Consider the following 57,671-nt stretch of genomic DNA (forward strand, 5'->3'; position numbering starts at 1 on the left):
CCGGTGCGGTACATCCGCCCTCCTTGCCCGCCACCGGGCTGGGGGTACCTCCCGGCCGCCAGGCTGGGGGCGAGGGGCCCAACGCCCGGCTCGAAGGGGCAGGCCACGAAGCGCTCCGCCGTCAGGCCCGGACGACCCAGGTAGCCGCGGGCCAGACCGGCGCCGGCCAGGTACAACTCCCCCGGCACACCCGCCGGAACGGGGTTGAGGTACTCGTCCAGCACGTACGCCCGCACGCCGGCGATCGGACCGCCGAGCCCCGGGCGCTCCACCGGATCGAACGGCTGGGTCAGCGCGTAGACGGTGGCCTCGGTCGGACCGTAGAAGTTGTGGCCCGCGGTGTCGGGGTGCTCCCGCAGCCGCTGCCACAGTGCCTGGCCGACGGCCTCGCCGCCGAGCAGCAGGAGGCGCGGCGCGGGTGCGTCCAGCAGCCCCTCCTCGATCAGCTGCTCGGTGTAGGACGGGGTGATGTGCAGGGCGTCGATGCCGGCGGCGGCCGTGTGGCGGACCAGCGCCGCCGGGTCGCGGCGCAGCTCGTCGCCGATCAGGTGCAGCTCGTGCCCGGCGAACATCCAGAGCACGGGCTCCAGGGAGGCGTCGAAGCAGAGCGAGGCGGTGAGCGCGATCCGCTGCCGGCCGTGGGCCTCCTCGGCGCCCCGGATCAGGGTGGCGCGGTGGGCGGCCAGCAGGGCGGCGACGGCGCCGTGCGGCACCACGACGCCCTTGGGGCGGCCGGTGGAGCCCGAGGTGTAGATGACGTAGGCGGCGTCGCCCGGGTCGGGGGCGCACCACCCCGGCTCGGGCGCGCCGGCCTCGGAGCCCGCGGACGGCGAGGCGACGTCCAGGGTGCGCAGGCCGGTCAGCGCCTCCGGCAGCGGCCAGCGGTCGTCGGTGAGGGCGAGCGCCGGGCGGGCGTCGGCGAGCATGTGGGCGGTGCGCTCGGCCGGGTACTCGGCGTCCAGCGGCAGGTAGGCGCCGCCGGCCTTGTGCACGGCGAGCATGGCGACCACCGTCTCCGCCGAGCGCGGCAGGGCGAGGGCGACCACCGACTCCGGGCCGGCGCCCGCGGCCCGCAGGCGGTGGGCCAGCCGGTCGGCGCGGGTGTTCAGCTCGGCGAAGGTCAGCCGGGTGTCGCCGCAGACCAGTGCGACGGCCTCCGGGGTGCGGGCGGCCTGGGCCGCGAAGGCGGCGGGCAGCAGCGGGACTCCGTCCGGCAGGGCGCCGCCGGCGGTCGGGAGCGCGGCGCGCTCCTGGGCCGACAGCAGCTCGATCCGGCCGATCGGCAGCTCGGGCCGGGCGGCCACCGCCGCCAGCAGCCGAGCGAACCGTACGGCGACGGCCTCGACGGTCTCCCGGTCGAAGAGGTCGGTGGCGTAGTCGAGGGCGCAGTCGATCCCGGCGGGCTCGCCGTCGGGGCCGAAGGACTCCTCGGCGATCAGGCTGAGGTCGAACTTGGCGGAGCCGGTGCCCGCCGCGAGGGGCTCGATGTGCAGGCCCGCCGTGGCCGGCTCGGCCTGCTCGTTGCTCTGGAGCACCAGCATGACCTGGAACAGCGGGTGGCGGGCGAGCGAACGGGCCGGCCTGAGCTCCTCCACCAGGCGCTCGAAGGGCACGTCCTGGTGGGCGTAGGCACCGAGGGCGGTCTCCCGGGCCCGCCCGAGCAGCTCGGCGAAGCTCGGGTTGCCGGACGTGTCGGTGCGCAGCACCAGGGTGTTGACGAAGAAGCCGACCAGGTCGTCCAGCGCCTCATCGGAGCGCCCTGCCACCACCGAGCCGATCGGGATGTCGGTGCCCGCGCCGAGGCGGGTGAGCAGCGCGGCGAGGGCCGCCTGCACCGTCATGAACAGGGTGACCCGGTGGGCCCGGGAGAGTGCGACCAACTCGCGGTGGCACTCGGCGCCGAGGGTGAGCGCCACCCGGTCGCCGCGGTGGGAGGCGACGGGCGGGCGGGGGCGGTCCAGCGGCAGCGTCGCCTCGTCCGGGAGGTCCGCCAGGGTCTCGCGCCAGTGGGCGAGTTGGCGGGCCGCCAGGCTCTCGGGGTCGCTCTCCTCGCCGAGCAGCTCGCGCTGCCAGAGCGCGTAGTCGGCGTACTGGACGGGCAGCGGCGCCCAGCCGGGAGCGGTGCCCTCGGCGCGTGCTGCGTAGGCGCCGGTGAGGTCGCGGACCAGCGGGCCGAGGGACCAGCCGTCGCTGGCGATGTGGTGCAGTGCCAGGACCAGCACGTGCTCCTCGGCCGAGACCCTCAACAGGGCGGCGCGGAGGGGGAGTTCGGTGCGCAGGTCGAAGGCGTGGCGGCACAGCCCGGCCACCGTGGCGGCCACCTCGTCGGCGGGGCAGTTCCGGGTGTCGAGCGGGACCACGGCCTGCTCGGCCGGCAGGACGCGCTGGTACGGGGTGCCGTCCTCCTCGGCGATCAGCGTGCGCAGGCTCTCGTGCCGGGCCACCACGTCACCGAGGGCGAGCTCCAGCACGGCGGCGTTCAGCTCCCCCGTCAGGCGCAGCGCCAGCGGCGCGTTGTAGAGGGCGCTGGGGCCTTCCATCCGGTCGATCAGCCACAGGCGCTGCTGGGCGAAGGACAGCGGCACCCGCGCCGGGCGCTCACCTCCCGCGCTCAGCGCCGCCCGCTGCGAACCGGCACCCAGCCGTACGGCCAGCCCCGCCACACTCGGCGCCTCGAAGACGTCCCGGATGCCCAGCTCCGCACCCAGCGCCGCCCGCACCCGGCTGAGCAGCCTGGTGGCCAGCAACGAGTGACCGCCCAGGTCGAAGAAGTCGTCGTCGATCCCGACCGCCTCCAGACCGAGCACCTCCGCGAACAGCCCGCACAGGATCTCCTCCTGCGGGGTACGCGCCGCACGACCGGCCGACAGCGCACCGAAGTCCGGTGCCGGGAGGGCGGACCGGTCCAGCTTGCCGTTGGCGTTCAACGGCAGCGCGTCCAGCGGGACGATCGCAGCCGGCAGCATGTAGCCGGGCAGCGTCCGGGCGGCGGTGGCGCGCAGCTCGGCCGGGTCGAGCGGGCCGTCGGCGACCACGTACGCGATCAGGCGCAGCCCGTCCTCGTCGGGCAGGACGGCGGCCTGGAGCACCTGCGGGTGGGCGGTCAGGGCGCGCTCGATCTCGCCGAGTTCGATGCGGAAGCCGCGGATCTTCACCTGGTGGTCGGTGCGGCCCAGGTACTCCAGCTCCCCGTCGCGGGTGCGGCGCACCAGATCCCCGGTGCGGTACATCCTGGCGCCCGGCTCGAAGGGGCAGGCCACGAAGCGCTCCGCCGTCAGGCCCGGACGGCCCAGGTAGCCGCGGGCCAGACCGGCGCCGGCCAGGTACAGCTCCCCCGGCACACCCGCCGGAACGGGGTTGAGGTACTCGTCGAGGACGTGGCAGCGGGTGCCGGCGACGGTGCGGCCGAGGACGGGCCGCCCGGTGGCCCCCAGCGGGTGGGTCAGGGCGTCGACGGTGCACTCCGTCGGACCGTAGAGGTTGTGGGCGGCGGTGCCCGGCGCCTCGCGCAGCCGCGTCCAGAGCGCCTGGCCGACGGCCTCGCCGCCGAGCAGCACCAGGGCCGGAGCGGGCTCCTCCAGCAGGCCCTCCTCGACCAGCTGCTCGGCGTAGGAGGGTGTCACCTCCAGGACGCCGATCCCCTGCTCGCGCACGTGGCCGACCAGGGCCCGGGCGTCGCGGCGCACGTCGCCGCCGATCAGGTGCAGCTCGTGGCCGGCGACCAGCCACAGCAGGCCGTCCCAGGAGGCGTCGAAGCAGAGCGAGGCGGTGAGCGCGACCCGCTGCCGGGCGACCCCGGCCATCACACCCGTGCGGTGGGCGGCCAGCAGCGCGGCGACGGCGCCGTGCGGGACCACGACGCCCTTGGGGCGGCCGGTGGAGCCCGAGGTGAAGATGACGTAGGCGGCGTCGCCCTCGCCGGCCCGCGGCGCCGGGTTCGTCGCCGGGCCGGCCGGCTGCGCGGCGAGGTCGAGCACGGGGTGCCCGTCGAGCACCTCGGGCAGCGGCCAGCGTTCGTCGGTGAGCACCAGCGCCGGGCGGGCTTCGGCCAGCATGTGGGCGGTGCGCTCGGCCGGGTACTCGGCGTCCAGCGGCAGGTGGGCGCCGCCGGCCTTGAGCACCGCGAGGATGGCCACCACCGTCTCGGCCGAGCGCGGCAGGGCCAGTGCCACCACGCGCTCGGGGCCGATGCCCCGGGCGATCAGCTCGTGGGCGAGCCGGTTGGCCCGGGCGTTCAGCTCGGCGAAGGTCAGGGTGAGGTCGCCGCAGACCAGGGCCACCGCTTCCGGCGTGTCCGCGGCCTGCGCCTCGAAGGCGGCCGGCACCAGGGGCAGCCGCTCGGGCAGCGGCGTGTGGTCGCCCGCGGCCGCGGCCCGCTGCTCGGCGGGCAGGACGTCCAGCTCGGCGACGGACCGCCGGGGGTCGTCGGCGACCTGGCGGAGAATCGACTCCAGGGCGGCGGCCAGCTGTTCGGCGCTCTCGCGGTCGAACAGGTCGGTGGCGTACTCCAGGACGCCGGCCAGCCCCGCGGTGGCGCCCTCGGCGCCCTGCCGCTCGACCAGGCGCAGGGTGAGGTCGAAGGTGGCCGTCCCGAAGTCGACCGGTTCCTCCGTCACCGTCACGCCGGGCAGGTCCGGGCCGTCCTCGGCGGCGCCCGCGAAGGCCAGCATCACCTGGAACAGCGGGTGGCAGGCGGTCGAGCGGGTCGGGTTCAGCTCCTCCACCAGGCGCTCGAAGGGCACGTCCTGGTGGGCGTGGGCGGCCAGGTCGGTCTCCCGGACCCTGGCCAGCAGGTCGGCGAAGCTCGGGCGGCCGGACAGGTCGGTGCGCAGCACCAGGGTGTTGGCGAAGAAGCCGACCAGCTCCTGCACGGCCTCGTCGAGGCGGCCGGCCAGCGGGGTGCCGATCGGCAGGTCGGTGCCCGCGCCGAAGCGGTGCAGCAGGGTGGCGTACGCGGCCTGCAGGACCATGAAGAGGGTCACGCCGTGTTCGGCGGCGAGTGCGGTGAGCCGGGCGTGCAGGTCGGCGTCGAACTCCAGCGGGACGACCGCTCCGCGGTGGGTGGCGACCGGCGGGCGGGGGCGGTCCAGCGGCAGCGGGAGTTCCTCGGGCGCGCCGGCCAGCGCCTCACGCCAGTGGGCGAGTTGGCGGGAGAGCGGACTCTGCGGGTCGTCCTCGTCGCCGAGCAGTTCGTGCTGCCAGAGCGCGTGGTCGGCGTACTGGACGGGCAGCGGCTCCCACTGCGGGGCGTCGCCGGCCAGGCGGGCCCGGTAGGCGTCGGTGAGGTCGCGGTAGAGCGGGCCCAGCGAGGCGCCGTCCCCGGCGATGTGGTGGACGACCAGGACCAGCACGTGCTCCTCGGGCCCCTCGGGCCGCAGGTAGGCGTGGACCGGGAGGTCGGTGGCGAGGTCGAAGGTGTGGCCGGCGAGTTCCCCGGTCGGGCGGTCGGTGACGGTGAGCAGGCCGGTGCCGGGGGCGTCGAGGACGCGCTGGTACGGGGTGCCGTCCTGCTCGCCGAAGACGGTGCGCAGGGCCTCGTGCCGGTGGACGACGTCGCCGAGGGCGGCCGCCAGGGCGGCGGGGTCGAGCGGACCGCTCAGCCGCAGGGCGAGGGTGACGTTGTAGGTGGCCGAGGGGCCCTCCGCCTGCGCGAGGAACCAGAGGCGGCGCTGGGCGAAGGAGAGCGGCACCCGCTCGGGCCGGGGGCCGGGGCGCAGCGCCGGGCGGGCCGGGGCGGGGGTGTCGGTCGCGCGGTCGGCGAGCCGGTCGGCGAGCCCGGCGACGGTGGGTGCCTGGAAGAGGTCGCCGATGGCGAGTTCGACGCCGAGTTCGGTGCGGGCCCGGCCGACCAGGCGGGTGGCGAGCAGGGAGTGGCCGCCGAGGGCGAAGAAGTCGTCGTCGATGGTGATGTCGTCGATGCCGAGGAGTTCGCCGAAGAGCTCGCAGAGCACCCGTTCGCGCTCGTCGCGGGGGGCGCGCCCGGTGTCGTCGGCGGCGAGGTCGGGGGCGGGCAGGGCGCGGCGGTCGACCTTGCCGTTGGCGTTGAGCGGCAGCGCGTCCAGCAGGACGACCACGGCGGGGACCATGTAGCCGGGCAGTACGGTGCCGGCGAAGGTGCGCAGCCCGGCCGGGGTGAGCGTGGAGTCGGCGGTGCAGTAGGCGACCAGCCGGGTGTCGCCGGGGCGGTCCTCACGGGCGATCACGACGACCTGGCGGACGGCGGGGTGGCGGGAGAGCGCCGCCTCGATCTCGCCGAGTTCGATCCGGAAGCCGCGCAGCTTGACCTGGCCGTCGATCCGGCCGAGGAACTCCACGGCGCCGTCGCCGCGCAGCCGCACGAGGTCCCCGGTGCGGTACATCCTCTCCCCCGGCGCGTACGGGCAGGCGACGAAGCGCTCGGCGGTCAGGCCGGGCCGGCCCAGGTAGCCGCGGGCCAGGCCGGCGCCGGCCAGGTACAGCTCGCCGGGGACACCGGGCGGGACGGGGCGCAGCCGGGCGTCGAGGACGTAGGTGCGCATGTTGTCCAGCGGGCCGCCGATCGGCACCCGGGGGCCGTCGAGGTCGGCGGGGGCGAGCGGATGGTGGGTGGCGAAGGTGGTGGTCTCGGTGGGCCCGTAGACGTGGGCGAGCAGCAGGTCGGGGCAGGCCTCCAGGACCCGGCGCATCAGGACGCCGGAGGCGGCCTCGCCGCCGGTGCAGACGACGCGCAGGGCGGCGAAGGTCTCCGGGGCCTGCTCGGCGACGAGGTCGAACAGGGCCTTGGTGAGGAAGACGGCGGTGACGTCGTGGCGGGTGGTGACGGCGTGCAGGGCGGTGGCGTCGAGGGCGCCGGGCGGGGCGACGACGACGGTGCCGCCGGCCAGCAGCGGCGTCCAGATCTCGTAGGTGGCGGCGTCGAAGGCGTGCGGGGAGTGCAGCAGGACGCGCTGGTGGCGGCCGTCCTGCCAGCGCCGGTCGGCGGCGAGGTCGAGCACGTCGCGGTGGCGCACGGCGACGCCCTTGGGGCGGCCGGTGGAGCCGGAGGTGTACATCGCGTAGGCGAGCTGGTCCGGGTGGACGGGCACGCCGGGGCGGTGGGCGGGGGCGCCGGCCTCGTCGCCGGGGCGCACCACGGCGGCGCCGTGCGGGAAGCCGGGGTCGGCGCGGTCGGTGAGCAGCACGGGGGCGCCGGTGTCGGCGAGCACGCCGGTCATCCGCTCGGCCGGCAGACCGGGGTGCATGGGGACGTAGCAGCCGCCGGCCTTGAGGACGGCGAGGGTGGCGACGACGACGTCGGCGGAGCGCTCCATCAGCATCGCGACGGGGGTCTCGGGGCCGACGCCGAGCGCGGTCAGGTGGTGGGCGAGGCGGTTGGCGCGGGTGTCGAGTTCGGCGTAGGTGAGGGTGCCGCCGTCGTGGGCGAGGGCGGTGGCGTGCGGGGTGCGGTCGGCCTGCCGCTCGAAGGACTCGGCGAGGGTGCCGGAGCGGCGGGGCGCGTCGGTGGCGTTCCACTCGGTGAGGATGCGGGTGCGCTCCTCGGGGGCGAGCACGTCCAGGGTGTCGATGGGTGCGTGCGGGTCGGCGGCGGCACCGGCCAGCAGCCGGCCGAACCGGTCGGCCAGGGTGGCGACGGTGGTGCGGTCGTAGAGGTCGGCGGCGTACTCGATCGAGCCGGTGAGCCCGGCGGGGGTGCCGTCCGGGCCGTGCTGTTCGGCGATGCCGATGTTGAGGTCGAACTTGGCGACCCGCAGGCCGATCGGTTCGGGGGCGGACTCCAGCCCGGGCAGGGCGAGTTCGGCGTCCTGGCCGTGGTTCTGGAGCACCAGGAGGGTCTGGAACAGCGGGTGGCGGCCGAGCGCCCGGGGCGGGTTGAGCTCCTCGACGAGGCGCTCGAAGGGGAGGTCCTGGTGGGCGAAGGCGTCGAGCTGGGTCTCCCGGACCCGGCCGAGCAGCTCGGCGAAGCTCGGGTCACCGGTAGGGGCATCCCCAGCGGAGCGAGGGGAAGTGTCGATGCGCAGCACCAGCGAATTCACGAAGAAGCCGACGAGGTCGTCCAGAGCCTCGTCGGCGCGTCCGGCGACGCCGGTGCCGAGCGGGATGTCGGTGCCGGCGCCGAGCCGGGTGAACAGGGCGGCCAGGCCGGCCTGGAGGACGGTGAACAGGGTGGTGCGGTGGCTGCGGGCGAGGTCGAGCAGGGCGGTGTGCAGGCCGGCGTCCCAGGCGAGGTCGACGGAGTCGGCGGCGCCGGTGGGGACGGGCGGTCGGGGGCGGTCCGTCGGCAGCTCCAGTTCCTCCGGGAGACCGGCCGACGCGGCGCGCCAGTAGGCGAGTTGGCGGGCGAGCAGGCTCTCGGGGTCGTGCTCGTCGCCGAGCAGGTCGCGCTGCCAGAGCGCGTAGTCGGCGTACTGGATCGGCAACGGTTCCCAGTCGGGGGCGCGGGCGGCGAGCCGGGCCCGGTAGGCGTCGGCGAGGTCGCGCAGCAGGGGGCCGAGCGACCAGCCGTCGCCGGCGATGTGGTGGAGCACGACGAGCAGCACGTGCTCGGTCGGGGAGAGGGTGAACACCGTGACCCGGATGGGCAGTTCGCGGCTCAGGTCGAAGGTCTCGGCGGCCGCGGCGTCCCGGCGGGCCGGGTAGTCCTCCGGTGCGCAGTCCACGGCCAGGAAGCGCGGCTGCGCCTCCTCGGCCGGCAGGATCCGCTGCACCGGGACTCCCCCGGCCACCGGGAACACCGTGCGCAGGGCCTCGTGCCGGGCGACCACGTCCGCCGTCGCGGCGCGCAGGGCGGCGGTGTCGAGCCCGCCGCGCAGCCGCAGGGCGAACGGCAGGTTGTACAGCGCGGTCGGCCCCTCGATCTGGTCGATCAGCCAGAGCCGCTGTTGGGCGTACGAAACCGGGATCACGGTGCTTCCTCTACTCGGGTCTGCTCACGTCACGGCACGGGCTGTTCGGGGGCGGGGCTCAGGCGGCGGCCAGAGTGGGCCGGACGCTGGGCCGGCAGTCCAGGACGTCGAGCGGCCGCCCCATCGAGACGGCGATCCTGCGGTCGCCGCGGTACGGGTCCCGCCCGTGGGCGCAGAGCACGTTGTCGACCAGCATCACGTCGCCGACCTGCCAGCGTTCGCGCACGGTCGCGGCGTGGTACGCCTCGTTGAGGGCGTCGACGTCGGCCCGCTCCAGCGGTTCGCCGTCGCCGAAGCCGGTGTTGAACGGGAGGCCGTCCGGGCCGAACTCGTCGGCCATCGCCTCGCGGATGTCCGGGTCGAGCGACCATTCGTTCCAGAAGGCGAGGTGGTTGAACCAGACCTCCTCGCCGGTCGCCGGGTGGTGGATGGTGCCGGGGCGCAGCTGGCCGGTGCGCAGGTTGCCGTCCGGCAGCCACTCCCAGGTGATGCCGTTCTCCCGGCAGTAGGCCTCGACCTCGGAGCGGTCCTCGGTCGCGAAGGCGGTGCGCCAGCCGAGGGAGACGTAGTCCGAGTAGTTGCGGGTGAGGGTCCAGCCGGAGGTCCGCATCCGCTCGATCAGGTGCGCGGGCAGTTGGGCGAGCACCTGTCGGCAGTCGGCGGTGGGGGTGGCCCCGCCCTCCTCGGGGGCGGTCAGGCAGGCGAAGAGCAGCCGGCCGGGGAAGGTGAGGGTGTAGCTGTTCTCGTTGTGCATCCGGATCGGCTGGGCCGGCGGCAGGTCGGTGGAGGAGAAGACGCCGTTGCCGTAGTCGCTGCGCGGGGTGGCCTTCTCCCGGTAGGGGGTGCGCTCGGGGATGAGGACGTCCCGTACGGCCGCGACGTCCTCGGTGCTCGTGACCGGCAGGCCGCGCAGGAAGATCGTGCCGTGCCGGTGCAGGGCTTGGGTGAGCGCGCTCTCGTTCTCGCGCAGCCACTCGCAGGCCTCGCCGAGGCCGGCGGTGCGCGGCGCGTGGGCGAGGGCCGGGCGGCCGGGGTTCAGTTCCCAGGTCGGCATGGTGGCGGTCACCGGTCGGCGAGGGCGGCGACCAGGCCGGCGGGCCTGATGTCGGTCCAGTTGGCCTCGATGTAGTCGAGGCAGCCCTGGCGGGTGTCCTCTCCGTGGACGGTGGTCCAGCCGGCCGGCACGTCGATCCAGACCGGCCACAGCGAGTGCTGGTTCTCGTCGTTGGCCAGCACCAGGTAGCCGGCGTTGTCGTCCTCGAACGGGTTGCTCATGGTGTCCTCCTTGGGTTGCTTCGAAGGTAGGGGCGGGCCGTGCGGCCGAAGGGCAGGAGTCGCGGCAGGAACGCGGCAGTTGGGCCGTGGGGCCTGCCGGGTGGTTCAGCGCGGGGTGAGGCGGACCGGGAAGCGGTCCAGGCCGAAGTTGATGATCGAGCGGTTGTGGGTGACCGGCCCGGCCGGCTCGATGGTGGCGACGCGCTCCAGCATCGCCGTGAACAGGCCGCCGAGTTCGGCCTTGGCCAGCGGAGCGCCGACGCAGTAGTGGGCGCCGAGGCCGAGCGCGAGGTGCTTGTTGGGGGCGCGGTCGAGCAGGATCTCCTCGGGCCGCTCGAAGGCCTCCGGGTCCCGGTTGGCGGACCAGACCCAGACCGCGACCCGGTCGCCGCGCCGGATGGTGCGGCCGTCGAGTTCGGTGTCCCGGCTCGCGGTGCGCAGGGTGTGCAGTCCGACCGAGGTCCAGCGCAGGAGTTCGTCCAGGGCCGAGTCCATGCCGACCTCGCCGCGCTGCAACCGCCGCCACAGGTCCGGGTGCTGGACCAGGGTGTGCAGGCCCATGGCGGCCGTGTGGCGGACGGTCTGGACGCCGCCGACCACGATGTTGTCCAGGTTGAGGACGACGTCCTCGATCGGCAACAGCTTCCCGCGGACCCGGTAGGTCGCCATCATGCTGATCAGGTCGTCGCGCGGGTCGCTGCGCCGCAGCATCACCTGGTGCAGCAGGTACGGGATGAGCTGCTGGTGGCCGGCCCGGCGCTCCTCGGGGGTGCAGCCGAGGAAGGCGACGTCGCAGACCCGCACGACCATGTCGCGGTCCGCCTCCGGGACGTCCAGCAGGTCGCACATCACGGACAGCGGCAGCGCGGAGACGGCGTCGACGAGGTCCACCTCGCCCTGCTCGACGGCCTGCTCGACGATCGAGGCGGCGAGTTCGGCGATGCCCCGGGAGGCTCCGCGCACGGCGCCGGGCGAGAAGAACGGGTTGGCGGGGGCGCGGAGTTCGCGGTGCCGGGGCGGGTCGGTGAGGGCCATCATCCGGCCGGAGCCGACCGGGACGTTGCCCTCGCCGGCGCCGAGCAGCGAGCCCTGTTCGGAGCTGTAGACGGCGGCGTTGCGCAGCACCTCGGCGGAGTGCCGGTAGGAGAGCACCGACCAGACCGGCCCGTCGTCGACGGTGTCGGTGAGGTGGACGGCGGACTCCCGGCGCAGCTCCGCGACCAGCGCGGGGGTGTCGGGGCGGGCCCAGAGGTCGGGGTCGGTGAGGTCGACCGCGGTGGTGGTTGTCATCAGTGCTCCGTCGTGGGCTGGTGGGCGGCGCCGGGCCGCGCGATGAGGGAGGTCAGCAGGTCGACCGGGCCGGGCCCGTCGACGGTGGCGAGCAGGTGGCCGCCGGGGACGACGTGGTGGCCGTGGGCGCCGCGGGTGTGGGCGGCCCAGCCTTCGAGGCCGCCGGCGGCGAGGAGGGGGTCCTCGACGCCGACGACGGTGTGCAGGGCGGAGCCGATCGGCGGGTGCGGGCGGGGCCGGTAGGTGTCGACCACGTCCAGGTCGGTGCGGATGCCGCGCAGCGCGTGCTCCTTCAGATCGACGTCGCCCGCCACGAGTTCGCCCATTCCGGCGAGGCGCAGCAGGTCGTCGGCGGTGTGCTGCGGGCGGTCCGCCCCGGCCCAGGCGGCGGGCGGCGAGGCGGAGGCGGCGACGACCAGTTCGGGCCGCCGCCCGGCGGGCAGCGCCCGGGCGACCTCGTAGCCGAGCAGGGCGCCGAAGCTCTGCCCGTAGAAGCCGAACCTCCCGGTCAGGTGCGGGGTGAGGGCCTCCAGGACGGCGTCGACCAGCAGGTCGAAGCTCGCGGGCATCGGGTGGCCGAGCCGCCCGCCGCGGGCGGGCGGGCGCAGCGCCCAGACCTCGGCGGCCGGGGCGAGGGCGCGGGCGAGCGGGGTGTAGGCGGTGGCGTCGCCGCCGGCGTGGGGGAAGCAGAACAGCCGGTACGGGCGGTGCTGCGGTTGGGGCACGGGGACGAACAGCCAGTCGCCCTCGACGCGGGGCCGTACCCGCAGTGCGGTGGTCATGCGCCGATCACCCTGGCGCGGGCGGTCAGGGCGGGCCTGGGGGCGGCGGCGCCGGCCGCGACGGCCCGTTCGACGGTGGCGGCGAAGGCGGCCAGGTCGGCCGAGTCGAGCAGGTGGCGCAGCTGGAGTTCGATGCCGAGGCGGCGGCGCAGCAGGTGGACGACCCGCAGCGCGGCGATCGAATGGCCGCCGAGCGAGAAGAAGTCGTCGCCGGGCCGGACGTCGGTCACGCCGAGCACGGTGCCCCAGACCTCGGCGACCTGCTCCGCCACTCCCCCGGCGCTCGCCGGTGCTCCCTCCCCGACAGCGGCCGGGGCGGGCAGCGCCGCCAGGTCGACCTTGCCGTTCGGAGTGAGCGGAAGGGCGTCCAGCACGGTGATCACCGAGGGCACCAGGTGCGCGGGCACGGTGGCCCGCAGCCGCTCGGTCAGCTCGGCGGCGGTGACGGAGCCGGTGACGTAGCCGGCGAGCCTGCGGTCGCCGGGGGCGGGCTCGTGGACGGTGACGGCGGCGGCCCGGACGCCCGCCAGCCCGGCCAGGGCGTGCTCGACCTCGCCGAGCTCGATCCGGTAGCCGCGCAGCTTGACCTGCCGGTCCACCCGGCCGACGTACTCCAGCCGGCCGCCCTCGCCGCGCCGGGCCTGGTCGCCGGTGCGGTACATCCTCCCTCCTTGCCCGCCACCGGGCAGGAGGGGCCCATCGCCCGGCGCTCCGGACGGGTCGGCGACGAAGCGCTCGGCGGTCAGTCCGGGCCGCCCGACGTAGCCGTGGGCGAGCCCGGGCCCGGCCAGGTACAGCTCGCCGACCACGCCGTCGGGGACCGGGGCGAGCTTCTCGTCCAGCAGGTGCAGACGCACGCCGGGCATCGGCTCGCCCAGGTGCGGGCCGGGGCCGCTGATCGGCGCGGTGACGGCCTCGACGGTGCACTCGGTGGGCCCGTACAGGTTGAGGGCGTCGATGCCGCCGTCGGCCAGTTCCCGCCAGGTGCGCTCGGGGACGGCCTCGCCGCCCATGAACAGCCGCGGCACCCGGGCGCCGGCGAACGGCTCGCGCAGCAGCTCCCAGTGCGAGGGGGTCAGGTCGAAGTCGGTGACGGCGTGCTCGGCGAGCAGGGCGGCCAGCCGGGCCGGGTCGGCGCGGTGCTCCTCGCCGATGACCAGGACGGTGTCGCCGCGGCAGATCCGGCTCCACTGCGGGACGGAGGCGTCGAAGGAGATGCTGGCGTTCCAGCCGACCACGCCGGGCTCGGCGCGCAGGGCGCCGGTGGCCTCCAGGCCCGCGATCAGTCCGGCGACGGCGCCGCGCGGCACCTCGACGCCCTTGGGCCGGCCGGTGGAGCCGGAGGTGTAGATGACGTAGGCCGGGTCGAGCGGGTGGGCCCCGGCGGGCAGCTCGGGCCCGTCGGCGGCGGCGTCCGGGCGCAGCACCGGCACGCCCTCGGCGGCCGGCAGGCCGTCGGCGCTGATCAGGGCGGCGAGCCGGGCGTCGGAGGCCATGAAGGCGAGCCGCTCGGCGGGGTAGGCCGGGTCGAGCGGGACGTAGGCGGCACCGGCCCGCCAGACGGCGAGCAGGGCGACCGGCAGGTCGGCGGTGCGGCCGAGGTGGACGCCGACCCGGTCGCCGCGGCCGACGCCGAGGGCGCGCAGGGCGCGGGCCAGGGCGGCGGTGCGGCGGTCGAGTCCGGCGAAGTCCAGGCGGTCTGCGCCGGCCAGGACGGCGGTGCGCTCGGGGTGGGCGGCGACGGCGTCGCGCAGGCGGTCCAGCAGATCGGTCATGACGGGTCCTCAGAGGTCTCGGGCGGCGGCGGCCATGGTGTGCAGGGCGGCGTCGTAGGTGTCGATGAACTGCTCGGCGGTGCTGTCGGCGACCAGCGAGCGCTGGTGGTCCACGGCGAGCAGCACCCGCTGCGTGACCGGGTCCTGGATCACCGAGGCGCCGAAGGCGAAGCTGTTGGGCTCGTGGCGCAGGGTCGGCTCGGTGCCGATCCGGCCGTCCACGATGCGGGCCGAGCTGAGCCGGCCGAGGGCGTGGAAGCGCAGGTAGCCGAACTGGCTGTCCAGCGCGGTGTCGGTCATCAGCCGGGCGAGGCGGGCGAAGGGCACCCGGCGGTGCGGCATCATGTCCAGCTCCTCCCGGTGGACCTCGCGGACCAGGGCGAGCAGGTCGTCGCCGGGCTCGCAGCTCAGCGGGACGGTGTTGAGGAACAGCCCGTACACCTCGGTGCCGCCGAGCCGTTCCAGCCGGCCGTTGACGGCCAGCCCGGTGGTGACCCGGGGCTTCCCGGTGACGGCGGCGAGGGCGTGCAGGTGGGCGGCGAGCGCCACCGACTTGACCGGCACGCCCAGCGCGTCGGCGACCGTCCGCAGCTGTTCCGGCGCCTCGGGCAGCACGCGTTCGACGGTGCGCGGCGCCTCGTGCACGGACTCGCTGCCGGGGAACAGCTGGCCGCTGACGCCGGACAGCCGCTCGCGCCAGTAGGCGAGCGAGCGCTCGTCGCCTGCGGCCTGCCGTTCGACGGCCACGAAGTCGCGGAAGGCGGTGCGCGGCGGCGGGGTGGGCGCGCCGAGCGGGTCGGCGGCCAGGGCGCTGTGACGCTCCAGGATCTCGGTGAGCAGCGAGGTGAAGCTCCAGCCGTCGAGGATCGCGTGGTGCTCGGAGACGGTGAGCTGGAAGGCGTCCTCGGCGAGGCGCTGCACGGTGATCCGGAACAGCGGCGGGGCGGTGAGGTCGAAGGGCGTCCACCGGTGGGTGTCGAACACCTCGCGGATAGCCGCGTCCTGGTCGGCTTCGCCGCGCAGGTCGGCGAACTCGACGGGGGCGGGCAGCCGGCCGTGGACGAGCTGCAGCGGTTCGCCGTGGCCGGACAGGTCCAGGCCGGTGCGCAGCACGGCGTGGCGGTCCATGGCCTCGGCGACGGAGCGGCGGAAGGCCTGTTCGTCGAGGTCGCCGGAGATCCGGTAGGAGTTGACGTTGTGGTAGCTGTCGGTGCCGCCGGCGATCTCCATGTGGAAGACCATGGAGAGCTGCATGGACACCATCGGGTAGGCGTCGACGAGGCCGGGCGGCAGGTCTGCGCGGTCCTCCGGGCTGACCAGGGCGAAGGGCTCGTGGGCGTCCGGGTCCTCGGTGACGGGCTTCGCCAGCGGCAGCAGGGCGGCCACGGTGGGGGCGTTGAAGACGTCCCGCAGGCTCAGCCCCCAGCCGCGCTCGTGCAGCGCGCCGGCCAGCTGGACGGCCCGGATGGAGTCGCCGCCGAGGTGGAAGAAGTCGTCGTGGACGCCGATGCCGTCCACCCCGAGGACCTCCGTCCAGACGGCGGCGAAGGCCTCCTCCTCCGGGGTGCGCGGCTCGACGTGCCGGCCTGCGGTGGCGGCGCTGCGCTGGCCGGGGGCGGGCAGGGCGGCGCGGTCCACCTTGCCGTTGACGGTGAGCGGCAGCGATTCCAGCACGGTGTAGCTCGCCGGGACCATGTAGGGGGGCAGCGAGCGGCCGAGGAAGGCGCGGACGTCGGCGGGCTCGCGCCCGGTGACGTACGCGGCGAGGCGGTCCTCGTGCACGGTGACGACGCAGGCGTCGACGTCCGGGTGGGCGGCGAGGGCGTTCTCGATCTCGCCGAGTTCGATCCGGAAGCCGCGCAGCTTGACCTGGAAGTCGGCGCGCCCGATGTACTCCAGCCCGCCGCCGGGCAGTCGCCGGGCGACGTCGCCGGTGCGGTAGAGCCGGGCCCCGGGCGGGCCGTACGGGTCGGCGACGAAGCGGTCGGCGGTGAGGCCGGGGCGGCCCCAGTAGCCGTGGGCGAGGCTGCCGCCGCCGATGTACAGCTCGCCGGCCGCGCCGGGCGGCACCGGCCGCAGCCAGTCGTCCAGGACCTGGGCGCTGAGGTGCGACATCGGCGTGCCGATCAGGCTGCGCTCGAAGCCGGTGCTGCCGGCCAGGTCGTGGGTGGTGACGTGGACGGTGGTCTCGGTGATGCCGTACAGGTTGCACAGCCGGGCCGGCGGCGGCGGGTCGAGCTCGAACCAGCGCTGGACGACGGCCGGGTCCAGCGCCTCCCCGCCGAGCATGATCCACTTCAGCGCGGGCAGGGCGCGCGGGCTGCGGCGCAGCACCGGCTCCAGCTGGCGCAGCGCCGAGGGGGTGAGGCAGAGGCAGGAGACGTTCTCCTCCTCCAGCAGCTGGGCGAACTCCTCCGGCGAGCGGCTGGTCACGTACGGGACGACGACCAGTCGGGCGCCGTGCAGCAGGGCGCCCCACATCTCCCAGACCGTCCAGTCGAAGGCGTAGCTGTGGAAGAGCGTCCAGGTCTCCTGCGGGCCGAAGCCGAAGTGCCGCTCGCCGTCCGCCATCAGCCGGCTGACGTGCTCGTGGGCGACGGCTACGCCCTTGGGGCGGCCGGTGGAGCCGGAGGTGAAGATGACGTAGGCGACGTCGCCGGGGCGGCCGGCGGCCGGCGGGCGGGTGTCCGGCCGGGCGGCCAGGTCGGCGGCCTCGGCGGTCGGGTCGTAGGCCTGCCAGGGGCCGTCGGGCACCCGGTCCGGGCGGTCCGTGACGACCAGGGTGACGCCCGTGTCGCCGAAGACCAGCGCGGCGCGGTCGGCGGGCGCGGCCAGGTCGACGGGCACGTAGGCGGCGCCGGTCTTGAGCACGCCGAGGACGGTGACCAGGACGTCGGCGGTACGCTCCAGCAGCATGCCGACGCGGTCCCCGGGGCCGGCGCCGCGGGCGCGCAGGGCGTGCGCGAGGCGGTTGGCCCGGCGGTCCAGTTCGGCGTAGCTCAGGGTGCGGTCGGGGTCGCTGACGGCGGGCCGGTCGGGGTGGGCGTCGGCGGCCCGCTCGAACAGGTGGTGCAGGCAGTGGCCGGGGGTCTCGGTGGCCGCGGTCCCCTCCGCGGGGCGGGTGGTCAGCCGCAGCACGGTGGCGTCGGGATCGTCCAGGGCCGCGGTGAGCAGGGCGTCGAACTCGGCGGCCAGCCGGCGGACGGTCTCCGGGTCGAACAGCTCGCTGCGGTACTCGGCCTCGCCGCGCAGTTCGCCGCCGCCGTCCCCGCCGTCGAAGACGGACCAGGTGAGGTCGAACTTGCTGGTGCCGTTGGAGCGCACCCGGCTCCGGGCGGTGGCCGCCGGGCCGAGCGCGAGCGGGGTGCGGTCCTCGCCGTGGGCGCCGAACACCACCTGGACCAGCGGCGGGTGCTGGGCGCTGCGGGCGGCGCCGAGCCGGTCGACGATCTGGTCGAAGGGCAGGTCGAGGTAGCCGTAGGCCTCGAAGGCGACGTCCTGGACGTGCTCCAGCAGGTCCCGGAAGCTCAGCGCGGGCGCGAGCCGCAGGCGCAGCGGCAGCAGGTTGACGAAGTAGCCGAGCAGGTGCTCCAGTTCGGGGCGGTCGCGGGTGGTGACGGGGGTGCCGACCACCAGGTCGTCGGCGCCGGTCCAGCGGTTCAGCAGGAGGGCGAAGGCGGCCAGCTGGACGGTGAACGGGGTGACGCCCTCCGTCTCGGCCAGGGCGCGGACCCGCGCCGCCGTACCGGGGGCGAGGCCGAACTCCTCGGTCCGGCCGGCCGCGCCGCGCTCGGCGGGCCGGGGCCGGTCGGTGGGCAGCTCCAGCAGGGCGGGTGCGCCGTCCAGCTGCTCCTTCCAGTAGGTCAGGTGCTCCTCGAAGGAGGTGCCGAGCTCCTCCTGCGCGTAGTCGGCGTACTGGACGGTCAGCTCCGGCAGTTCGGCCTCCCGGCCCTCCACCGCGGCGCCGTAGACCGCGGCGAGTTCGCGCTCGAAGACCTCGGCGGACCAGCCGTCCCAGACGATGTGGTGGACGGTGAACAGCACCGTGGTGCGCTCCTCCGCGAGCCGGAAGGCCTCGGCGCGCAGCAGCGGTCCCGTGGCCAGGTCGAAGGGCTCGGCGCAGCGGGCGGCGAGCAGTTCCTCCAGGCGCTCCTGCTGCCCGGGGCCGCTCAGCGGGCGCAGGTCGGTCACCGCGAGCGGCACGGCGAGGGTGGGGTGCACGTGCTGGCGGGGGCCGTCGGGGTGCAGCGCGAAGGTGGTGCGCAGCGTCTCGTGCCGGGCCACCACGGTGTCCAGTGCGCGCTGGAGCAGGGCGAGGTCGAGCGGGCCGGTGACGTCGACGGTCCAGGGGGTGCAGTAGGTGACGGCCCGCGGGTCGAGGCGGTCGAGGAACCAGAGGCCGCGTTGCAGCCCGGAGACGGGCGCGGTGCGCGCCGGGTGGTCGGACGGGCTCACGGCCTCGTTCCCTTCGTGTACGGTGCGGCCCGTCACCGGGCGGCCAGCCGTTCGGCGATGGCGCTCACGGTCCGGGCCCGGAACACCAGTTGCGGGGGGACGCGGCTGCCGGTCTCCCGGGACAGCCGCATCGCGACCCGGACGGCGGCCAACGAGTTGCCGCCGATCCGGAAGAAGTTGTCCTCGCGGCCGACCTCGGCGAGGTCCAGGACCTCGCGCATCGCGTCGGCGACCAGCCGTTCGGCCGCAGTCAGCGGGTCGACGGCGTCGGCGGCCCGGCGCCCGGCGGGGGCGGGCAGCGCCTTGCGGTCCACCTTGCCGTTGTGGTTGAGCGGCAGCGCGTCCAGGACGTCCAGGGTCGCGGGCACCAGGTGCTCGGGCAGCAGGGCGGCCAGGTGGTCGAGCAGCGCGTCCGGGTCGGGGGCGCCCGCGCCGACGGTGACGTAGGCGGCGAGCCGGCGGTCGCCCGGGGCCGGCTCGTGGACGGAGACGGCGGCCTCCCGGACGGCCGGGTGGCGGGTGAGCGCGTCCTCGATCTCGCCGGGCTCGACCCGGAAGCCGCGGACCTTGATCTGGTCGTCGATCCGGCCGGTGACCTCCAGCAGGCCCTCGGCGTTGACGAAGCCGAGGTCCCCGGTGCGGTAGAGGCGCTCGCCGGGGGCGCCGTACGGGGAGGCGACGAAGCGTTCGGCGGTCAGTCCGGGCCGGCCGAGGTAGCCGTGGGCGAGGCCGCCGCCGGTGGCGTACAGCTCGCCGGTCGCGCCGGGCTCGACGGGGCGCAGTCGCTCGTCCAGGACGAGGATGCCCTTGCCGTTGAGCGCGGCGCCGATCGGCACGGAGCCGCCGGTCAGGTCGGCGGGGGTGACCTGGTGGCAGGTGGTCAGGCCGAGGCTCTCCACCGGACCGTAGCCGTTGGCGACCACCAGGCCCGGGTGGTTCTCCAGGGCCTTGGCCACGTGGGGGACGGAGGCCCGCTCGCCGGCGGTGAAGGCGAGCTTCAGTCCGTCGTAGGTCTCCGGGAACTCCTCCAGCAGGAAGTTGAACAGGCTGGCGGACAGCTGGAGCTGGGTGACGCCGTGCCGGCGGGTCAGCTCGGCGATGGTCTGCGGGTCCGGGCGCTGACCGGGCTGGAGGACGCAGCGGCCGCCGAAGCAGAGCGCGCCGTACAACTCCAGTGCGAAGGCGTCCCAGGAGACCGGCGAGCACTGCAGCCAGACCTCGTCCGGGCCGAAGCGGGCGTAGTCCTGGCCGAGGTAGGTGGTGGTGAGCGCGCGGTGCGGGACGCCGACGCCCTTGGGGCGGCCGGTGGAGCCGGAGGTGAACATCACGCAGGCGAGGTCGGCGCCGTCGACCGGCAGGCCGAGGTCGTGCGCCGCGTACCGGGCGAGTTCGGCGGCCGAGGTATCCAGGTCCACCCGGCTGCGGACGGCGAACGGCACGGTGGTGTGCCGGTGGGTGACCACCGTGGCGGCGCCGGTGTCGGCGACCGCGCCGGCCAGCCGCTCGGCCGGGAAGTCCGGGTCGAGCAGGGTGTAGGCGGCGCCGGCCTTGAGGGCCGCCAGCAGCGCGACGACCAGTTCGGGGCCGCGCTCGGCCAGCACGGCAACCGTGTCGCCGCGACCGATGCCCAGGCCCGCCAGGTGGCGGGCGAGCCTGTTCGCGGCGGCGTTCAACTCGCCGTACCCGACGGCCCGTTCGCCGCAGACCAGGGCGACGGCCTGCGGGTCGCGGGCGGCCTGCGCCTCGAACAGGGCGTGCACCGGAACCTCGACGGCGGCGGCCAGGGTGCCGAGCCACTCCTCGCACAGACCGGCCATGGTGGCAGCGGCGAAGAGGTCGCTGTCGTACTCGAAGCGGCCGGTGAAGCCGGTACCGAGGTCGTCCACCGAGACGGACAGGTCGAAGCGGGAGACCGGGTTGGAGTGCAGGGCCCGGGTGACCTCGTGCCCGCCGACCGTGAACGGCCGGGGGTCCAGCGGGTGCAGCTCCAGCAGCACCTGGCAGAGCGGGTTGCGGTCCTCGGGACGCTCGTCGAGCACGGCGTTCGCGATGTCGTCGAAGGGGACCTCCTGGTGCCGGTAGCCGCCGATCGACACCTCGCGCACGTGCCGGACCAGCTCGCGGAAGGAAGCGCCCTCCTCCAGCTTCAGCCGCAGCGGCAGCAGGTTGACGAAGTAGCCGATCAGGCCGTCGAGTTCGGCCCGGCCGCGGACGTTCACCGGCGAGCCGAGCACCAGGTCCCGCTGCCCGGAGCGGCGGTGCAGGGTGAGCGCCAGCCCGGCGAGCAGCACCATGAAGGGGGTGGCGTCCTCGCTGCGGGCGAGCGCCCGGACGGCCTCGGCCACCGGGCCCGGCATGGTGAAGCGGTGGAAGGCTCCGCGGAAGGCCTGCTCCTCGGGGCGGGGGTGGTCCGGCTCCAGTGCCGGCGCGGTCGGCGCATCGCGCAACTGCTCGCGCCAGTAGTCGAGTTGCCGCTCGGCGGTGTCGTCCTGGTACTGCCAGGCCGCGTAGTCGCCGTACTGGACGGCGAGTTCGGGCAGATCGGCGGGGCGCCCCTCGGCCGCCGCGGCGTACAGCTCCTGGAGTTCCGCCTCCAGCACGGCCAGCGAGCCCTCGTCCCAGACGATGTGGTGCAGGAGCAGCAGCAGCGTGGTCGCCCCGCCGGCCCGGAAGACCCGCGCCCGGACCAAGGGCCCCCGCTCCAGGTCGAAGGGCTCCAGCGCGGCCTCGGCGACCAGGGCGTCCACCCGGTCGGCGGTGGTCTCGGTGAGCGTGAACGGCAGCTCCACGGCGGGGTGGACGACCTGGCGCGGACCGTCCTCGGCGAGCTCGAAGGTCGTCCGCAGGCTCTCGTGCCGCGCCACCACCCCCGCCAGCGCCCGCCGCAGCAGCTCGGGGTCGACCGGCCCGGAGAAGCGGAACACCCAGGGCACCACGTAGGTCGGGGCGTCCGGGTTCCACTGGTCGAGGAACCACAGGCCGCGCTGGAACTTGGACAGCGGGGCCTCGTCGGCGCCCGCGCGGACCAGCTCCGGGCGCTCGCCCCCGGCCGCGGAGCTCACCGCGGCGGCGAACTCGGCCAGCGTCGGCGCGTCGAAGATGGTGTACGGCGACACCATGCCGAAGACGTCGAAGACCCGGCCCACCACCCGCACGGCGGTCAGCGAATCGCCGCCCAGGTGGAAGAAGTTGTCGTCGGCGCCGACCTCCGGCACCCCGAGCACGTCCGCCCAGACCGCCGCGATCAGCTGCTCGGCGGGAGTGCGCGGCGGCCGGCCGGCCGGCTTGCCCTCCGGCGTGGTCCGCGGCGCGGGCAGCGCCCCGCGGTCCACCTTGCCGCCGGCCGTCAGCGGGAAGGCCTCCAGTGCGGTCAGCGTCGCCGGGACCATGTGCTCGGGCAGCCGCTCGGCCAGCCAGGCCCTGGCCACGGCGTACTGCGGCGCGGCGCCGGTGACGTACGCGGCCAGCCGGCCCTCGTGCGCGACCACCACGCAGCCGGTGACGCCCGGGTGGCCGGCCAGCACCTGCTCGATCTCGCCGGGCTCGACCCGGAAGCCGCGGATCTTCACCTGGTGGTCGCTGCGGCCGAGGAACTCCAGCGGGCCGTCCTCGGTGGCGCGGCGCACCAGGTCACCGGTGCGGTACATCCGGGCGCCCCGGGCTCCGTGCGGGTCCGTTTCCGCGCCGGGTGCCGCGAACGGGTCCGCGACGAAGCGGCCGGCGGTGAGGCCGGGGCGGCCGAGGTAGCCGGAGGCCAACAGCGGCCCGCCGACGTACAGTTCACCGGCCTCGCCGGGCGGCACCGGGCGCAGCTTCTCGTCGAGCACGTGGAGCCGCCGCCCGCCGACCGCGGTGCCGATCGGCACGCGGGCCTGCGACTGCTCACCGGCCGACCGGTGGGTGGTGGCGGTGACCACGGTCTCGGTCGGCCCGTACGCGTTCAGCAACGGCACCCCGGTCGCCGACCACCAGGCGGCGGCGGTGGCGGGCTCCAGCTTGTCGCTGCCGGAGATCATCAGCCGCAGGGTGCGCGGCACCCGGCCGCCCAGGGCCGCCACCACGTCCTGGAAGTAGCCCGCGGCCAGGTTGGCGACGGTGACGCCCTCGGCGTCCAGCAGGTCCAGCAGCGCGGCCGGGGCGAGGAGTTGCTGCTCCGGCAGGACCAGGCAGGCCCCGGCGGACAGCGCGCCGAGCACCTGCTCCACGGCCACGTCCACGGTCGGGCGGGCGAACTGGAGCACCGCGTCGTGCTCGGTCAGGCCGAAGGTCTCGACCACGGCGGCCAGGTGGCCGGTGAGCGCGGCGAGCGGCACGTGCACGCCCTTGGGGCGGCCGGTGGTGCCGGAGGTGTAGATGACGTAGCCGGCGCCCGCGCTCACGCCCGTCCCGCCGCCGAGGCCGGTGATCTCCTCGCCGTCGAAGGCGAGGTCCGCGCCGGCGTCCTCGGCGATCCAGCGGTTGCGCTCCTCGGGGGCCTCCCGGTCCAGCGGGAGGTAGGTGGCCCCCGCCCGCAGGACCGCCAGCAGCGCGACCACGTGGTCGAGCCGGTCGCGGCCGGTGACGGCGACCGTCCGCCCGGGGGCGAGCCGGGCGGCGAGGGCGGCGGTCAGGCCGTCCAGCTCCCGGTAGCTGACGGTCCGGCCGCCGGCCCGGACGGCGGGCCGCTCCGGGAAGCGGTCGACGGCGGAGGCGAACGGCGCGAATGCGGGCGCCGTGAATTCGACGGGAAAACCGCGTGAGGACATCATCCAGCCCCAGATCGTGAGAGAGAACGGCGACGAGATTGACGATAGGAGGAATTCGACGGCCCTATCGGCAGAAGAACGGGAAGGAAATCGGCAGTTTCTCGGTGCCGAATTCCGCGCGGGTCGTCGACTACCGGCCGACCGGAATTCCGGACCCCTCGGGGGACCAGACGTCCTCCCGGTCCAGGGCCTGCGGAGCGTATTTCCCGAGCGCACTGATCAGCAGCCGGAGTTCCAGCGAGAGACATTCCGTGAAACGGCGGAGCCCGTATTCCGGGTCCTCCGCGACAGCGAGCAGCGCCGCCCGCCCCAGGCCCACCGCACGGGCCCCCAGCGCCAGGCTCTTGACCGCCCGGGCGCCTTCCCAGATCCGCCCGGAGACCAGCAGGGAGGGCGGCGGCGCGGCCGCCAGCCGGCGCAGGCACTCCGCGAGCGGCAGGCCGACGTGCGGCAGGAACACCCCCGGCGCCCAGCCGGTGCCGCCCTCCGCGCCGTCCACCACGACGGCGTCCGCCCCGGCCTCGTGCGCCACCCGGGCGGCCTCGGCCACGTCCCGGCCGGGGTAGAGCTTCACCCAGACCCGCACCCGCGGGTAGTTGTTGCGCATCAGCCGGATCTGCTGGCGCAGGATCTCCGCGGTGAAGGTGCCCGGGGTGGCGGCGCGCAGCACGCGCCCGTCGCCGAACAGTGGATCCAGTCCGAAGCGGTCGCCGAGCGCGGCGGCGGCATCCGCGTCCAGCACGGTCATCCCGCCCAGGCCCGGCTTGGCGCCCTGGCCGACCTTCAACTCGAAGGCCAGACGCCCGGATTCGAGCAGCGGAAGGGCAGCCGGGTCGCTGTGGACGAGGTTCCACACCTCGGCGTCGGCGTCCTCGGTACTCTGCTGGACGGCCACGCCGCCGAGCCCGTCCGGGAGTTCCTCGGTGTAGGCGCGCAGCCGGCCGAGCAGGGTGCGGTCGGCCGCCTCGCCGAGCCGGCCGTAGCCGTTGACCGGCACCACGTTCTCGCCGATCACCATCGGGATCCCGAGCGCCCCGGCCTGCCGGCTCAGGGCCAGTCCGAGGTCGCCGCCGGCCGCCCGGGTGGAGCCGGTCGCGGAGACGTACACCGGCAGCGCCGAGGCGAACCCGCCGACGGTGGTGGCGAGTTCGACGTCCCGGTAGTCGGGCTCGCGGCCGAGGTCGATCAGCTTGGCGAGCCGCTGCGGCAGGAACAGCGGCGGGACGATCCGCAGCGCGTCGAGGGCGTCGGGCGGCGCTGCCTGCTCGGGCCGGCCGGCGCCGAAGAGCACGTGCCCGTACTCCTCGGCCGGCGGGAACGCGGCGGCCGCCCCGGCACGGGCCCGCCGCCGGACCTCCTCCTCCGGAAAACCGGGCGCGGTCAGGTCGCTCACGCCGCCCACCTCGCTGCGCTCGGCAGGGGCATTCGCCCACTCGCCCCTTTCAATGATGAGTTCTCCCCCAGCCTCCGGCCTGGGGGCACCTCCCGGCCGCCAGGCTGGGGGCGGGTGCCCCATCGCTCACTCACGGCGAGACCACCCCCGCGACCTTGGGGAACGCGCTGGCCTGCCAGACGGCGTCCAGCCCGGCGACGTACCGGGTGAGCCGCTCGACCCCGATGCCGAAGCCCGCGCTGGCCGGCACGCCCTCGCGCACCAGGTCCAGGTACCAGCGGTACTTCTGCGGGTTCTCGCCGGTCTCCCTCATCCGGGTGATGATCTCCGCGTAGTCGTTGGTGCGCTGGCTGCCGCTGCACAGCTCGCCGTAGCCCTCGGGCGCGAGCAGGTCGAAGTTCCGCAGCAGGCCCGGGTCGTCCGGGTGCTCGCGGTCGTAGAAGCCGCGTGAGCCCTTCGGGTAGTCGGTGACGAAGAACGGCCGGTCGCTCCGGGCCGACAGCAACGCCTCGCCCTCCCAGTCGAGTTCGGCCTCGACGCTCTGCGGGTGGCCGATGCCGCGCAGTTCGGCCACCGCCTCGGCGTGCCGGACGCGGCCGAACGATCCCTTCAGGAGGTCGGCGAACGCCTGCGGGTCCCGGCCGAGTTCGGCGAACTCCTTGGGCAGTTCGCGCACCGTGCTGCCGACCGCGTGCACCACCAGTTCCTCGGCCAGCTGGACGGCGTCGTCCCGGCTCGCACCGGCGACCTCCACGTCCAACTGGTGGAACTCGGCCAGGTGCCGGCTCGTGCCGGCGGTCTCCAGCGGCTCCAGGCGGACGTTCGGGGCGATGCAGAAGATCTTGTCGAAGGCGAGCAGCGAGGCCTGCTTGTACAGGATCGCGCTGGTCATCAGCTTGTAGCGGTGGCCGTAGAAGTCGATGTCCACCTGCTTGGAGCCGCGCGCGCCGGGGTCGGTGACCGGGCCGATGATCGGCGGCAGCAGCTCGGTGAAGCCCCGTCCGCGCAGGAACTCGCGGGCGGCGGTCAGCAGGTGCTGCTGGATCCGCAGCGCGCTGCGGGTGGCCGGCGCGGTCAGGTGCCGCCCCGGGTCGGTCGGGGGCAGGGGCGTGGTGTCGGGCATGGTCGGGGTCCTCTTCTCTCGGGGTGTCCGTGGTCCGCCGTCGTGAGCGCGGGCGGTCGTCTGTCGTGGAGCGCCGGCCGGGCGGACGGCCCGGCGGCTCGGCGGGAGCGGCGGCGCGCTGGGCATGTCGGCGCGCTGGGCGTGTCAGCGAACCGCGGGCAGGCCTCGGGCCGCGGCCGCGGCCACGGATGCGGACGCATAGGCTGCCTGGCCGTCGTAGCTCCGCTGAACGTGGGAGAGAGCGGCCAGCAGCCCGGCCGAGCCCAGGATCGGCGCGCGGCCACGCTCGACGAGCCCCGCGATCGGCATCGAGCCGACGGCGGACCAGTGCAGCCGCCCGTCCGGGCCCAGGGAGCTGCGGGTCCGCCCGGCGTTGTCGGGGTGCAGGCAGTACGGCACGTCCAGGTAGCCGGCCGCGAACGCCCGCACCAGGGCCCGCCCGAGGTCGGCGTCCAGGTCGAGCACCGCGCCGATCAACGCCCTGGCCTCGGCCTCGATCCCGGTGTCCGGCGGCGCGGCGGGCCGCGGGCGGGCCCGCTCCGCCGTGGCGGCCGCGGCGGCGGTCTCCAGCGCCCGGACGTTCTCGGCGACGGTCGGGATGCGGTGCGCCTCGGCCGTGGTCTTGACGATCAGCCGGGCCGCGCCGCCGCGCACCGCGAGCCGCGCCGCGTCCTCCAGCAGCAGCCGCGCACCGCCGGGCGAGCGAGGGAACACGCCCATGTACGCGTACACCACGAGGTGCCAGTCGACGTCCGTGAGCAGCTCGCCCGCGATCCGGCCGAGCGCGGCCAGCGCCTCCTCGTCCTGGCGGGCGTTGGCCTGCTGGGCGTAGCTGAGCGAGATGCTGCGCAGCCCGTGCCGGCGGAAGAACAGCGCCTCCAGCACGCTGACGGCGATCAGCAGCGAGGGCGGGCAGAGCTGTCCCATCAGGCAGCCGCCGAACGTCTCCAGGTGCGGCTCGGCGCCGAACTCCCGGAGGCTTGCCAGGAGTTCGCAGCTGCGCCGCCAGCGGGCCACCGCCTCGTGGAGCGGGGTGCGGCCGTACGGCAGGCAGTAGGAGACCGGTCCGCCCTCGGTGGCGTCGAGACCGGCCGCCAGCAGCGCCTCGAAGATCCGCTCCGGTGCGGCCGAGCCGTGCCGGACCTGCACCGGGAAGCCCGCGTCCGCCACTCCGTGCAGCACCGCCCGGGTGACCTCGACCGGGTGGGTGGCGATCGGGTAGCCGTTGAGGCCCGCCCCGACGGCCAGGGCGCGCCGCGCGGCCGCGAGGTCGCCGGTACGGGTGTAGCTGTCCAGGGTGATGGTGCCGACGGTGACGGCGGCCGCCGCCCGGGTGGCGAGCAGGCCCTCCCGCATCCGGGCCGCGTCCGCCATTCCCATCCGAGGCTGGACCACGAGGGCGCCGGCCTCGGCGGCCTGCGCCACGAACGCGCCGAAGCCCGTCCCGGCAGGACCCGACCCGGCAGGACCCGTCACAGCAGGACCCCGGAGCGCAGTCCGCCGACGAACTCGCGGAACCCGGCCACCGCGGCGCCCTCCTCGAAGACCGCGTCGAAGCCGGCCGCCAGCAGGGTCCGCTCGCGGTCGGGGTCGTCGGCTCCGGCGATGCCGAGCTTGCCGCCGATGACGGTCGGGGTGCGCCGCAGTTCCGGGCAGGCACGCAGGGCCTGGATCACCCGCAGGCCCTCCTGGTGGCCGTGCCCGTTGACGCTGCTGATCACGATCAGGTCCGGTTCCGTCCGGCGGCATTCGGAGAGCAGCAGCGCGTCCGGGACGCACGCGCCAAGATTCGTCACCCGGTGGCCCATCTCCTCCAGCAGGAACTGGAGGAACACCAGGTTCCAGGTGTGCGAATCCGAGGCCATCGTCGTCACGACGACGTCCAGACCGTCCTGTTCGGCATTTCCGTGCTCCACAACTCAGCCCTCATCGGTAGAGATCGTCGATGGCATTCCGGCGCGCGTGTCGCGGCGGCCCCGCCCACGGAGAACGCTAGGAACGATCGGGCCCGGCAAGCGGCAGCTCCTGCGGCATTAAGCGGCAGAATCGGCGGGATCTGCGGGATCTGCGGGATCGGCGGAATCAGCGCCCGGTCGCCGCGGCGCGGCGCGGCCGGCCCGCACCGGCCGGCCCGCGACGCACGCCCCCTCGACGGTCAGCCCGCGACGGCCAGCAGCGGGACGTCCCCGCCCGAACCGAGCCGGACCGCGGGCTCCTCCCGGACGAGGCGCCGGCACAGGTTGAGCACCGTGAAGCGCACGCCGTCCCGGGTGGGCACGCTGCGGATCAGCCCGCGCGACAGCAGTTCGTGCACCGTGGCCAGGCAGGTCTGGAGCGCCCAGCCGCTGCGGACCACCGCGTCCTCCCCCGACCAGTCCCCCGGCTCGTCCACGAGCACGTCCAGCAGGGCGCGCTGACGGTCCGTCAGTTGCCGGATGGCCGGCTCCACCTCGTCCCGCAGGTCGCCGCGCGCGCCGAACACCACCGGCGGCGCCGCCAGCGTGAACGGGACGGCCCCCAGCCGAGCCACCAGCTGGGAGGTGGACTGCACCAGCGCCCACCCCGCCGCCCGCTCCAGCGCGCCCGGCAGGCCGTCCAGGCGGCGGCAGAGCTCCGCGACGGCGGGCGCCTCGGTGCGCTCCAGGGTGTAGCCGGGACGCAGCCGGCGCAGGTGCGACAGCAGCAGCCGGACGGCCCCGACCTGCGCCAACGCCTCGGGTTCGGCGTCGAGTTCGGGCGCCGGGACGGGCAGCGGAGCGAGCGGGATGACCTGGCCGCCGGGCAGCGGCCGGGCCTGTCGGGCGGTGATCAGCACCCGCAGCCCGGGGCAGTGGTGGAACAGCCCGTCCAGCTGCCCGGCGTCCACCCCGCCGTCCGCGCCGTCCAGCACCAGCAGGGCGGGCCGGTCACCGATGTCCCGGACGAGGTCGTCCAGCCGTCCGCGCCAGAGGTGCGGGCCACCGCCGCAGTCCACCCAGCGCACCGACCAGCGGACGGCCAGGTGCAGCCGGCGGGCCACCTCCAGGGCGAGCCGGGACTTGCCCACCCCGCCGAGGCCCACCAGCGACACCAGCCGGTCCCCGTGCACGGCGAAGGCGTCGGCCAGCACCTCGGCCTCCGTCTCCCGGCCGACGATCGCCCCGCGCGCCACCGGCGGGGCGGCCGGCTCGGCCACCGGCTCGTCCACGAGCGGGTGCCGGCGGGCGGCCTCCTCGAAGTCCGTCCGGCTGCGGCCCTCCAGCCGCAGCGCGTCCGCCAGCAGCCGGACGGTCTCGTTGCGGGGCCGGCGCACCCGGCCGCTCTCCATGTCCCGGATCGCCCGTACGCTCAGGGTCGCGTGATCGGCCAGGCACTGCTGGGTCAGTCCGACCCGCTCGCGCCGTAGCCGCAGCAGCTCGCCGAAGCCCGCCGCCGTTCTCACCGCTTGCACCGACTGCCCGCCGTCCATGCCTCGTCTGCCCTTCGTGGTCCGGACTCCTCCTGGGGGCGGGTCCGGCGGCGGCGTCAGCGCCGGGTGCCCGCGCGGCCCGTTGGTCCGGCCGCGCGGGACCCGGTGGTCAGGCTGTGGCCGCCGAACCCGGTCCCTCCGGTTCCCGATGCTCCAGGCTCGCCGTCTATGCCCGATCAACGGCCGATCACCGGCCCTACCCATGACCTTCACCCGGGCCTCACAGCCTGCCCCGCCACGCGGCCCGAGCCCGCTCCCGGCCCGGCCCGGCGGTCAGGCATCGTGTACGGACGCCGTCCCGTCCCGGCCGATCGCGGTGGTCCCGTTCCCGCAGGCAGGCCGGCGGTGCCCCGCCCGGTGGACACGGACCGGCCCGGATCCTGGACGGATGCCGGGATCCGGGCCGGTCACGCTGTCAGGGACAGGCGTTCTCGGAGGTCAGACGGTCGCCTTCTCGATGCCGCCGACGCACAGCGCCCAGATGACGAAGGCGTCGATCGCGATCAGGACGATGGCCCAGGCCGGGTAGTAGGGCAGCCACAGGAAGTTGGCGATCATTCCCAGCCCGGCGACGACGATACCGGTGACACGGGCCCAGACGGCGCCGCTGAAGACCGCGATGCCCGTCACGACGATGACGACCCCGAGGATGAGGTGGATCCACCCCCACCCCGCGGAGTTCAGCGAGTACACGTAGTTGCGGGTGACGAAAACCAGGTCGTCCTTGCCGATGGCGGAGATCCCCTCGAAGATCGCCATCAGGCCGCCGGTGATCAGCATGACTCCCGCGAAGATGGTCCACCCGGTCGCATAGGGATGCCGTTGGGGTTGAGGGATCTGGCTGCTACTGCCGACTCCGGAAACGCTGCTGGTCATGACAGTGACTCCTTCGGTGGGAACCGCCTCACGGGCAGCGGGAGGCGGGACGGTGGAGCAGCTGGTCGCAGGTGCTCCGGGGACGCGACACCCGTCCGGTTCCCGACCGGTGCGGGTGCGGGTTCGGGGAGGAGGAGATCAGTGGCGCGCAGGAGTGCGAGGACTCGGCGGAGCCCTGGCCGGACACCGACGAGACGGAACTCGACGTGTCGCAGGCCTGACGCCCGCCGGGCCTGGAGGAGGGCGCGCAGACCGGAGGCGTCGCAGAAGGTGAGGGCGGAGACGTCGAGGTCCAGCCGGGACGGACCGGCCGCCAGGGCCCGGGAGACGGCATCGGTCACGAGCGGCCCGGTGGCCATGTCGAGTTCGCCCACCAGCGACACCAGCACGGTGTCCCGGTACGGCCCGGTCTCGGCGCGCAGTAGGTCGTCGGCTCGCATGGCCACCGCCTGGGAAGCTCGGCTGACGGAAGGACCCGGAACGGCGGTCCTACGTTCACGGTAGAACCGGATCCCCGTCCTGTCGTGGGACGGACGGACCGCGGCGGTGGCCCGCCCGACCGCATGGAGCCTGTTCAGCTGTCCTCCCGCGGGTTCTCGGCGCTGACCCGTCCGGACGCCGCGAGCAGCGCCAGGACGGCGAGGACGGCGAGGAGCACCAGGACGAGCAGCAGCACGGTCAGCACCGTCGGGTGGTTCCAGAGGGCGAACACCAGGGCCACGATCAGCAGCGCCGCGAGGGCGAGCCGGCGGCGGTGGGCGTCGGTCCAGGTGCCGGCCCGCCCGGTGTGCACGCCGTGCGCGCCGCCCCAGCGGGCGACCGAGTCCGCGGTCCGGTCGGCCCGGCCGCGAAGGGTGCGCGGCAGCCGTCCCGCCCCGGAGAGGTAGGCGCCGAGCGCCACCACCACGCCCAGGACGATCGCGGTGCGCAGACTGACCCGCAGGAACGTCACCAGCGTGTCGAAGATCGCGCCCGCGGCGGCCGGGGACTGCACGTCGGGCGGCAGGTGGTCGAGATAATAGTGCCGGGCGATCACCAGGGCGATCGCCGTCAGCAGGCAGGCCCCGGCCGCTCCGAGCGTCGCGGACGCCAGGGCCCGGCGTCGGCGCCGTGCCAGCAGGACACCGACCAGACCGAGCAGCACGGTGATCACCGGCACCCAGTTGCCCACCACGTCCAGGGCGTGCGCGGCACCGCGGGCCTTGGCCAGTTCGTCGGACTGGAACAGCACCATCTGCTTGTTCACGTGCGGGATGTACGCGGCCGGCGTCAGACCCGCGGCGACCAGGTCCTCCTTCAGCCGGTCCACGGCCGTCCCGATGTCGAGGGTGACCGTGCCGTCGTCGACCTCGACCGCGCCACGGCCGTGTCCGGTCAGGGCCTTGACCACGGCCGTGTGGGCGACGCGGTTCGCCTGCGTCCAGACGGTGGCGAAGGCGTCGCTCTGCACCACCCCGGTCGCAGCCTTGGTGACCACCTGGTCCACCGCGTCGTCGAGCTTGGGCCCCAGCGCCTTGACCGCCGACGCGGCCCGGGGCGGCAGCCCCTGCGACTGCAGCCAGGCTGCCACGTCGGCGGCGACCGCCGGGCCGTCCACCTTCACGTCCACCGCCTCCGTGAGCCGTTTGACCGCGGCGTCCTGGACGGCGGGATCGGTGGCCAGCGGCGCGACCGTGGCGACGTACCGGCCGGTGTCCAGCACGATGTCGTGCGCCCAGACGGTGAGCAGCGAGACCGGCACCAGGATGCAGGTCAACGTGATCAGCACGGCCGAGACGGTACTCATGGCGATCCGGCCCGCCCGGGAGGAGCGCCCGGGGCCCGAGGGGGCGCCCTCGTTCGCCGGCCTGCCCGTCGGGGGCTCGGGCGGCTGGGGTTCACTCGGCCCGTCCAACGGCTCTCCCGGCATTCGCTCCGCGGCGATGGCGCCGCTGCACACCATTCACGCCGCAGGGTCCCTCGTCCGGCACGCCGGACTGGGCCGCCCGGACGAACGAGGCGGCGGGTCGGCCACCCCGTACACCCGGCCCGCAGCGCGCCGGCACCGGGCCGCTCCCTCACCCGGTGCGAGTGATCCGCGGGCAGGACGGCGGCCCTACCGTCGAAGCAGCGCCTCGCCCGGCGAGCCGGGCGGGGGACTCCGCCCGCCCCGCACTCGACGGTGGTACGGCGGCGGCATCACCCGCTCGGGGCCGTTCAGTGCCCGACAGCCACCTTGGCCGCCACGATGACCAGGCCCAGGAGCAGGTTGACCGCGCCCTCGACGACGGCCGGACCCACCGCGGCACCGGCCCGGCGGGCGCCCAGCGTCGCCCAGGCCACCTGCTGTGCCACGGCGACACCGAGCGCGAGCCAGGCGTTCTCCCCCGCCCCGAGCCAGGGACTGACCAGCACCGCCAGGGCCGGCAGCGCCGACGCCTCGACGAGTGGCCACTCGTGCCGGCCGACCTCGCGCACCTGCCCCCAGGTGACCCGGCGGCCGGCCTCGCGCTGTCCTGCCACGTGCGCGTAGACGTGGGCGGCCCAGAAGACGATCCCGGTGATCACCAGCAGCAGGATCAGCGACAGCCGCGGGTGCGGTTCGTGGACGCTGGAGGCCGCGATCACGGAGGCGGCGAGCATCGAGCCGTACACCGCGCCGGCGTAGTCCGTCCGGTTCCCGGGCCCGCCCGGGGCCGGTCCGGGCGGGGCGGGGGTACGACTGCGGGACATGGTCACGACGCCTCCTCCCGTCCCCGCGTCGGAGACGACCGATGGGTCCGTTACGGCCATCATCGCCGCTTCCCCGGGTTCCGGCCTCACCTCCGCAGATGGATCCGGGCGCGGCCGACCGCCCCGCACCGATGGCACGCGGTCGCTGCCCCGTCCGGACGGACCGCGCTGCCCGGGCCGCCCCGGTAGGTACGGACATGACGCCGGCACCACCCGGAGCCACGGCCGACCCGTGCCGGCGGGTGCCTGACCGGAAGCCCGCGCGGCCGGGTCGCCCGTCGTGGGCCGGTGCGTTGCGCCGAACGGCGGGCCGCCCGAGGTGCAGCACCCCGTCGCGTCGCCCAGTCTTGGACGGAATCCGGGGTGCTCGAGCCGACGACGAGCCGCAGCGGACCGGGGTGCAGGCATCGGCCGGAGGGAGCGCGCAGTGGCGGCACGGCGTGGTCGGACCAGCCGCGCCGACTGGATCCGCACCAGGTCCGCCTGGCTGCGGGGGCGGACGGCCACCCTGCACGAGGTCCCGTTCCTGCGGCGACTCGCCGCCCAGCTGCTCCACATCCACGTCCTGGACATGGCCACCCGCCTCGCGGCCCAGACGTTCCTGACCGCCATCCCGGTGCTGTTCGCCCTGGCCGCCTTCATGCCCCAGGAGGTGCGCAGCAGCGCCTCCGAGTCCCTGCGCATCGTCCTGGGGATCCAGGGCGCCTCACTCGACGCGGTCAAGGGGGCGCTCCAGCCCGGCGAACCGAGCTCCACCACCCACACCTACGGCGCCATCGGCATCCTGGTGACCCTGCTCTCGGCCACGAGTTGCAGCCGCATCCTGCAACGCCTGTGCGAGCGGAGCTGGCACCTGCCCCATCTGGCGGGGCGGCTGGCAGCATGGCGGTGGCCGGCCTGGCTCCTGGTGTGGCTCACCGCCCTGGTTCTCCAGGGTCAGGTGCGGACCGGGTTCGGCGCGGGCGAGGGCCTCGGGGGCGTGCTCTACCTGATCACGGCCGCTCTGCTGTGGTGGTGGACCCAGCACCTGCTGCTCGGCGGCCGCGTTCCCTGGCTCCCGCTACTGCCGGGGGCCGTGCTGACCGGTGCCGGGTTGACGGCGTTCGCATGGGTGTCACAGCTCTACATCCCCCGCTCGCTGAACCGCAGCGTGACCCAGTTCGGCCCGCTCGGCATGGTCTTCACCCTGCTCAGCTGGCTCATCGTGGCATTCACGGTCATCACGCTCGGGATCGGCGTCGGGTACGTGGTGGCGGGCCAGGGGCGGCTGGCCCGGCTGCTGGCGACTCCGGAGCCGGCCCCGGAGGACGAGGACTGAGGACCGAAGGGGCGTACGGCCGCCGGCCGGCGGGACCCGACGCCCCTCTGCCAGGCCGGACGACGTCGTCCAGGATGGGGTTGTCCGTGATCCGCGCTCGCCACGCGCCGTCCACCCTGAGGTGAGCACCACGTGACCTGACTCCGCCCGGGACCGCCCCCTCGGCCCGGCCCGACCGCTTGACCTTGACACAGTGACAAGGCCTTCACTGCTGCCAAGGAGGTGGTCCTGTTGACCAGACCGGAAGAGAACACGGACACGACACGGGCGCTCGGGGCACTGGAGCACGACGACTCGTCGGTCCGTCTGCGGGCGGCGATGGCCGTCGGCACGGCCCCGGACCCGGGGTACGTCGGCGGGCTCGTCGAACGGTGCGCGGTCGAGCCCGAGTTCTCCGTGCGCGAGATGCTCACCTGGGCACTCACCCGGCACGAGGCGGCCCTGACGCTCCCGCTGCTGCTCGGCGAGGTCCGCTCGGAGCGTGCGCAGGCACGGAGCCAGGCCCTGCACACACTGTCCAAGATCGGGGACCGGCGGGCGTGGCCGGCGATCACGCCCGCGCTGCTGGCCGACGCCGACGAGGAGGTGGCCCGCAGCGCCTGGCGGGCCGCGGTCGTGCTCGTACCCGAGGGTGGCGGGCGCGCGTTGGCCGTAGTGTTGGCGGGTCAGCTCGGGCGCGGCGGGCACGAGACGCAGCTGAGCCTCAGCCGGGCGCTGATCGCGCTCGGGGAGGTGATGCTGCCGACGCTGAACGCCGCGACCACGGACCTCGACCCCCGGGTGCGCGCGCACGCGCTCGCCACCGAACGGCTGTGGCGCGACCCGGATGCCGGATTCGAGTTCGCGATCGAGGAGGCGAAGCGCACGGTGGCCCTCGGCGGGGGCGGCCGGGAGGGACGGTAGGCAGTGTTGATCGGCGACGTCGCGCGGCGGTCCGGGGTCAGCGCCCGCATGCTCAGGCACTACGAATCGCTCGGGCTGGTGCGGCCGACGGGGCGCACCGGCTCCGGCTACCGCCGGTACTCGGACGAGGACATCCGGCGGATCTTCCACGTCGAGAGCCTGCGGTCGCTGGGCCTGTCGCTGCGCGACGTCGGGCGGGCGCTCGACGACCCCGGCTTCGCGCCCGCGGAGCTCGTGGACGACCTCATCCGACGGACCCGCGAGCGCATCGCGGCGGAGACCGAGCTGCTCACCCGGCTCCGGCGGATCGACGCCGCGGAACCCGCCGGCTGGGAGGAGGTCCTGCGGGTCGTCGCGCTGCTCCAGGCCCTGGAGTCGAAGAGCCCGGGGGCGCGCCAGCGCGCGGCCCTGTCCGCGGGCGAGGACGCTCCGGTGCCGGTGGAGGCACTGGTCGAGGCCGTACTGGGCGAATCGGACGCGAACGTCGCCGGAGCCCTCCGCTGGGCTCTGGCGCAGGCGGGCGGGGAAGGGACGGCGCTGCTCGCGGAGGGCCTGCGCTCACCCGCGGCCGAGGTGCGCGAACGTGCCGTCCGGTCCCTCGCCGAGCTGCCGGACGGGAAGGCGACCGCCCTGCTGCGGGACGCCCTCAAGAATCCCGACGCCGTGGTCCGCAGGTACGCGGCCCTGGCGCTCGGAGCCCGCGGCGTGGCCGACGCGGTCCCGACGCTCATCGGCATGATCGTCGAGGCAGTGAACGACGCCGACGCGGCCGACGCCCTGGGCGCACTGGCGAGCGACCCCGCGCTGACGGACCGGATCGCCACCGGGCTCGTCGACCGCCTCGCCCACGACACCGTCGGACCGGACGCCCGCCGACGGCTGACCCAGGCGCTCGCGGACGTCCCGGGAGGCACGACGTCCCGCGCCCTGGAGGAACTCTCACAGGACGAGGACCGTGCGGTGGCGCTGACCGCGACGTACATTCTCAAGCTGCGCAACACGCGGTAGCGGGTCGGCTTCGGGGGCGGGTTCGACGGTGGGGGTGGCGTGACAGGGGCCAGGCGGTTCCGTCGGCAGCGGCGGCTCTTCCTCTCGGTGGCGATCGACACGTTCGGCTCCGGCGTCTTCCTGCCGTTGTCGCTGCTGTTCTTCGTCACCGTCCAGCACTTCCCGGCGGCCTCCGCGGGCACGGCCGTGACGGTCGGGTCGGTCGCGTCCTTCGCCGTCGTGCCGCTCTGCGGGCGGCTCGTCCAGGCCAGGGGGCCCAAGTCCTGCCTGCTCCTCGGCAATGTCCTGACCGCGCTCGGGTACGGCCTGTTCTTCGCGGCGGGGAACCTGCTCGCCGTGGCGGCCGTCACCTTCGTCGTGACGGCCGCCGACCGGCTCTACGGTGCCGCCTGGCCCACGCTGGTCGCGCGGCTCGCGAAGCCGGAGGAGCTCACCGACTGGTTCTCCGCGGTGACCGTGCTCAGGACGACCTCCCTGGGAGTCGGCACCCTGGGGGCGACCGCCCTGATGGCGCTCGCCGGCGGGCGCGGCCTACAGGTCGCACTCGCCCTGAACGGCGCGAGCTCCCTCCTCGCGGCCGTCCTCCTGCTGGGGGTCGCCGTGCCGGCCGCCGAGCGGCCCGGCCACCGGGCGGCGAGGTCGAACACCCGGGCGGCGCTCGGTGACCGGCCCTTCCTGTCCCTGGTGGTGTCCCAGACGCTGCTGTCGGCGGCCTGGCTGATCCCGACGGTCGCCTTCCCCCTCTATCTCGTGGAGAGCCTCCACCAGCCCGCCTACTGGCCGACCGTCGTGGTCGCCGTCCGCTACGCCACCGCCACCACCCTGCAGATGCGGATCAGCCGCCGGCTGTCCGGCTGGACCCGGTCGCGGGTCCTGCGCCTGCCGATCGGCGCGGTGGCCGGCGCCATCGCCCTGACCGCGACGATCTCCACCGTCCCGCACGCCCTCCAGGGCCCGCTCGCGGTCCTCGTGGCAGCCGTCCTGGCGCTGGCCGAACTGGCCTCGAAGCCGACCGCGGCCGCGGCGGCGGTGGCCATGGCGCCCAAGGGCGACGAAGGACCGTACATGTCCCTGTTCCAGCTGACCTGGACGGTGTCCTACGCGGTCGGACCGGCCGTCATCGGCCTGGGCCTGCAGAACCCCCCGCTGCTCTGGACCGCGCTGGCGCTCTGCGTGGCGGCCGGCGCCCTGGCCCACCGCCTCCGCGCTCCCCTGCGGCGGCCTGCGGGCGGGGCCGTCGCAGGGCGGATCGCCCACGGTGTCCGCGACCTGCGCGAGGAGGCCGACGTTCCCTGACGGACACCACGCGCGCGGGCCCGACGGACCCGGGCCCCGGGCTGCCCGAACTCACCGGACGGGAACGGGAGGTCTCCTGGCCCTCATCGGCGAGGGGCTGACGAACCGGCAGATCGGCGAGCGGCTGTACCTCGCCGAGAAGACGGTCGAGAACCACATCTCCCGGCTGCTCGCCAAGCTCGGCGTGGAGCGGCGCGTCCAGGCCGCCCTCATCGCCAACCGGGCCCTCGCCCCCGCGTAGTGCCGGCCCCCGGCCCCGGTCCGGGTCCACTCGTCGGTCGGGCAGGGACCGAACGACCCTCCCCCGTTCCCCGCGCGATGCGAACAATCGAAGGTATGGAACCCGACCGCATCCCCGCCGCGCACCCGGCCCTGGACGAGCAGCACTGCTTCCGCCTGCTGGCCGGCAGTTCGGTCGGCCGCGTGGTGTACACGGTCGGCGCGCTGCCGGCCGTCCGACCGGTCCCCTACCGGATCGGCGGCGACGGGAGCGTGCTGGTGCGCGCCGCCGCGCACTCCGAACTGGTCCGCGCCGTCTCCGGCGCCCTGGTGGCGTTCGAGGCGGGCGAGATCGACGAGGCGGACGGAACCGGCTGGAGCGTGACCGTGCTGGGACGGGCCGACGTCTCGGAGCTCCCCGTCGAGGAGGTCCCGCCCGCCCGGGAGGACCGGTCCGCCGGGGAGGACCCGTCCGTCCCGGCGGTCCGGCCGCCCCGCCAGGTCTCCATCCGGATCCGGCCCGAACTCGTCACCGGGCTCCTGCTCCCGGACACCCGGTCCTAGGACCGCCCCGCTCAGACCGGCAGCGGGGCCGACCAGACCACCTGGGTCCCGCCCTCCGCCGGGCGGACCAGCTCGAACGACCCGTCCAGCGTCCGCGCCCGCTCCGCCAGGTTCGACAGCCCGCTGCGCCGCCCCTGTTCGGGGACGCCGACGCCGTCGTCCTGCACGGACACCAGCACCCGCCCGCCGGAGGCCTGGAGCACGACCTCGACCCGGCCCGCCCCCGCGTGCCGGGCCGCGTTGCTCAACGCCTCGGCCAGGACGGCGAGGACGTGCTCGGCCACCTCCGACGGGACGTCGGTGTCCAGCAGGCCCTCCATGCTCAGCCGCGGTGCGAAGCCGAGCACCGCCTGCGCCTGCTCCACCGTACGGACGGCCCTGGCCCGCAGGCCGTGGCCGGCGGCCTCCTCCCTGGCCCGGAGGCCGAAGATGGTCGACCTGATGATCTTGATGGTCTCGTCCAGGTCCCCCACCGCGCGCAGCACCCGGTCCGAGGCGGTGGCGTGGTCGATGAACCGGGCGGCGCTCTGCAGCGTCATCCCGGTGGCGAACAGCCGCTGGATGGCCAGGTCGTGCAGGTCGCGGGCGATCCGGTCGCGGTCCTCCAGCATCGCCAGCTGTTCGGCGTCCCTGCGGCGCTCCGCCAGCTCCAGGGCCAGCGCGGCCTGGTCGGCGAAGCCCAGCAGCGGCCCGGTCTCCCCGTCGGAGAACTCGGGCCGGCCCGCCTCCCTGGCCAGCAGCAGCACGCCGTCGATCTGCCCCTCGGCCCGGCCCAGCGGCACCGCGACCGCCGGTCCGAGCCCGCCGAAGCGGCTCGGCCCCGCCGAGAGCCGGGGGTCACCCGCCAGGTCCACCGTGGTCACCGGCACCCCCGAGGCGCAGGCCGCACCCGACAGGGACCCCTCCAGAGGCACCACCAGGCCCGACCGGCCGACGGCGTCGCCGCCGAGTGCCAGCTCCACCCGGACCGTCCCGGTCCCGGTCACCGGTACGGAGACGTCCGCCAGGTCCGCGCCGGTGATCTCCCGGGCCCGCTGGGCGATCAGCTCCAGCACCTCGGAGCGGGAGCCGCCGGACAGCAGCGCGCGGGTGATCTCCGCACTCGCGCTCAGCCACCGCTGCTGGCGCTGGGCCTCCTCGTACAGCCGGGCGTTGTCGATCGCCACGCCGGCCGCCACGGCCAGCGTGGAGATCACCGCCTCGTCGTCGGCGTCGAACTCCTCCCCGCCCTGCTTGTCGGTCAGGTAGAGGTTGCCGAACACCTCGTCGCGCACGCGCACCGGCACCCCGAGGAAGGTCCGCATCACGGGGTGGTGCACCGGGCAGCCCACCGAGGAGGAGTGCTCGGTGAGGTCGGCCAGCCGCAGCGTCGCCGGGTGGTGGATCAGCTCGCCCAGCAGGCCCCGGCCGGTCGGGTAGGGCCCGATCCGTTCGATCTCCTCGTCCGACAGTCCGACCGTGTGGAACTGCGAGAGGGTCTCCCCGTCCGGCCCGATCACCCCGAGCGCGGCGTAGCGGGCGTCCACCAGGACGGCCGCGGCCTCCACGATCCTCCGCAGTACCTGCGTCAGGTCCAGCTCCCGGCCGACCGACAGCACCGCCTCCAGCAGGCTGTGCACCCGGTCCCTGGTGCCCCGGGCCACGTCGATCCGTGCCTGGAGTTCCTCCAGCAGTTCGTCCAGCCGCAGTTGCGGCATCCGTGACCGTACCGTCTCGCCGCTCACGGGCACCCTCCTCGTCGCCGCGGTCGCGGCCGATTGTCGCAGACGGGGACGAACCGCGGGGTGGCAACCGTGCGGCTTCCGGCCCTCCCGGCGGCCCCGCGGGCCGGGACCTTCGGTGCGCGACCGGGGCTGGTCGGCCCCTGGGGCGGACCACCTGTCCGGCGGGAGTCTGGTCACCGGACGGGACCGCGGCTGCCGACGCCGGGGCCGTCCGCTGACCAGGGAGGTCACTGACATGTCGCACGACGTGCTGGTGGGGATCGACGGTTCGGTGCAGAGCGCGGCGGCGGCCGAGTGGGCCGCCCACGAGGCCCACCGCAACGGGCGCGCGCTGCGGATGGTCCACGTCGCGGGAGGCGAGGTGGACGCCCTGGAGCGCGACCTCGGCGGCGGGAGCCCGCTGCCGCAGCCGGTGGCCTCGATCCGGGACCGGATCACGGCCGCGCTGCCGGAGCTGACGGTCTCCTGCGACATCGTCCCCGGGAACCCCGCCTACGCGCTGGCCGCCGCCTCCCGGCGGGCCGCTCTGCTGGTCCTCGGGTCGCGCGGCCTGGGCGGCTTCGCCGGGCTGCTGGTCGGATCGGTCGGGCTGCGGGCCGCCGCCCGGGCCGAGTGCCCGGTGGTGCTGGTCCCCGCCGGCCCGGCCGGTCCCGTGGAGCCCGCCGCGGGGCCCGGCGAGGTGGTCGTGGGCGTGCAGGGCGACCGGCCGTGCGACGCCGTGCTCGCCTTCGCCTTCCGGCACGCGGCGGCCGGCGGCGTCCCTCTGCGGGTGTTGGAGAGCCGCGACACCTTCCACGGGCCGTACACCACCGAGGCGCCGGTGGACCAGCGGGAGATCGGGGAGTCGCTGGTGGCCGCCGAGCAGGTGCGGCTCCAGGACGCGCTGTCGCGCTGGCAGGACAAGTTCCCCGGGGTCCGCACCGAGGTGGACGTGTGCGCCTGGAGCCCGAGCCGGCTGCTCGTGGAGGCCTCCCGCACCGCCTCGCTGGTCGTGCTCGGACGGCGCGCGCCTTCCCACCCGATGGCCGGGCCCCGGCTGGGCGCGGTCGCCCAGTCGGTGCTCCACCACGCCCACGGCCCGGTCGCCGTCGTGCCGCACGCCTGACCCGGCCGCCCCCGGGCCCCGGACGCGGGACCAACCGCGCGGCGGGCCCGGGACCTTCGGCCGGGAGCGGGTCCCATGGGGCCGGTCCCCCGGCGCCCCGAACGACCGGTGCGCCCCGGCCAACCCCCGGATGCCGATGGTCGCCGACATGCAACAGCTGATGCGCCGGGCCTACTACGGCGACCAGGCCTGAGAAGAGGACACCGACATGACCACCTCGCAGCGGAGTCGGACCACGAGCGCCTGGGACGGCTTCCAGGGCGGCCTGTGGCGGGACGCGATCGACGTCCGCGACTTCATCCAGCGCAACTACACCCCGTACGAGGGCGACGCGGCCTTCCTCGTCGGCCCGACCGAGCGGACCGCCGCGGTGTGGCGGCGGATCACCGACCTCTTCCCGAAGGAGCGCGCCAGGGGCGTCTACGACATCGCGTACGACATCCCGTCCGGCATCACCGCGCACGCGCCCGGATACATCGACCGGGAGCGGGAGTTGATCGTCGGCCTGCAGACCGACGCCCCGCTCAGGCGCGCGATCATGCCGAACGGCGGCTGGCGGATGGTCGCCGGCGCGCTGCGCACCTACGGCTACCCGGTCGACCCGGAGCTGGAGAAGGTCTTCACCCGGTACCGCAAGACCCACAGGGGCGAGCCGCTGCCCGGTCACACGGCGGTCGACCCCGCCGCGAACGTCGAGGGCGTCGCCGCGTTCGCCGCCTCGCTCGGCAACGTCACCCGCGTCGACGTGCTGCCCTTCCACAAGCTCGGCGCCCCCAAGTGGCTCGCGCTCGGCCTGGACTTCCCCCTCGCCGACACGCCCGTGCCCACTCCTGAACAGACCGCCGAGGCCAGGTCGGTGTTCGCCGCGCACGGACTGTACGCCGTCTGAGCCACTCCGGAGGGTTCGCTCCGGCGGGAGTCAGCGCCGTACCGGCGGCTGCTCGACGGGCCCGTAGGCGCGCAGCTGGTACGGGAGCGCGGCCGGCCGTCGCCACTGGAGGTCGAGGCCGCAGGCGCCGAGGACGGCGCCGAAGGCGTGACGCATCGCGTCCTGGACGGCGGTGCGGGCGTGCGCGGCCCGCTCGGCGGCGGGGGTGTCGCCGCCGTCGGCGGCAGCGGACAGGCGGCGGGAGGGGTTCCAGCGGAGGTCGGCGACTCCGGTGGTGTCGTCACCGTCGTCGACGGGCCGGCACGGCGTGAGGGTGATGCCGGGCGCGTGCAGGTGGTCGGCGACGGGCAGGCCGGCGAGCGCGGCGGTGCGGCGCACCGCGTCGACGACGTCCGCGCCGATGCCGAGGTCCTGCGGGCGGGGCCCGGCCGGGGCCGGGACAAAGGCGTCCTGGCCGGTGGCCGGAGCGGGGCCGCCGGCACGGCCGACCCTGGTCTCCCCGTCGAGCCGGCCGGCCACGACCTCGATGCCGAAGGCCGGCAGGAACTCCGCCAGCGCGTTCCGCATGCTGCTGCTGACGACCCGTCGGGCGCAGGACGCGGGCTGGTGGGGCTGTTCCATCGCCGCGGCGGCCGCCAGCCGGGGGCCGGGCTCCCAGTGCAGGGCGATCAGGCCGGCGCAGTCGTCGGAGTCGTCGTGCGGCTCGGCCGGGCGCAGCTGGACGCCGGGCCCGTGCCCGCCGTAGCCGACGGGCAGGCCGGCCAGGAGGAGCGCCTCGGTGACGCGGTCGGCGAGCAGCGGGTCGATCCGGGGCCCGCCGGGGCGGCGCCCCGCAGCCGTGTCCTGCCGTACGGAAGCCGTGTCCACGCCGTCCTCCTCCGGGTTCCGGGCGGCGGCCGGCCGCCTGCGCCCGAGCGTACGGCGTACCCCGACGGCCCGTCGGCGAATCCCGGAAGTGGCCGCCGCGGCGCGCCCGCCGGGTGGGCGGGCGCGTCGGCGGCTTCCGCCCGGTCAGTTCCAGGGGTTGGCCGGCTGGTCGTTGATGGCCGTCCAGAACCGGGTGTTGTTCGGGATGTTGCCGTAGGCCCAGAAGGTCCAGCCACCGGTCAGCGACAGGTCGGGCCCGTAGCGGCCGTCGTGGAACTCGGCCTCGCGCCAGGCGGCGCCGAAGGCGGCCTGGCAGACGCTGTCCGCCGCGGCCCGGCTGTTGAGGCGGGAGCCCTTGACCGGCTGGCTGAGGGCGACGGTGCCCTGCGCCCAGCCGTTGTGGAAGGCGATGGTGAGACCGTCCGGGGCCGGGCTGCCGTCGACGTTGAGGCAGAGCACGGGCAGCGAGACGGACGGCGCGGTGTCGCCGCTGTAGGCGTTGCTCGGGCTGCCGCCGGGGCCGCCGACCTGGACGGTGCCCTCCGGGCCGTAGGAGACGACGGACCAGGTCATCCCCAGGTGGGTGGCCGGCCCGGTGGCGGCGGAGGCCGGGGCGGCGGTGAGCGGGATCAGGGCGGCCGCGGCGACGGCGGTCGCGGTGGCGACGGCCTTCTTCAGACGGTTCATCAACTGCTCCTGTGGGTCGGGGTGTCTCGTCGGCCACCGGCTCGTTTCGGCCGGTGCCTGACAAAGTTCTCAACCGAACGCACACAACTGGCATGATCTGATCATCGATTCGTCACGACTCGCGCCCATCCACCACAGCGGCGGTCCTCACCGGCCGCGCGGGCCCCAGGGAGGGACGTGTGGAGTTCAGGATCCTCGGCTCGCTGGAGGTGTGGACCGGCGACGGCCGACGCGTCCCCTCCGAAGGCTCCCGGCAGGAACGGCTGCTCGCCGCCCTGCTGCTCAACGCGGACAGCTCCGTTCCGGTCGCCCGTCTGGTGGACGCCGTCTGGGACGAGCGGCCGCCGGCCACCGCCACCCGCCAGGTCCGCAACCTCGCCGGGCTGCTGCGGCGCCGCTTCGCCGAGGCCGACCCGGACGCGCCGCCCGTCCTGCTGACCGACGGCCGCGGCTACCGCATCACCCTCACCGGCCACCGACTGGACGCCCGCGACTTCACCGACCGGCTCGCCCTCGCCCGCGGCGAAGCCGCCGCCGGACGGACCCCGGACGCGGTCGACGGGCTCCGCGCGGCGCTCGCCCTGTGGCGCGGACCGGCACTGGACGGACTCGCCGTGGACGCGGACGCCCCGGGCGCCGTCGCGCTGGACGAACTGCGGCTGACCGCCTGGGAGGAGTGCCTCGACCTGGAGCTCGCCCTCGGCCGGCACCGCGCGGCCGTGCCCGAACTGACCGCGCTGGTCGCCGACCAGCCGCTGCGGGAACGCTTCACCGGACAGCTGATGCGGGCCCTGCACGGCTCCGGACGCACACCCGAAGGGCTCGCCGCCTACCGCCGGTTCGCCGAGCGCCTGGCCGACGAGCTCGGGCTCGACCCCGGGCCCGGGCTACGGGCACTGCACCTGGAACTGCTGGCCACCGAGCCGGTCCCCGCCGCCTCGCCCCGGGCCGAGGAGGCACCGACCCCTGCGGCGGTTCCCCCGGCGCAGGCGCCGGAACCACCACCCGCCCAACTCCCGCCCGCCCTGGCCACCTTCGTCGGACGGAGCACGGAACTGCGCGTCCTGGACTCGCTGCTCGCCTCCCCGGCTCCACAGGAGACCGGGCCGGCCGCCGCCGTGTGCGCGGTCTCGGGACCGGCCGGGGTCGGCAAGACCACCCTCGCCGTGGACTGGGCCCACCGCGTCCGGGACCGGTTCCCGGACGGTCAGCTCTACGCCGACCTGCACGGATACTCCCTCGACGCACCACTCGCCCCGCACACCGTCCTGGCCCGCTTCCTGCGCGCCCTGGGCGTGCCCGGCGACCGGATCCCCGCGGCACCGGACGAGGCGGCCGCGCTCTACCGCTCCCTGCTGGCCGACCGCCGGCTGCTCGTGGTCCTCGACAACGCCCGCGACGCCGAGCAGGTCCGCCCGCTGCTGCCGGGCGCCCCGGACTGCCGCACGGTGGTCACCAGCCGCACCCGGCTCGACGGACTGGCCGTCCGCAACGGCGCCCGGCCCCTGGTGCTCGACGTCCTGCCCGCCCACCAGGCCCTCGAACTGCTGGCCCGCATCATCGGCGAGCACCGCACCCGCGCCGAGCCGCGCGCCGCGGCCGAACTCACCGCCGCCTGCGGCCGGCTGCCCCTCGCCCTGGCCGTCACCGCGAGCCGCCTCGCCGCCTGCCCGGACCGCAGCCTCACCGACCACGCCGCCGAACTCCTCGACGCAGAAACCCGGTTGAGCGCCCTCCAGATCGAGGGCGACGACACCTCGGCGGTCCGCGCCGCCTTCGACCTCTCCTACCGCTCGCTCCCCGCCGAGGCCCGAGCGCTGCTCCGGCTGCTCACCTTGGTCCCGGCCGTCGGCATCGGCTCCGACGCGGCCGCCGCCCTGGCCGGCGCCCCGGCCGCCGCCGTCCGGCCCGTCCTCGACCGGCTGGCCGCTGCCCACCTGCTCACCCTCGAAGAACGCGACCGCTACCGGCTCAACGACCTCCTGCGCCTCTACGCCGCCGAGCGCTGCTCCGTCGAGACCAGCGCCGCCGAGCGCCGCGCCGCCCTGGAACGCCTCGGCTCCTGGTACCTCCACCGCGGCCGCTCCCCCGCCTTCCTGCCCGCCCCACCCGCCGCCGACCACCCCTGGAACCCGGGCCACCACCTCGACGCATTTGTCGAGGTCGACCGCCTGGCAGCCGCGGCCGCCGACGCGGTCACAGCGCCGGACGACCCCGAGCCCGGCCCCGGCCGACGGCCCCGGCCGACCGGGGCGCCCACGCCCACCCGACCGGTCCACGGTGCTCCCCCGCCCGTCCACGATCTACCATGCGGTACCGGCGGCGAGCCGCCCGGGCCCAGGCCCGTCCGTACCCTCCGTTCCCTTCGGACAGAAAGGAAGCCCCAGAGTGGGTAGCACTGTCGAGACGCTGGAATTCCAGGCAGAGACCCGTCAGTTGCTCCGGTTGGTGATCCACTCGATCTACTCGAACAAGGACATCTTCCTGCGCGAGCTGATCTCGAACGCCTCCGACGCACTGGACAAGATCCGGCTGGAATCGCTGACCGACCCCGACGTCGCGGCCGACACCTCGGACCTGCACATCGCACTGGACGTCGACCACGACGCCCGGACGCTGACCGTCCGCGACAACGGGATCGGCATGAGCCGGGACGAGATCGTGGAGCTGATCGGCACGATCGCCAAGTCCGGCACCGCGGGCCTGCTGGAGAAGCTCAAGGGCGCCGAGGACGCCGCGGCGGCGCAGAGTCTGATCGGGCAGTTCGGCGTCGGTTTCTACTCGGCGTTCATGGTCGCCGACAAGGTCACCCTGCGCACCCGCCGGGCCGGCACCGACGCCGGCACCCAGTGGGAGTCCGCCGGCGAGGGCACCTACGAGCTCCGGGACGTCGACGGGCTTCCGGTGGGTACCTCCGTCACCCTGCACCTCAAGCCCGTCGACGGCGAGGACGGTCTGGCCGACTACCTGGCCGAGCCGAAGATCCGCCAGATCGTCAAGCAGTACTCGGACTTCATCCGCTGGCCCATCCGGATGGCCACCGAGCGGACCGGTGCCGAGGGCGCCACCACCACCGAGGTCGACACGCTCAACTCGATGAAGGCCCTCTGGGCCCGGCCGCGCAACGAGGTGACCGAGGCCGAGTACCACGAGTTCTACCAGCAGATCAGCCACGACTGGCAGGCCCCGGCCAAGACCGTCCACATGCGCGCCGAGGGCACCTTCGAGTACGAGGCGCTGCTCTTCCTCCCCGCGCAGGCACCGTTCGACCTGTTCTCCCGCGAACCCAGGCGCGGCGTGCAGCTGTACGTCAAGCGGGTGTTCATCATGGACGACTGCGAAGCGCTGATGCCCGACTACCTGCGCTTCGTCAAGGGCGTGGTGGACACCCACGATCTGTCGCTGAACATCTCCCGCGAGATCCTCCAGCACGACCGGCAGATCCGCGCGGTACGTCGGCGCCTGGTCAAGAAGGTCCTCGGCGCGGTCAAGGAGATGCAGGCCGGCGACGCCGAGGCCTACGCGTCGTTCTGGTCCCAGTTCGGCCGCGTGCTGAAGGAGGGCCTGATCGAGGACACCGACAACACCGAGGCCCTGCTGGAACTGGTGTCGGCCGCCTCCACCCACGACCCGGACCGGACCACCACCCTGCGCGAGTACGTCGAGCGCATGAAGGACGGCCAGGAAGCGATCTACTACCTGACCGGCGAGACCCGGGCCACGGTGGAGAACTCCCCGCACCTGGAGGCCTTCCGCGCCAAGGGGTACGAGGTGCTGATCCTCACCGACCCCGTCGACGAGGTCTGGGTGGAGCGGGTCCCGGGCTTCGACGGCCACCGCCTCCAGTCCATCGCCAAGGGCCAGGTCGACCTCGACGAGCCCGCCGACGGGGACGAGGCGGCCGATGCCGAGAAGGTCAAGCGCGACCAGGACTTCGCCGCCCTGCTGACCTGGCTGACCACGGCCCTGTCCGAGCAGGTCAAGCAGGTCCGCCTGTCGTCGCGGCTGACGACCTCCGCGGCGTGCCTCGTCGGCGACGCCCACGACATGACCCCGACCCTGGAGAAGATGTACCGGGCGATGGGTCAGCAGGTGCCCCAGGTCAAGCGGATCCTCGAACTCAACCCGGCGCACCCCCTGGTCACCGCGCTGCGGACGGCGCACGAGGCCGACCCGGCCGACCCCGCGCTGACGGAGATCGCCGAGCTGGTCCACGGCGGCGCGCTGCTCGCCGAGGGCGGTGAGCTGGCCGATCCGGCCCGCTTCACCCGGCTGCTCACCGACCGGCTGACCCGGGCGCTGTGACCTGCGGGGTGCGACCGGCCGCCGTCCGGTCGCACCCCGCCCCCGCCGGTCCGGCGCCGGGAGCCCGCACCAGGGGTCCGCCACCGGGACCGGGCCGGCGGCCCCGGTGGCCACAGCCGGCCGCGGGCCGCCTTCGCGCCGGTCGTCCGCGCTCCTCGACAGGAGCCCGCGTCCGGTGCTCGATAGGATGGCCGGGTCGACGGCGGCTGTGGCGGGCGCGCGGGCCCCGCAGGAGCCCCGTTCCACCGGTGTCCGGAGCCCGGTCACCGGTCCGGAGCCGGACCGCAGGCGTACGGTCCGGCCGCTCGACCCGGGAGGCGTCGCGATGGCCGCACAGATCACCTACCGGCGGGTCTACGAGGAGTCCTCGCCCCGGGACGGGCAGCGGGTCCTGGTCGACCGGGTCTGGCCGCGCGGCGTGCGCAAGGAGGACGCGCACCTGGACGAGTGGCTGCGCGACGTCGCGCCGTCCACCGAACTGCGCCGCTGGTACGGCCACGAGCCGAGCCGCTACGCCGAGTTCCGCCGCCGCTACCACGCCGAGCTGCGGGACGCCGGACACCGCGACGCGGTCGGCCACCTGCGCGAGCTCGCCGGCCACGGCCGGCTCACGCTGCTCACCGCCACCAGGGACGTGGACCACAGCCAGGCCGCCGTCCTCGCCGAGTGGCTGTCCGGGACGGAAGGCCGTTCGGCCTGACGGACGGCCCGAACTCCACCTGCCCGTCAGCGCCTTGGCCCCGCCGATCGGCCGCCCCGGGTCGGCGCCGGTCCGGTCGGAGCGGCGTCGATGATCATCCGGGCGTAGGCTCTCGGCTGATCACAGGGGCAGGAGAGGAAGACATGGGCCAGAAGATCATCCGGTTCTCGGACCTGACCGGCAAGCACGCGGAGAACGACGGGGACCTGGTGCGGGTCGTGGTGCTCCAGCACCCCGACCTGACGGACGGTCCGGTCGAGATCGACGCGCTCGCCGGGGAGTTGGGCGAGGTGCGGGAGCTGGCGCTCGACCTGGTCACGGTCGAGCTGCACCACCCGGACCGGGCGGAGCCGCAGACGGTGGTGATGGAGGCCGAGGCGTTCGACCGGCTGGCCTCGGCCGCGCCGATGGCCGAGGTGCTGCGCGGCGCCAGGCCGGCCGCCCGGGCCGCCACGTCCGGGACGGCGGTCGCCGCCGGCCGGGAACGGGTCAACTACGCCAGCCTGGAGCACGCCGGGCGGCCGCACAAGGGCCGCACCACCGATGCGGAGAAGCACCTCGTCCAGCAGCACCTGGACGAGATCAACGAGCGGCTGGCCGCCGAGGGCGTCCGCACGATCGACCTGGAGAACGTCGAGCACGTGACCCGGTACGGCCTGGACACCCTGGCCCGGGAGACCGGCGTGATGCTCGGCTGACCATCGCGGGCCCACCCCTGCCGCCGGAACCCGCGGCAGGGGCGGCCGGCCCCGGCGGTCCGGGCTCAGGCGACGGCCTTCGCCCGTCGAGGCGCTCCGAGAGGCCGGGAGGGGCCCCGGCGTGCGGCAGGTCGCACGCCGGGGCCCCTCCCCGGGGCCGGGCGGACGTCAGACCTGCGCCGGCACCACCAGGGCCACCGCGAGCGGAAGGTCCCCGGCGCTGCGGCCGGCCTCGACGGTGTGCACGCCCGGGTTGGTGCGCCAGGCGCGGGCGGCGGTGTCCCAGCTCTGCACGGCCCGGCGCGGCACGGTGATCCGGGCGGTCGCGACGGCGCCCGGCGCGGCCTCGACCACCGCGAAACCGGCCAGCTGGCGGTCCGGGCGGCTGCGGTCGGAGCCGTCGGTGGCCAGGTACACCTGCACCACCTCGCGCCCGGCCCGCTCGCCGGTGTTGCGCACCCGGACGGTCACCTCGGCCAGAACCTCGGCCGAAGCCCCGGTGGACCCGTCCGCCAGCCGCGCCTCCAGGCCCTCGTAGGACCAGCTGGTGTACCCGCCGCCGGCCCCGAACCAGTACGCGGGGGCGGCTGCGGCCCGGCGCTGCCAGGCCCGGTAGCCGATGAACAGGCCCTCGGCGTAGTCGAGCCGGCCGTCGGTGGGCACGACCTCCCAGACCGGGGCGTCGGCCTCCTCCGCGGGCCAGGTGGTGGGCAGCCGCCCGCCGGGCTCGACCGTGCCGAGCAGCACGTCGGCGAGCGCCTCGCCGGCCTGCTGGCCGGGGAACCAGGCGAGCAGCACGGCGGCCACCGAGTCGCGCCAGGGCATCAGCACCGGGGCGCCGGCGTTGACCACCACCACCGTACGGGGGTTGGCGGCCGCCACCCTGGCGACCAGTTCGTCCTGGCGGCCGGGCAGGCGCAGGCCGGCCCGGTCCACGCCCTCGCTCTCCACCTCCTCGGTGGTGCCGACCACGACCACCGCGACCTCGGCCTCCCGGGCGGCCTCGACGGCCCGCTCGATCAGCTCGTCCGGGGAGGCGGTCGGCGCGGCGTGGCCGAGCGCGAAGGAGACCAGGCCGAAGCCGGCGAAGTCGCTCGCCTCCGGCATGGTGTACGTCAGCGTGACCGCGGCCTCCCGGCCCTCGGCGAGGTCCAGGTCGAAGCGGCGCTCCGGCGGGTTGAGGAACGCCGCAGCCGGGTCCTCGCCCTCGGGCAGCAGCACCCCGTCGAAGAGCACCTCGCCGTCCGCCTCCAGCGTGAACCGGCCGACACCGCGGACGGCCAGCCGGTGCCGCCCGCCGCAACCCGCGGCCAGGGTGCCGGTCAGCCGGACCCGAGCGAGGTCGGCGAAGGCGGCGCCGCCGGGCAGCGCGCCCAGCCAGCGGACGCTGCCGTCCGCCAGTGCGGCCGTGCCGAGCGACGCCCCGTCGGCGCCGAGCAGGTCGGCGGTGCACGGGACGGCGGCCGGCGGGAGGAAGGTGCGCGGGTCCGCGCCGATCTCGTGGCGCAGTTCGCCGCCCGCGCCGAGCGCGGCCCGCAGGCCGTCCAGCGGGCTGACCACCCGGGTCGGGAAGACCTGGGCGCTGCCGCCCCCGCCGATCCGGGTCTCGGCCGCAGCCGCGCCGATCAGCGCCACCGAGGCCGGCACCGGGTCGAGCGGCAGCACGCCGCCCTCGTTGCGCAGCAGCACGAAGGAGCGCGCCGCCAGTTCGCGCACCAGTGCCTCGCCGTCGACCGGCGCGGGCAGCCGCTCGGCCGGGACGGCGGCCGGCGCCCCTTCCAGCAGGCCGACCCGGGCGGCCAGCCGCAGGACGCGGCGGGCCAGGTCGTCGACCACGGTCTCGGGCACCAGGCCCTCGCGGACGGCCTTCACCAAGTGCTCGCCGTAGACGGTGGCCGGGCCGGGCATCGCCACGTCGAGGCCGCCGAGCGCCGCCCGGACGGTGTCCCGGGCGCCGGTCCAGTCCGAGACCAGGATGCCGTCGAAGCCCCACTCCTCGCGCAGCACGGTGTTGTTGAGCTCGGCGTGCTCGCTCATGGTCGGACCGTTGACGGCGTTGTACGCGGCCATCAGGCCCCACGGGTGGGCCTTCTTGACGATCGCCTCGAACGGCGCCAGGTACAGCTCGCGCAGGGTGCGCTCGTCCACCCGGACGTCGACGGTGTAGCGGTCGGTCTCGGAGTCGTTGGCGACGAAGTGCTTGGGCGTGGTGCCGACCCCGCCGTCCTGGACGCCGGAGACCAGGGCCGCCCCGATCTCGCCGGTGAGCAGCGGGTCCTCCGAGTAGCACTCGAAGTGGCGTCCGCCGCGCGGGCTGCGGTGCAGGTTGACGGTCGGCGCGAGCACCACGTGGGCGCCCTTGCGCCGGGCCTCCTGGGCCAGCAGCCGGCCGGCCCGGCGGACCAGGTCGAGGTCCCAGGTGGCGGCGAGCGCGGTCGGCGAGGGGAGGGCGACGGACGGGTCGTCCGGGGTCCACTGCTCGCCGCGCACGCCTGCCGGGCCGTCCGACATCACCAGGCGGCCGAGGCCGATCTCCTCGTTGGCGGGCAGCGACCACATGTCTGCGCCGGCCAGCAGGGCGACCTTGGCGGGCAGGTCGAGCCGGGCGAGGGCGGTCTCGACGGCGGCCTCGCGGCGGGTGTGGGCGCCGTCCGTACCGGTCCGGGCGTCAGGGCCGGCGGCGGTCATGGCGTTCTCCTCGTTCACGGCTCAGATCCACCCTTCCAGCGCGGCCATGAAGCCGGCGTGATCGTCCCGGTGCACGGTGTGTCCGGCGCCCGGCACGGTGCGCACCTCGAAACCGCGCGCCCGCAGCAGCTCGGCGTCCGAGGCGCTCACCAGGAAGCTCTGATCGGCCAGCACCACCAGGGAGGGCACGGCGGGCGCGGCCGGCAGGCCGGACTCCTGGCCGGGCATGGCCAGGGCGGAGTCCGGGTCCCACGCGGCGAGGGTGGCGAGCTCGACGTCGACGTCGGCGCTCTCCCAGCGCGGGTTCAGGGCGGTGATCTGCTCCCGGGTGGCGTGCCGGAACTCCACGAACATCGCCGGGTCCACCCCCTCGGCCCGGGCGAACTGCCAGCCCGGGTCGACGTACACGGCGCGGGCCGGCTTCAGCCGCTCGACGGCGCGCAGCAGGGTGATGCCGCCGAGCGAGTGCCCGATGGCCAGCTCGGCCCCGGCGGGCAGGGTGTCGGCCAGGTCCTCGGCGTACGCGTCCAGGGCGTAGCGCTCCTGCGGGGTCCCGCCCGTACCGCGCGGGCTCAGCCCGTGGCCGCGCTGGTCGACGGCGATGACCCGGTAGCCGCGCTCGGCCAGCGCCGGGCCGACCCGCCGCCAGGTGCGGTGGTCGGACATGATGCCGTGGACCAGCAGGGCGATCCGGTCGCCGCTTCCCCACTCCTGGGTGTGCAACTTCATGGGAACGAAACCTTTCTGATGGTTGGTCACCGGACGCCGCGGATGGGCTTCACGGCCAGCGCACCGGCCACCGCGAGCACGGCGCCGAGCAGGAACAGCGGGGTGTAGCCGCCGAGGCCGACCACCGCGGAGGCCACGAAGGGCGCGATGATCTGCGGGCCGGCGTTGGCGATGTTGAGCACGCCCATGTCGCGGGCGGCGTCCTCGGCCTTCGGCAGCACCATGGTCACCAGCGCGGTGTCGACGGCCATGAAGCAGCCGAAGGCCAGGCCGTTCACGGCGGAGAAGACGATCATGCCGGGCCAGGTGGGGCTGAGCACCGGGATCAGCAGGGCGGCCGCGGAGAGTGCGGCGGAGAGTCCGACGAAGAGCTTGCGCCGGTCCAGCCGGTCCGATAGCACCCCGCCGACGACGGTGGAGACGGCCATCGCGGCCGAGGAGACCGGGGTGAGGATCGCGATCGCGCTCTCGGGCGAGAGGCCGCCGGGCAGGCCGATGTGGTCCTGGAGGATGTAGAGCTGGTAGCCGACGACGGCGAAGTAGCCCAGGACCAGCAGCGCCCGGCCGATGAACGCCCAGCGGAAGTCCGGCTCGCGCAGCACGCCGAGGAAGGCGGCGGCCTGCTCGCGCAGCGGTGCGGCGCGCTTGGCGGGCATCCGCCGTTCCCGGGCGAGGCCGCTGAACAGGGCGGCGGCCAGCGCGACCAGCAGGCCGAGCACCAGGTAGCCGGTGCGGATGCGGTCGGAGAAGGCGGAGGCCAGCAGGACGCCGAGGGTGGAGCCGACCGGCAGGCCGAGCCCGACGGCGGCGGAGGCGGTGCCCCGGCGCTCCACCGGGACGCGGTCGGGGACGACCGAGGTGAGCGCGGCCTGGTAGAAGTTCATCGCCGCCTGGCCGAGGCACCAGGCGATGCAGACCAGCAGCACCGAGTCGACGCTGCCGAGAAGGGCCATCGCGGCCACCGCGGCCAGGCCGCCGCCCAGGATCCACGGGTTGCGCCGGCCGGAGCGGTCGGACAGGGCTCCCGCGAACGGGTTGAAGAAGGTGGCGAAGATCGCCGCGGCGCCGCTGACCAGGCCGAGGTTGGCCACCTTGGCGGCCGGGTCGAGGTGCTCGACCTGCAACGGCAGCAGCACGCCGCCGACGCCGAGGTAGAGCGCGTACATCGCGGTGTTGCCGGTGAAGAGCAGCGGCAGCAGGCCGCGGGTGGCGGGCACCGGGGTGTCCCGGCCGGCTCTCGGGACGCCCTGCGGAACGTCACTGGCGGGGGAAAGGGCCACGTTGCCCTCCAGGGGATGTGCCCGGCGGCGGGTGGGGGCGCCGGGCGGCGGACAAGAAGCAGGTTACACGTGTAACGGTTACTCGTGTAACCAGATGTTTAGCAGGGCGTTCAGCCCCACGGCCAGAGCCGGCCGTGAAAAGATTCGAACCGTTATGAACAGCGACCACGACCTCCCCGGCCCCGCCGCGCCGCCGCCCACCAGCGCCGACGTCGCCCGACTCGCCGGCGTCTCCCGCGCCACGGTCTCCTTCGTGCTCAACAACACGGCCGGCGGCCGGGTCAGCGAGCAGACCCGGGCCAAGGTCCGGGCCGCCGCCGACCGGCTCGGCTACGTCCCGCACGCCGGCGCCCGCTCGCTGCGGGCCGGCCGCACCGGCCTGGTGCTGGTCGTCGGCTCCGACACACCGATCGGCCCGCTGTTCAGCGGCTTCTACCGGGAGCTCCAGGAGGCCCTGCCCCGCCACGGCTACACCGGCGTGCTGCTCGGCCCCACCCCGGGCGGCCGCGACGACGCGGCCCGCGCCTGGGCCGAGCTGCGGCCCGCCGCCGTCCTCTGCCTCACCCCCGGGCTCACCCCCGACGGCGTGCAGATCCTGCGCCGCTCCGGCACCCGGGCGGTGTTCACCCTCGGTGTCCCGCCGGTGCCCGGCGCGCACGCGCTGATCATGGACCAGCGCGAGGTCGGCGCCGCCGCGGCCGCCCACCTGCTGGAGCGCGGCCGCCGCCGGATCGGCGTCGTGATGCCGACCGACCCGGGGCTCGCCCTGTTCAGCGGCCCCCGGCTGGCCGGCGCCCGGGCCGCCGCCGCGTCGGCCGGCGTCGGCGCGCTGGTCGAGCCGCTGCCGCTGGACTTCACCGAGGAGTCCGCCGCCGAACTCGCCGACCGCTGCCGGGAACTGACCCTGGACGGCCTGTTCGGCTACAACGACGAGTACGCGATGCTCGCGCTGCGCGCCCTGCAGGACACCGGCCTGGACGTCCCCCGGGACGTCGCCCTGGTCGGCGCCGACGACCTGCTGCTGGCCCGGCTGCTGCGGCCGCGGCTGAGCTCGGTCCGGATGCGGCTGCCGGCCGGCGAGGAACTGGCCGGCCTGGTCGACCGCGCCGTCGCCGACCCGGAGGCGCTCCCGGCCGGCCGCAACCTGATGAGCGTCGAGCTGGTCGCCCGCGAGTCCTCGTAGGCCCGTCCCGTCGGCCGGCAACACGGCCGGCACCCGGTCGGACGCCCGCCCGGCGCCGGCGGCCGGGGGAAGACCCGGCCCCGCCGGTCGGGCGCCTCAGTCCCCGTCCGCCTCGGACAGCACGTCGGTGACCAGCTTGGTGGCGAAGTCGTGGCCGTTGCCGGAGATCCGGTTGATGTACTCCGCGAGCAGGACCGCCGTGGCCTCCAGGGGGTTCATCTCCTCCTTCGTCCAGGCTCCGTACTGGGCGCGCCACAGGTTGGGGCTCAGGCCGGTGCCGGCGGCGATGAGCAGACCGGCCATGGTGGGGATGACCTCGGGAGGGAAGGTCCTCGGCATCATCCGCATGGTGGCCACCAGGGTGGGGACCGCGCGCTCGACCACGTCCTCCTCGTGCTGCTCGAAGGCCGATCGCAGCCAGTTCATGTAGATGTACACGAGCGTGCAGGCGCCCTCCACCAGCGCCTCGGCCTCCTCGGGGCCGAAGGACGCGGTGAGCTGGTCGACCATCCGCTGGTGCTCGGGGTCCGTCCCGGACCTGCCGTCGTAGACGGCCTTGAGCCGGGAGTCGATCACCATGAGCGCTGCGCTCACGTCACCGACGGGAGCGTGCTTGGGGTCGCAGGACGACACGGGACTCCTCCTGGAGCGGCCACGGCCGGTACGGCCGGTACGTTCGAAGGGTAGGCGAGCGATCCGACGGGTCCGGCGGATCCGGCCTCGGGCGCCCCGGGGTGACGGGTACGCAAGGGCCGCCCCGGGCGGGCCGGGGCGGCACGGTGGCGGTGGCACGGGGCCTGTCGCCCGCTCCCCGTCACCCGGAGGCCGCGCCTCACACGTCAGAGCGAGGCCCTGGCAGTCGGGTTGACGGCGGCGGGCGGAGGGCGGCCGGCTCGCGCTCCCGGGCCGGCCGCCCTCTCTCCCGTCAGACGGCCGACGCGGCCGACCCGGCGTTGCGGCGGCGGAGGTAGACGGTGGCCAGGACGCCGGCGAGCACCGCCCCACCACCCATCCCCGCGACCGACGGGTTGATCATCGGGACCGCGGCCGCGGGCTCGGCCCCGCCGCACTGCGCGTGGCCGATCACCAGGTTGGCGCCGTTCAGCGACGGCAGCAGGGTGATGTGGACGGCGTTGACGGTCAGCACGCCGTTGGCGTCGGTGGTCTGCTCGTTGAGGACGATCGAGCCGACGAGGGGGATGTCGACCTTGGTGTTGGCCGGGGCGTTGGCCTGGAGGTTGACCGGGAGAAGGCCGACGGTGACCGTCCCGCCCGCTATCAGGCCGCTGCCGGTGGCCCCGGTGGGGGTGGCGTTGCAGGTCGAGTTGACGCCGGTCAGGGTGACCGAGGCGACGCCGAGGTTGAGCCCGAGCTTGTCGACCGTCGCGGAGGCCGACGCGGTGCCGTCGGCGGGGTTCCCGGCGGTGGTCGCGGTGAGCACGGAGGTGGTGGCGACCGGCCCGACGTTGAGGCCCACCAGGGTCCGGGTGCCGCCGGACGGGTAGGCCGACTCGGGCGAGGGCGCGACGGCGACCATCCCGCCCAGCGCCTCCGTGGAGACGACGTAGGCGTCGGCCACGGGGGCGGGCAGCGCGGCGTACGCCGGGGAGGCCACGGACAGGACTCCGAGGGCGAGCGCGGCGCCGGCGAGGACACGGTTGCGGGTACGAGTTCTCACGGATTGGCCTTTCGGACGGGTCGCACGGCGGACCGGTGGGTCCGCTGTGCGGGGCAGGAAGGGTGTGGTGCATCGACTCCGCTGACCGGCCGCGGCGTGCGGCCGCGGCCTCACCGGCCAGGGAGAAGTCTCGGCGCTCAGGCGGTGGCGATCTCCTGGGCGGCGGGCGCCGGCAGCGGCTCGGCCGTACGGGCCGTCTTGTGCCAGGAGCCCTTGCGTCGCACGGTCCGCCAGAAGGCGCGGACCGCGACGAGGTAGGTGGTCGCGGCGTAGACCGCGAGGGCGAGGCCGTAGCCGAGCGCGGCCCGGCGGCTGATCCCCGGTTCACTGCGGCGCCGGTACAGCGGCCCCCAGAGGGCGAACTCCGCGACCCCCACGACCAGGTAGAGCGCGATCAGCACGGCGCCGCCCTGGCGGAGGAAGGCCAGCACGAACTCCGGGTAGAAGACCGCGTTGTAGCCGAAGGCGGCGATCGGCACGGCATAGACCACCAGGCCGACGACCTGGAGCCAGGGCTGGACCATGAAGTAGAGGACTTCCAGGAAGCCCGGGGTGGTGAACTCGCGGGAGCGCCAGACCCGGCGCAGGTACGGCGCGCACTGCATCGAGCCCTGCGCCCAGCGGACCCGCTGGGTGATCAACTGCCGTACGTTCCAGAGGGCTTCCTGGTCCACCCAGGCGGTCGTGGTGTAGCCGTTGCGCCAGCCGGCCAGCATCATCCGCAGCCCGAGCTCGAAGTCCTCCAGCAGCGCCCTGCCCCACGGCTCACCGCCGCCCCCGTCGATCGAGCGCAGTGCGCTGAGCCGGTTGGCCTGGCCGTTGCCGCCCACGTTGACGGTGCGGGTGAGCCGGCGGGTGATCTGGATGGCGGAGATCGGCCCACGGAACTCGATGTCCTGGAGCCGGGCCAGCAGCCGGGCGAACCGGTTGGCGAGGCGCCCCCGGTGGGGCAGCGGCACGGCCACGTCGCGGTTGGACATCCGGACCTCGACCTGGACGGCGCCGATGGCCGGGTCGCCGAAGGAGGACGCTCCGGCGAAGGTGTCCAGCATCCCCGGGGAGGGCCGTCCGTCG

38 protein-coding genes and 1 pseudogene (2 of these 39 running past the window's edge) are annotated in these 57,671 nt (G+C 75.1%); 13 read left to right on the top strand and 26 right to left on the bottom strand.

The genetic code is table 11. The features are described from left to right. The 17 genes from ACIRRH_RS11050 to ACIRRH_RS11130 all read right to left on the bottom strand — a co-directional run. A protein-coding gene (locus ACIRRH_RS11050; protein ID WP_403064968.1) for an amino acid adenylation domain-containing protein crosses the window boundary here: on the bottom strand, positions 1 to 8,882 show its 5' portion. It extends 4,534 nt beyond the left edge of the window; only the first 8,882 of its 13,416 coding nucleotides appear in the window; the start codon lies at positions 8,880 to 8,882; its stop codon lies beyond the left edge, outside the window. A gap of 58 nt (positions 8,883 to 8,940) precedes the next feature. Next, positions 8,941 to 9,936, bottom strand: a complete 996-nt coding sequence (locus tag ACIRRH_RS11055; protein ID WP_403064971.1) for a TauD/TfdA family dioxygenase — start codon at positions 9,934 to 9,936, stop codon at positions 8,941 to 8,943. 8 nt (positions 9,937 to 9,944) lie between these two features. Continuing rightward, positions 9,945 to 10,157 carry an MbtH family protein gene (locus ACIRRH_RS11060; protein ID WP_403064974.1) on the bottom strand — a complete coding sequence of 71 codons (213 nt, stop codon included), beginning with the start codon at positions 10,155 to 10,157 and terminating at the stop codon, positions 9,945 to 9,947. Between the two features lie 105 nt (positions 10,158 to 10,262). After that, positions 10,263 to 11,447: a cytochrome P450 gene (locus ACIRRH_RS11065; protein ID WP_403064977.1), complete on the bottom strand. Its 1,185-nt coding sequence runs from the start codon at positions 11,445 to 11,447 to the stop codon at positions 10,263 to 10,265. Continuing rightward, the gene (locus ACIRRH_RS11070; RefSeq protein ID WP_403064980.1) at positions 11,447 to 12,229 is read right to left on the bottom strand and encodes a thioesterase II family protein; all 783 of its coding nucleotides are present in this window, start codon (positions 12,227 to 12,229) and stop codon (positions 11,447 to 11,449) included. The genes ACIRRH_RS11065 and ACIRRH_RS11070 overlap by 1 nt, the downstream gene beginning before the upstream one ends. Continuing rightward, complete coding sequence (locus ACIRRH_RS11075) at positions 12,226 to 14,004, bottom strand: non-ribosomal peptide synthetase (RefSeq protein WP_403064983.1); 1,779 nt, start codon at positions 14,002 to 14,004, stop codon at positions 12,226 to 12,228. The genes ACIRRH_RS11070 and ACIRRH_RS11075 overlap by 4 nt, the downstream gene beginning before the upstream one ends. A 9-nt stretch (positions 14,005 to 14,013) precedes the next feature. Further along, entirely contained in the window at positions 14,014 to 18,459 is a 4,446-nt protein-coding gene (locus tag ACIRRH_RS11080; RefSeq protein WP_403064986.1) for an amino acid adenylation domain-containing protein, read from the bottom strand. Positions 18,460 to 18,491: 32 nt separating this feature from the next. Further along, complete coding sequence (locus ACIRRH_RS11085; RefSeq protein ID WP_403064989.1) at positions 18,492 to 23,207, bottom strand: amino acid adenylation domain-containing protein; 4,716 nt, start codon at positions 23,205 to 23,207, stop codon at positions 18,492 to 18,494. 127 nt (positions 23,208 to 23,334) lie between these two features. Continuing rightward, the gene (locus ACIRRH_RS11090) at positions 23,335 to 24,597 is read right to left on the bottom strand and encodes a glutamate synthase-related protein (RefSeq protein WP_403064992.1); all 1,263 of its coding nucleotides are present in this window, start codon (positions 24,595 to 24,597) and stop codon (positions 23,335 to 23,337) included. A 130-nt stretch (positions 24,598 to 24,727) separates the two neighbouring features. Next, positions 24,728 to 25,720 (bottom strand): asparagine synthetase A, encoded by a 993-nt coding sequence (locus ACIRRH_RS11095; RefSeq protein WP_403064993.1) that lies wholly within the window; start codon positions 25,718 to 25,720, stop codon positions 24,728 to 24,730. Positions 25,721 to 25,864: 144 nt separating this feature from the next. Further along, the gene (locus ACIRRH_RS11100; protein WP_403064996.1) at positions 25,865 to 27,196 is read right to left on the bottom strand and encodes a methylaspartate mutase; all 1,332 of its coding nucleotides are present in this window, start codon (positions 27,194 to 27,196) and stop codon (positions 25,865 to 25,867) included. Next, complete coding sequence (locus tag ACIRRH_RS11105; RefSeq protein ID WP_403065523.1) at positions 27,193 to 27,585, bottom strand: cobalamin B12-binding domain-containing protein; 393 nt, start codon at positions 27,583 to 27,585, stop codon at positions 27,193 to 27,195. Before ACIRRH_RS11105 ends, ACIRRH_RS11100 begins: the two co-directional genes overlap by 4 nt. 290 nt (positions 27,586 to 27,875) lie before the next feature. Then, complete coding sequence (locus ACIRRH_RS11110; RefSeq protein ID WP_403064999.1) at positions 27,876 to 29,141, bottom strand: helix-turn-helix domain-containing protein; 1,266 nt, start codon at positions 29,139 to 29,141, stop codon at positions 27,876 to 27,878. 465 nt (positions 29,142 to 29,606) lie between these two features. Then, entirely contained in the window at positions 29,607 to 30,044 is a 438-nt protein-coding gene (locus tag ACIRRH_RS11115; RefSeq protein WP_403065002.1) for a hypothetical protein, read from the bottom strand. Next, positions 30,041 to 30,484, bottom strand: a complete 444-nt coding sequence (locus ACIRRH_RS11120; protein WP_403065005.1) for an STAS domain-containing protein — start codon at positions 30,482 to 30,484, stop codon at positions 30,041 to 30,043. Before ACIRRH_RS11120 ends, ACIRRH_RS11115 begins: the two co-directional genes overlap by 4 nt. 134 nt (positions 30,485 to 30,618) lie before the next feature. Beyond that, positions 30,619 to 31,812, bottom strand: coding sequence for a hypothetical protein (locus ACIRRH_RS11125; RefSeq protein ID WP_403065008.1), 1,194 nt, complete (start codon positions 31,810 to 31,812; stop codon positions 30,619 to 30,621). Positions 31,813 to 32,240: 428 nt separating this feature from the next. Continuing rightward, a complete protein-coding gene (locus ACIRRH_RS11130; RefSeq protein ID WP_403065011.1) occupies positions 32,241 to 32,756 on the bottom strand; it encodes a hypothetical protein in 516 nt (171 codons plus the stop codon). Between the two features lie 427 nt (positions 32,757 to 33,183). Here ACIRRH_RS11130 and ACIRRH_RS11135 point away from each other — a divergent pair, with 427 nt between their 5' ends. From ACIRRH_RS11135 to ACIRRH_RS11160, 6 genes and pseudogenes are all read left to right on the top strand, one after another. Continuing rightward, the gene (locus tag ACIRRH_RS11135; protein WP_403065014.1) at positions 33,184 to 34,074 is read left to right on the top strand and encodes a ribonuclease BN; all 891 of its coding nucleotides are present in this window, start codon (positions 33,184 to 33,186) and stop codon (positions 34,072 to 34,074) included. A gap of 222 nt (positions 34,075 to 34,296) precedes the next feature. Then, on the top strand, positions 34,297 to 34,977 hold the full coding sequence (locus ACIRRH_RS11140) for a HEAT repeat domain-containing protein (RefSeq protein WP_403065017.1): 681 nt from the start codon (positions 34,297 to 34,299) through the stop codon (positions 34,975 to 34,977). 3 nt (positions 34,978 to 34,980) lie between these two features. After that, entirely contained in the window at positions 34,981 to 35,985 is a 1,005-nt protein-coding gene (locus ACIRRH_RS11145; protein ID WP_403065020.1) for a HEAT repeat domain-containing protein, read from the top strand. Between the two features lie 39 nt (positions 35,986 to 36,024). Beyond that, complete coding sequence (locus tag ACIRRH_RS11150; protein ID WP_403065023.1) at positions 36,025 to 37,281, top strand: MFS transporter; 1,257 nt, start codon at positions 36,025 to 36,027, stop codon at positions 37,279 to 37,281. A gap of 41 nt (positions 37,282 to 37,322) precedes the next feature. After that, a pseudogene (locus tag ACIRRH_RS11155) lies at positions 37,323 to 37,522 on the top strand (response regulator transcription factor); the annotation flags it as partial. Between the two features lie 95 nt (positions 37,523 to 37,617). Beyond that, a complete protein-coding gene (locus ACIRRH_RS11160) occupies positions 37,618 to 38,064 on the top strand; it encodes a pyridoxamine 5'-phosphate oxidase family protein (RefSeq protein ID WP_403065026.1) in 447 nt (148 codons plus the stop codon). Between the two features lie 11 nt (positions 38,065 to 38,075). Here ACIRRH_RS11160 and ACIRRH_RS11165 read toward each other — a convergent pair whose 3' ends face one another. Beyond that, a complete protein-coding gene (locus ACIRRH_RS11165) occupies positions 38,076 to 39,761 on the bottom strand; it encodes a GAF domain-containing protein (RefSeq protein WP_403065526.1) in 1,686 nt (561 codons plus the stop codon). A gap of 262 nt (positions 39,762 to 40,023) precedes the next feature. Between ACIRRH_RS11165 and ACIRRH_RS11170 the strand changes: the two genes are divergently transcribed. Further along, a complete protein-coding gene (locus tag ACIRRH_RS11170; protein ID WP_403065028.1) occupies positions 40,024 to 40,893 on the top strand; it encodes a universal stress protein in 870 nt (289 codons plus the stop codon). 208 nt (positions 40,894 to 41,101) lie between these two features. Continuing rightward, on the top strand, positions 41,102 to 41,782 hold the full coding sequence (locus ACIRRH_RS11175) for a pyruvate formate lyase family protein (RefSeq protein WP_403065031.1): 681 nt from the start codon (positions 41,102 to 41,104) through the stop codon (positions 41,780 to 41,782). Between the two features lie 30 nt (positions 41,783 to 41,812). Here the strand turns inward: ACIRRH_RS11175 and ACIRRH_RS11180 are convergent, their stop codons facing one another. Beyond that, entirely contained in the window at positions 41,813 to 42,649 is an 837-nt protein-coding gene (locus ACIRRH_RS11180) for a hypothetical protein (RefSeq protein ID WP_403065034.1), read from the bottom strand. A gap of 144 nt (positions 42,650 to 42,793) precedes the next feature. Further along, positions 42,794 to 43,336: a hypothetical protein gene (locus ACIRRH_RS11185; RefSeq protein ID WP_403065037.1), complete on the bottom strand. Its 543-nt coding sequence runs from the start codon at positions 43,334 to 43,336 to the stop codon at positions 42,794 to 42,796. A 179-nt stretch (positions 43,337 to 43,515) separates the two neighbouring features. Here ACIRRH_RS11185 and ACIRRH_RS11190 point away from each other — a divergent pair, with 179 nt between their 5' ends. The 4 genes from ACIRRH_RS11190 to ACIRRH_RS11205 all read left to right on the top strand — a co-directional run bounded on the left by ACIRRH_RS11190 (position 43,516) and on the right by ACIRRH_RS11205 (position 49,039). Then, positions 43,516 to 45,732 carry a BTAD domain-containing putative transcriptional regulator gene (locus ACIRRH_RS11190; RefSeq protein ID WP_403065040.1) on the top strand — a complete coding sequence of 739 codons (2,217 nt, stop codon included), beginning with the start codon at positions 43,516 to 43,518 and terminating at the stop codon, positions 45,730 to 45,732. After that, positions 45,725 to 47,641 carry a molecular chaperone HtpG gene (gene htpG, locus ACIRRH_RS11195; RefSeq protein WP_403065043.1) on the top strand — a complete coding sequence of 639 codons (1,917 nt, stop codon included), beginning with the start codon at positions 45,725 to 45,727 and terminating at the stop codon, positions 47,639 to 47,641. The genes ACIRRH_RS11190 and htpG overlap by 8 nt, the downstream gene beginning before the upstream one ends. Positions 47,642 to 47,966: 325 nt before the next feature. Beyond that, entirely contained in the window at positions 47,967 to 48,341 is a 375-nt protein-coding gene (locus ACIRRH_RS11200; protein ID WP_403065046.1) for a DUF488 domain-containing protein, read from the top strand. A gap of 143 nt (positions 48,342 to 48,484) precedes the next feature. Further along, complete coding sequence (locus tag ACIRRH_RS11205) at positions 48,485 to 49,039, top strand: hypothetical protein (RefSeq protein ID WP_403065049.1); 555 nt, start codon at positions 48,485 to 48,487, stop codon at positions 49,037 to 49,039. 168 nt (positions 49,040 to 49,207) lie between these two features. On the opposite strand, the gene ACIRRH_RS11210 is transcribed toward ACIRRH_RS11205, so the two are convergent. The 3 genes from ACIRRH_RS11210 to ACIRRH_RS11220 are packed head-to-tail and all read right to left on the bottom strand — an operon-like array spanning position 49,208 to position 53,736. After that, complete coding sequence (locus ACIRRH_RS11210; protein ID WP_403065529.1) at positions 49,208 to 51,727, bottom strand: beta-glucosidase; 2,520 nt, start codon at positions 51,725 to 51,727, stop codon at positions 49,208 to 49,210. Positions 51,728 to 51,748: 21 nt separating this feature from the next. Next, positions 51,749 to 52,456 (bottom strand): alpha/beta fold hydrolase, encoded by a 708-nt coding sequence (locus tag ACIRRH_RS11215; protein ID WP_403065052.1) that lies wholly within the window; start codon positions 52,454 to 52,456, stop codon positions 51,749 to 51,751. Positions 52,457 to 52,482: 26 nt separating this feature from the next. Then, the gene (locus ACIRRH_RS11220) at positions 52,483 to 53,736 is read right to left on the bottom strand and encodes an MFS transporter (protein WP_403065055.1); all 1,254 of its coding nucleotides are present in this window, start codon (positions 53,734 to 53,736) and stop codon (positions 52,483 to 52,485) included. A 154-nt stretch (positions 53,737 to 53,890) separates the two neighbouring features. Here ACIRRH_RS11220 and ACIRRH_RS11225 point away from each other — a divergent pair, with 154 nt between their 5' ends. After that, positions 53,891 to 54,919 (top strand): LacI family DNA-binding transcriptional regulator, encoded by a 1,029-nt coding sequence (locus ACIRRH_RS11225; protein WP_403065058.1) that lies wholly within the window; start codon positions 53,891 to 53,893, stop codon positions 54,917 to 54,919. A 96-nt stretch (positions 54,920 to 55,015) separates the two neighbouring features. Here ACIRRH_RS11225 and ACIRRH_RS11230 read toward each other — a convergent pair whose 3' ends face one another. The 3 genes from ACIRRH_RS11230 to ACIRRH_RS11240 all read right to left on the bottom strand — a co-directional run. Continuing rightward, complete coding sequence (locus tag ACIRRH_RS11230; RefSeq protein ID WP_403065531.1) at positions 55,016 to 55,498, bottom strand: hypothetical protein; 483 nt, start codon at positions 55,496 to 55,498, stop codon at positions 55,016 to 55,018. A 346-nt stretch (positions 55,499 to 55,844) separates the two neighbouring features. Continuing rightward, a complete protein-coding gene (locus ACIRRH_RS11235; protein ID WP_403065061.1) occupies positions 55,845 to 56,597 on the bottom strand; it encodes a choice-of-anchor P family protein in 753 nt (250 codons plus the stop codon). Positions 56,598 to 56,734: 137 nt separating this feature from the next. Continuing rightward, positions 56,735 to 57,671, bottom strand: partial view of a glycosyltransferase gene (locus ACIRRH_RS11240; protein ID WP_403065063.1) — the 3' portion only. Its footprint extends 431 nt past the window's final position; the window shows 937 of its 1,368 coding nt (coding positions 432–1,368); the start codon falls outside the window, past its right edge; its stop codon occupies positions 56,735 to 56,737.

It is taken from the genome of Kitasatospora sp. NPDC101235 (genome assembly GCF_044767505.1).
Classification (GTDB): Bacteria; Actinomycetota; Actinomycetes; order Streptomycetales; family Streptomycetaceae; genus Kitasatospora.

What these genes read in the sequence shown, in the direction of transcription:
- ACIRRH_RS11055 (WP_403064971.1), bottom strand. Translation starts at nt 9,936, where the DNA reads ATGCCGACCTGGGAACTGAACCCCGGCCGCCCGGCCCTCGCCCACGCG.
- ACIRRH_RS11060 (WP_403064974.1), bottom strand. Translation starts at nt 10,157, where the DNA reads ATGAGCAACCCGTTCGAGGACGACAACGCCGGCTACCTGGTGCTGGCC.
- ACIRRH_RS11065 (WP_403064977.1), bottom strand. Translation starts at nt 11,447, where the DNA reads ATGACAACCACCACCGCGGTCGACCTCACCGACCCCGACCTCTGGGCC.
- ACIRRH_RS11070 (WP_403064980.1), bottom strand. Translation starts at nt 12,229, where the DNA reads ATGACCACCGCACTGCGGGTACGGCCCCGCGTCGAGGGCGACTGGCTG.
- ACIRRH_RS11075 (WP_403064983.1), bottom strand. Translation starts at nt 14,004, where the DNA reads ATGACCGATCTGCTGGACCGCCTGCGCGACGCCGTCGCCGCCCACCCC.
- ACIRRH_RS11085 (WP_403064989.1), bottom strand. Translation starts at nt 23,207, where the DNA reads ATGATGTCCTCACGCGGTTTTCCCGTCGAATTCACGGCGCCCGCATTC.
- ACIRRH_RS11095 (WP_403064993.1), bottom strand. Translation starts at nt 25,720, where the DNA reads ATGCCCGACACCACGCCCCTGCCCCCGACCGACCCGGGGCGGCACCTG.
- ACIRRH_RS11105 (WP_403065523.1), bottom strand. Translation starts at nt 27,585, where the DNA reads ATGGCCTCGGATTCGCACACCTGGAACCTGGTGTTCCTCCAGTTCCTG.
- ACIRRH_RS11115 (WP_403065002.1), bottom strand. Translation starts at nt 30,044, where the DNA reads ATGACCAGCAGCGTTTCCGGAGTCGGCAGTAGCAGCCAGATCCCTCAA.
- ACIRRH_RS11120 (WP_403065005.1), bottom strand. Translation starts at nt 30,484, where the DNA reads ATGCGAGCCGACGACCTACTGCGCGCCGAGACCGGGCCGTACCGGGAC.
- ACIRRH_RS11130 (WP_403065011.1), bottom strand. Translation starts at nt 32,756, where the DNA reads ATGTCCCGCAGTCGTACCCCCGCCCCGCCCGGACCGGCCCCGGGCGGG.
- ACIRRH_RS11160 (WP_403065026.1), top strand. Translation starts at nt 37,618, where the DNA reads ATGGAACCCGACCGCATCCCCGCCGCGCACCCGGCCCTGGACGAGCAG.
- ACIRRH_RS11165 (WP_403065526.1), bottom strand. Translation starts at nt 39,761, where the DNA reads ATGCCGCAACTGCGGCTGGACGAACTGCTGGAGGAACTCCAGGCACGG.
- ACIRRH_RS11170 (WP_403065028.1), top strand. Translation starts at nt 40,024, where the DNA reads ATGTCGCACGACGTGCTGGTGGGGATCGACGGTTCGGTGCAGAGCGCG.
- ACIRRH_RS11175 (WP_403065031.1), top strand. Translation starts at nt 41,102, where the DNA reads ATGACCACCTCGCAGCGGAGTCGGACCACGAGCGCCTGGGACGGCTTC.
- ACIRRH_RS11185 (WP_403065037.1), bottom strand. Translation starts at nt 43,336, where the DNA reads ATGAACCGTCTGAAGAAGGCCGTCGCCACCGCGACCGCCGTCGCCGCG.
- ACIRRH_RS11200 (WP_403065046.1), top strand. Translation starts at nt 47,967, where the DNA reads ATGGCCGCACAGATCACCTACCGGCGGGTCTACGAGGAGTCCTCGCCC.
- ACIRRH_RS11205 (WP_403065049.1), top strand. Translation starts at nt 48,485, where the DNA reads ATGGGCCAGAAGATCATCCGGTTCTCGGACCTGACCGGCAAGCACGCG.
- ACIRRH_RS11210 (WP_403065529.1), bottom strand. Translation starts at nt 51,727, where the DNA reads ATGACCGCCGCCGGCCCTGACGCCCGGACCGGTACGGACGGCGCCCAC.
- ACIRRH_RS11215 (WP_403065052.1), bottom strand. Translation starts at nt 52,456, where the DNA reads ATGAAGTTGCACACCCAGGAGTGGGGAAGCGGCGACCGGATCGCCCTG.
- ACIRRH_RS11225 (WP_403065058.1), top strand. Translation starts at nt 53,891, where the DNA reads ATGAACAGCGACCACGACCTCCCCGGCCCCGCCGCGCCGCCGCCCACC.
- ACIRRH_RS11230 (WP_403065531.1), bottom strand. Translation starts at nt 55,498, where the DNA reads ATGGTGATCGACTCCCGGCTCAAGGCCGTCTACGACGGCAGGTCCGGG.